This is a genomic window from Comamonas sp. FUJ_7, from assembly GCF_057369555.1.
Genome location: NZ_JBXXZI010000001.1, coordinates 681,821 through 738,990 on the forward strand (window position 1 = coordinate 681,821; position 57,170 = coordinate 738,990).

The window sequence follows — 57,170 nt, forward strand, 5'->3', positions numbered from 1 at the left end:
TGCACGTCGTCGTCGTTTTCCAGACCCGCCAGAAAATCCTGCACTTCTTCCTGCTGCTCGGCAGACAGACTGACCATGCTCACAGGATTCTTGGCCTTGTAACCCAGCTTGACCGACAGCACCTTGATGCCTTGAGCGGGCAGCGCCTTGCTGACGGCGTCCAGATCTGCGATCTCGGTAATGAACAGGGTCACGCCCTCTTCATCGCCGGGTTCAAAGTCCTGGGCGCCTGCTTCAATGGCAGCCATTTCCACGTCAGCACCGTTTTCAGGCTCGCCCTCGATCATGCCCACATGGTCAAAGTCCCATGCCACGGCGCTCATCTGGCCCTTGCGAAAGCACACGCGCATATTGGGAGCCGTGCGATTGGGGTTGTCGGTCAGGCACTCCACCATCACAGGAACGCGATGCGGGGCATAACCCTCAAACAGCACGCTGGAATAGTTCACGGCATCAGCGCCAACCCCGGACCCCTTCTTGATCGCACGGTCCAGCGTATCCTTGGGCATGGATGCCTTGCGGGCCGCTTCCACCGCCATGCGCAGACGCGAATTGGCCGACACATCACCTCCACCCAGACGGGCTGCCACGGTAATTTCCTTGACCAGCTTGCCAAACAGCTTACCCTTGGCATCGGCGACAAGCGCCTTGCCCTTTGCTTTCCATTGCGCGCCCATGGCTGCGTTCCTTGTTGAATATGGTCCAAGCCTGCGCTGTGCTCACAGGCTGCTCGCCAAAACTGCGGCGAGCAAAAGCCGGATTTATACACCTGCTCGCTATCTTGCGTCGGCAGGCTACATCAAGTCCGGGTCATAAATACAGGCAAGCGGCAGGCCGCTGCGTGCATCTCCAGGAGAAAACCATGTACCGCCTCACCGCTCACGTATTCAGTTGCAGCGCACTGGCGCTATTCGCAGCTCAGGCCTACGCGGCCCCAGACTTGCGCCTCCAGCCCGTCGCGACCGGGCTGGAACACCCCTGGGCGCTGGCATTCTTGCCCGACGGGCGCTTTCTGGTGACCGAGCGGCCCGGTCGTCTGCGCATTGTGCAAGCCGACGGCAGACTCAATGCACCGCTGCAAGGTCTGCCTGCCACGGCCATTGAAGGCCAAGGAGGCTTGCTGGATGTAGTGCTGGACAGCGACTTTGCACGCAATCGCCAGCTGTATTTTTGCTTTTCCGAGCCAGGAAAAGACGCCGATCGGGGCAAGAACAGCACTGCCCTGGCCAAGGCCAGACTTTCCTCAGATGCCACGGCCTTGGAAGACGTGCAATTGCTGTTCCGCCAACGTCCCAAGGTCGCCTCGGCTCTTCACTTTGGTTGTCGCATTGTGGAGCGCAAGCTCAACGGCAAGCCCGATGGCTCTCTGTTTCTGACGCTGGGCGAGCGCTACAAGGCCATGCACGATGCGCAGAACCTGCGAACCCACCTGGGCAAGATCGTGCGCATCCACAAAGACGGCAGCGTACCGCGCGACAACCCGTTTGCAGGCAAGCCATCTGCCCTGCCAGAGATCTAGAGCTATGGCCACCGCAACAGCCAGGGCGCAGCACTGGGGCCGGACGACGAACTCTGGATGACCGAGCATGGACCGCAAGGCGGCGATGAGCTCAACCGCATCGCGTCAGGCAAGAATTACGGCTGGCCCGTCATTACCTATGGAGAAAACTATGGCGGAGGCAAGATCGGTGCCGGCATCACCGAAAAGGCAGGCATGGAGCAGCCACGGCATTACTGGGTACCCTCCATCGCCCCCTCGGGGCTTGCCTATCTGAGCAGTGAGCGCTATGGCGTGGCCTGGAAAGGCTCTTTCATCACAGGAGCGCTCAAGGCCATGCAGCTGCAACGCCTGCAGATCACGGATGGCAAGCTCACCGCCAGCGAGATACTGCTGCCCCGCCTGGGCCAGCGCGTTCGCGATGTGCGCCAAGGCCCGGACGGCCTGTTGTATCTGCTCACCGACTCACCCGACGGGCAATTGCTGCGCGTATTGCCGGCGCCATAAGCCACTTCAAGCCTCGTATACAGCGTCACAATGCCGGATCAATCAAAACAAAACGCGTGATCTATGCTCAATGCCTTGTGGCTGGGTTTCTTTCTGGTGGGAGCTATTGCGGCGCTGGCGCAGTGGCTCGTCGGCGGCCAGGCCGAGGTGTTTTCGGCCATGGTTCAGGCGCTGTTTGCCATGGCCAGGCTCTCGGTCGAGGTCATGGTGCTGCTGTTCGGCACGCTGACGCTGTGGCTGGGTTTTTTGCGAATTGCCGAGAAAGCTGGCATCGTCGAATGGCTGGCCAAGGTACTGGGCCCACTGTTTGCCAAGCTCATGCCCGAGGTGCCGCGCGGCCACCCTGCTCTGGGTCTGATCACGCTGAACTTTGCGGCCAACGGCCTGGGACTGGACAACGCCGCCACGCCCATGGGCCTTAAGGCCATGCGCGCGCTGCAGGAGCTGAACCCGCGCCCTGACACTGCGACGAACGCGCAGATTCTGTTTCTGGTGCTCAATGCCTCGTCGCTGACGCTGCTGCCTGTCACCATCTTCATGTACCGCATGCAGCAAGGCGCACCAGACCCGACGCTGGTGTTCCTGCCCATCTTGCTGGCCACTTCTGCCTCCACATTAGTGGGCCTGTTCAGCGTGGCGGTGGTGCAGCGCCTGCCCATCTTCAGCCCCGTGGTGCTGGCCTATCTGCTGCCCGTAGCACTCGCACTGGCGGGCTTTATGGCATTTTTGACCACGCTCAGCGCTGCGGCTCTGGCACAACTGTCGTCACTGCTTGGCAATCTCACGCTGTTTGCGCTGATCGTGCTGTTTGTCACTTTGGGCGCCATCAAAAAAGTACAGGTCTACGACAGCTTTATCGAAGGCGCCAAGGAAGGCTTTGACGTTGCCAAGGGCCTGCTGCCCTATCTGGTGGCAATGCTCTGCGCCGTGGGCGTGTTTCGCGCCTCGGGGGCACTGGAATATGTGCTCTCGGCCATTCGCTGGGCCGTAGATGCCGTGGGCATGGATGCCCGCTTTGTCGATGCGCTGCCCACGGCGCTGGTCAAGCCGTTCTCAGGCAGTGCCGCCCGCGCCATGCTGATCGAAACCATGCAAAGCCAGGGCGTGGACAGTTTTGCCGCCCTTGTCGCCGCCACCGTGCAAGGCAGTACCGAAACCACCTTCTATGTGCTGGCCGTGTACTTTGGCGCCGTAGGCATACAGCGCGCACGCCATGCCGTGCCCTGCGCACTGCTGGCCGAGCTGGCCGGCGTGGTGGCAGCCATTGTGGTTTGCTATCAATTTTTTGGGTAAAACCCAGACTTCATAAGTGCTACAGCCCGATTTATCAATATTTCAATCCCAAGAGGAATCTATGAACACCGAGCCAGCCGCATTGCTACAGACCTCCTGGCACCGCGCCTGGACCGCCTTGGGTCTGACTCCCGCAGCAGACTTGCAGCAGCGCCTGCTCACGGCTTGGGCCGAGCCCCAGCGCCACTATCACACCCTCCAGCATCTGGCCGAGTGCCTCACGCACTTTGAAACCACCCAAGCGTTGGCCGAGCACCCTGGCGAAGTGGCCATCGCGCTCTGGTTTCACGACGCCATCTACGACCTCAAGGCCAAGGACAATGAGCTGCGCAGCGCGCAATGGGCCGCGCAGGAACTCCAGCACAGCGGCGCCGACGAAACCCTATGCCAGCGCGTACATGCACTCATCATGGCCACCTGCCACACCGTTGCGCCGGGAGATTCAGATGCTCAGTTGCTGGTCGATATCGACTTGGCCATTCTGGGCGCCAGCCCCGAGCGCTATGCCGAGTATGACCAGCAAGTGCGCGCCGAATATGCGTGGGTGCCCCAGCTGATTTATGGCTTCAAGCGCAAGCAGGTTCTGCAGGAATTTTTGCAGCGCCCGCAGATTTACAGCACTGCACACTTTCAGCAAGCACTGGAAATTCAGGCCCGTAGCAATCTGCGCAAAGCTACTGGAGCCTGAAATGCGCAGCACCACGTCCCCAAAAGCTGTTTACTGCTCCGGCACGATGCCATCGGCATAGTCATACAGCTCACCCAGAATCTCTTCGGCACGCTCGTCGGCGGTTTCAGACAGGGCATCGACCATGGCAAACATCTGCTCTGCCGTGCGTGCGCCGCCTGCGCCTTCAATCAGGCAGGCAGCGCGGTGCTCTTCCCAGCGCTGCTGCTCCTGCGGGTTAAGCGTCTGGGGGAAGTTGCGCGCACGGTAGCGCCAGACCAGCTCGCTCAGGCGGGCATCGTCAAAGCCGGTTTTGTCCAGCGCCAGCTCTTGCGGCGATAGACGCTTGATGCGCTCCAGGCGACGGCGGTCTTCGTTGCCGATAAAGCCGCCATACAGATCCTGATCGGCATCCAGCGGATCACCGGCTTCGCGCGTGAACACGGCTTTCCATTGCGCGCTCATATCGGGCAGGTCGCGGGCAATGGCGGCATGCTGCATGCATTGCTCCATGTTCACGCCCCATTTTTCGGCCATGGCCGGGCTCAGCGTCTTGAGGCTGCCCACCACCATGGGCGATTTGTTGACGTGAATATTCTTGATGGGCAGGCGCGTCACACCCTCGGGCATGTCCGCCTGGCGCGTGAACATGCGCAGGCGCAGGTCTTCGATGCTGATGCCGGCCAGCTCTGACGGATCGGCCGCCAGATCCCAGCAGATCACCTCGTTCTTGTTGGTCGGGTGCGTGGCCAGAGGCCACATCACGGCCAGGCAACCGCGCGCGGGGCTAATCATGCCGGTCACATGCAGGAAGGGGCGAGCGTGCTCCTGCGTGGCGGGCAGGCCCATCTCGCGCAGCGCACCATCCTTTTTGTGCAGGCCAAAGGCAAAGTCAAACAGACGCGGCTGCTTACTGCGAATGAGCCGCGCCAGCCCGATGGTGGCGCGCACATCGCTGAGCGCATCGTGGGCTTGCTCATGCAGGAGGCCGTTGGCGCGGGCCAGGTCTTCGAGCTTGAAGCTGGGAGTGCCGTCTTCCTTCTGGGGCCAGTTGATGCCATCGGGGCGCAGCGCATAGACCATGCGCACGACATCCAGCAAATCCCAGCGGCCACAGCCGTTTTGCCATTCGCGCGCATAGGGGTCGGTGAGATTGCGCCAGAGCATGAAGCGCGTGATCTCGTCGTCAAAGCGGATGGTGTTGTAGCCCACGCCAACGGTACCAGCCTGGGAGAGCTCGGCCTCAATCAAGGACGAGAATTCGTGCTCGGGCACACCCTCTGCCAGTGCCTTTTGCGGCGTGATGCCGGTAATCAGGCAGGACTGCGGATCGGGCAGATAGTCGTTCGCAGGCTGGCAATACCACATGACGGGCTCGCCGATTTCGTTGAGCTCGGCGTCCGTGCGTATGCCCGCAAACTGCGCCGGGCGGTCATAGCGCGGCTGGGCGCCAAAGGTTTCGTAGTCGTGCCAGAAGAAGGTATGAGCCATGGACTGGAAGTATGCCTGCGAAGAGATGCCCGTCTGAAATAATCATCAAATCAGCCTCCAAGGCAATACCAGCATACGCAAGCAGCTATCAAAAAAGAGTGTTCCTAGCATCATTCACTGCTGTAGTCCTTTCACCAAGGCCATCAGCGTCTGCCCCACATCGGCCTCCAGCTTGAACTCCAGCAGCGCATCAGCGCGCGTCACGCCCTGGTTGATGGTGGCAATGCTTTTGCCCTGCTCCTGCGCCGCCAGTGCAAAGCGATAGCCCGAATACACCATCAGCGACGAGCCCACAATCAGCAAGGCATCGGCACGGCCCATGGCATCCAGGCAACGCTGCACCCGCTCACGCGGCACGGATTCGCCGTAGAACACCACATCGGGCTTGAGCACGCCGCTGCCGCAATGCGGGCAGGCTGGCACCTCAAACGCACTGAAGTCGCGTCCTTCCAGATCGGCATCGCCATCCGGCGCTGGCGCGGCATAGAGCTGCGCCCAGGCGGGGTTCAGCGCCAGCAATTGCTGCTGCAGATCGGCCCGCGCCAATGTGTGGTTGCAGGCCATGCAGCGCACAGTATCGATGCGGCCATGCAAGTCCACCACATGGCGGCTGCCTGCCGCGCTGTGCAGCCCATCCACGTTCTGGGTGATCAACAACTCCAGCCAACCGCCCTGCTCCAGCAGCGCCAGCGCCTTGTGGGCCGTGCCGGGCTGGGCCTGCCCCATCACGCGCCAGCCCAGCATGGAGCGCGCCCAGTAGCGCTTGCGCACCAGCTCATCGCCCATGAATGCCTGATAAGTCACGGGTTGGGGCCGCTTCCACTGCCCGCTGGCGTCGCGATAGTCGGGAATGCCGGCTTCCGTGCTACAGCCCGCACCGCTGATGACAACTATCCGGGGATGCTCATGCAACCAGTATTGAAGGCGCTCCTGCGCCAATCGCTCGTTCAGTTTCATCACAGCAAAGGGGAGGTCAGGCGTGCCACTGAAGAGAACAGGCGCTGACGCAACCCGGTCTCGCTGCGGTATTTCACGACCTGGGCATGGCCGAGGTCTTCATCGAACTGCTGTGCCAGCGCCTGATTGAGCTCTTCTCCATAGCCGATCACGCAGACCTCGTAGTTCAGGAAGAAGCTGCGGTAGTCAAAATTCGCCGTACCAATCATGGCCATGTTGTCGTCCACCACCAGCGTCTTGGAGTGCAGCATGCTGGCTTCGTATTCATAAATATGCACGCCGCAGCGAATCAGCTCATCAAAATAGGAGCGCGCCGCGGCCGTCACAAAAGCCGAATCGGACTTTTTGGGCACCAGAATTCGCACATCCACACCCCGCAGCGCGGCATTGGTCAAGGCGGCCAGCGCCCCTTCGGTGGGCACAAAGTACGGCGTGGTCAGAAAAATGCGCTGCTGCGCTGCATTGATGGCGGCCAGATAGGCGCGATAAATGGCATCGAGCTGATCATCCGGCCCCGAGGTCACCACTTGCATGGGAATCTCTCCATCGTCGAATTCGGGCAGCAGATCTTCGAGATCATCAGGCAGCCTGTGCACATCGTTGCCACGCGTATAGGCCCAATCTTCGAGAAAGACCGTCTGCAGCCAGTTGACCACCGAGCCTTCGACCCGGATGTGCACATCGTGATAGGCGTCGTCCCGGATGCGTGCGTTTTCCTCGTCGGTGACGTTCACACCGCCCGTAAAGCCCACCTTGCCATCACAGATCAGAATCTTGCGGTGAGTGCGAAAGTTGATCACGGGACGCAGGCGCCGCCCCACCTTGGCATCGTGAAAGCGCAGCACCTCGACTCCGGCCTGCACCAGCGGAGCGAGAAACTTGCGTCCCAGCTTTTTCGAGCCCAGCGCATCGACCAGCAAGCGCACCTGCACACCCTCTGTGGCCTTGGCGATCAGGAGATCACGCAGTGCCGTACCCGTCTGATCGGGCTCATAGATGTAGTACTCCAAGTGCACATGATGGCGCGCAGCGCTCACCGCCTCGGCAATGGCATCAAACGTCTGAGCACCGCCCACGAGCAACTGCATCGAGGTGGCCGTGCTCACCGGAAAGTCGCTGGTCATGCCCACCAGCCTGGCGACCTGCCGCAAGCGCTCCTGCTGCGCCGGAATACGCTCACGCAACTTCTGCAGGCCGGCGCGCACACGAGAGCGCTTACGCGAGCGCAGCCGCTTGATGCGCTGACGCTTCATGCGCTGCGGCCCGAAGTAGTAATAGACCAGCAGCCCCACGACCGGCAGTGCAGCCATGGACAGCAGCCAGCTCATGGTGGCAATGGGCTGACTGCGTTGCAGCAAAATCCAGATGCCGACCACGATCACATACAGCGTCCAGCCCACGGACAGCCAAAGCTTGACACTCTCATGACCGAGCTGTGTTGCTAACCAGTCCAATTACTCACTCCTGTTGTTTCCTTCTCCGCAGCCATGCTCGCACAAGCAGCGCCCTGGACAGCACGGCTGCAACATCGGGCATACAGCCGTCCAGGGTTTGCCGCGCCCGCTCACTCAAGGGCGTGCCCGCACGAGTATATTGAGGCGCATGACTTCTGAACTCATTACCACCTTGGCCCTGACACGCAAAACAGTGCGAATGACACAGGCAGAGCTTGCCGAGCGTGCCGGCCTATCGCGCATGGCGGTACAGCGCACGGAAACCGGCGATGTGGACCCCCGTTTTTCCACGCTGCAGGAAATGGCCCGCGTTCTGGGCATGGAGCTGATCGCCGTTCCCACAGCGCTGCTCCCTCAGGTTCAGGCGCTGCTCCAGCCCGCCGAAGCCCTGGAGCCACCCGTACAGCCTTGACAGGATCGCCAGCCCTGCAAAATGAAGACTCTTACGTCTTGTTAATCCGGCCTGTACAAAGCCAGGGCCAAAATAGCCTGCATCGGAGCAGGCAGTCGAGGGTTTAGAGATGACGATTCATAACTGGGATTACGAACCGGAAGATCTGGAGGTTCAGGTCAGCGAGTTGCTGCTGGCAACGGCCGATCACAGCGATGAACTGATTGACGAAAGCGTGCGCAAGGTGCTGCATGAATTGCGCCAGCATCTGCGCATGGAGGTCATCTTTGTTTCCGAAATCCGCAATGGGCAACGCATGTTCAAGCATGTCGATACTGCACCGGGCAAAGAGCTGATTGCTACCGGCGGTGGCGGCCCGCTGGAAGAGTCTTTTTGCCAGTGTGTGCTCGATGGCATACTGCCGCGTCTGGTGCACGACGCGGCAGCGCACCCGGCCTTTCCCAAGCTTCCTGCCACGCCCTTTCGGGTGGGCGCGCACTTGAGCTCGCCTATCGTTCTGGCCAATGGCAAGGTCTATGGGACCCTGTGCTGCTTCAGCCAAGGCGGTGATGACAGCCTGAGCCAGAAGGATCTGCACAAGCTGGAATGCGTAGCCAAGATTACGGCCAAACGCATCGACATCAAACAGGCGCAGCAGCAGCTGCAGGAGCAGCTCTCGAAATGGGAGCTCCAGCCGCTGGAAGAAAAGCGCCGTACTACAGCACCGATCTTCCCTAAAAAGCTCTAATCTGGACGCCCCTGATCAGCCGCTAAAGCGGCTTCAGGACAATGCCACACAAATCGCAGCACGCCTTGCGCATCCAGCGGGCTCGGCTTTTCAGGCCCCTGCGGCTCCAAATCGAACCAGTTTCATTGCCACCTCCATTGATGCTCCATCGTCAGAAGCACTGGATTGAAATTTCACTCAAAAACGCATGAAGCCCTTGGCCAGCTTCAGAGTAAAGCTATCCCATCAGGTAGTCATCCCGACAGTCAGGCTCACTCATTGCTGCGTGTTAAGCAGCAGAGGCAGTACCTGAGCCGATGGCAGAGCAATCACCTGATCCGCCACCGCGTCCAGTTCGCTGACATGTGGATTGATGATGACAATGCGTGCCCCGCTTCTGCGCGCAATCTGGGCCAGTCCGGCTGCAGGATAAACCGCGCCGGAGGTGCCGACCACCAGCATCAGCTGGCAATGCTCTGCCGCCTGCTCCGCCTTGGCCCAGGTCTGGGCCGGCAGCGTCTCGCCAAACCACACCACCGCAGGGCGCACCAGGTTGCCGCAAACCGCGCAATGCGGCGGCTCTCCTGGTACTGGGTGAGCCAGGTCGCATGATGCACAACAGCGATTCAGCCAGCGATTGCGTCTGAGGTCTCCGTGCAGGCACAGCACGTCTTCACTGCCTGCAAGCTGATGCAGACCATCGACGTTCTGCGTGATCAGGGTCATTCTTCCCGGGTGACGCAGAGCCCACTGAGCCAAAGCCTGATGCCCTGCATTAGGCACCACTGCATCCAGCTGCTCCCGCCGATGCGCATACCAGCGCCAGACATGGGCGGGGTCGCGCCGATACCCTGCCTCGCTGGCCATTTCTTCGGGCTTGAACTGGGCCCAGTAACCAGTGCCGTCATCCCTGAAGGTGGGCACACCGGACTCAGCGCTGACACCAGCCCCCGTCAAGACCGCCACCCGCTCGGACGTCTCCAGCCACTGCCGGACTTCGGCAATGACATTGCTCCACATCGAAGAATTGACAATCAATGACTGATCCAATGCAATCACCTCAAAAAGCACGTTGCGACATGGAAGACTCCTATCGCACAGCAAGTTGACTACTTTGCCAGAAATTGCAACACACCCGCACATGAACGACTCGGAGCAGTTGATCGTACTTCAGCAGGCCATGAAGCCAGTCACTCTGGCATGGGGCCTTGTTGCAACACTAGGCATAGAGCTGAGTTTTGCCAATCCAGCTCTGCAAGACTGGCTACGGACCTTGTCTTCCCATCCTCTTCCAAGCTTTAGCAATTCGAGCACGCCAGGCAAGCAGTGATTCAGTGTCTACAAACCGGCCAGTAAGCCTCGAAAGACTTGCCCGGCATAGCAGGACCCTGGCACTTCAGCCCCCTCGAAGGCCTGGCCCGAGCAGATACCGTGCAGTGCTATGTACGGCCCGCCCCTTTACCCCGGCCTCACCTGAAGGTGGCCCGGCACTGAATCATTCCTTGTCACCAGGGCTCGGGCAGCTGGGCGGCTTTGAGACTTTCCAGAGCACCTGCTCTTTCATTACTGGCAAGAAGAGCCATGGATGCAGTTGATGCGCACACCCTCACCGGGAACGCCTTTTGTGCTGTCCTGCACACCGTAGACCTCCACCATGCTGACCTATCCCTAACACAATGGCAGAGTGCTGATACGTCGATCAATACACAGGTTATTGGCAAGCTCGTCGGTCACATGCTGCGCCCTCATAGTCCGTAGCATTCCACTGTGCAGGCATGAAAAAAGCGCAGCCGTTGATGCGGCTGCGCTTTTTTCAGTGTTACCGCAGGCTCTGACCTCCAGCCTCTATCTCTCTCAGGCCTTGGGTGCTGCGACCAGACGCTGGCGCAAAGCCTCATACAGGCACACGCCGCTGGCCACCGATACATTCAAGCTCTCCACAGCGCCCTGCATGGGGATGCTGACCAGCGCATCGCAGGTCTTTCGGGTGAGCTGGCGCATGCCATCACCTTCAGCCCCCAGAACCAGCGCCGTAGGGCCGGTCAAATCCATCTGGTAGAGGTGCTTGTCGGCATCTCCGCTGGTACCAATCACCCAGATACCGCGCTCCTTGAGCTCCTTGAGTGTTCGCGCCAGATTGGTGACCATGAAATAAGGCACGGTCTCGGCAGCGCCACTGGCCACCTTGGCCACGGTGGCATTAATGCCAGCTGCATGATCCTTGGGAGCAATCACGGCATGCACACCCGAGCCATCGGCCACTCGCAGACAGGCTCCCAGATTGTGCGGATCGGTCACGCCGTCCAGAACCAGCAGCAAAGGCGCTTTCACGCCATCGGCCTCCAGATCATCGAGCAGCTCATCAAGGGTGCGAGTGTCCTTGACCTCTTCCACACGCGCAGCCACCCCCTGATGACCATGCGAGCCCGCCAGCTTGGCTATGCGCAGAGCATCCGCTTCAATCAGGCGCACCCCGGCTTCCTTGGCGCGCTCCAGAAACTGGCGCATGCGTGCATCGCGGCGCGAAGCCTCGAAATAGACTTCAATAATGGATTGGGGGGCGGTCTTCAGACGCACGCCTACGGCGTGGAAGCCGAACAGAACTTTGGGGGACGACATAGAGCCGCATTATCCGGGGGATTTCGCCAAGCCAGCGACGCAGTCCATCATGTCTGGGCTGTCAGCTGTGTTTTTTCATTGCCGCTACACTGCGCTCCCAACGGGCAGCATGCCAGCGCTTCATTTCGGCTACCAGTGCCTTGCGCAGGGTGTCAGCCTTCACACCGGCAGCCGCCCACGGGCTGCCAGGCCCGCCGGCTACTGTCCATATCCCCGCACAGTGCTCACGTATCCAGACTGCGCCGCCTTGCTCTTCATGCCGCGCCTCTGAGTACTTTCGCGCTTGTGGACTTCCTTTATTCCACCGTACACACTCAGCATGCTCAACGCTTTGCTCGATAGGCTCAACCGCACCAGTCTGGTGTTGCAGATTCTGATAGCCCTGATTCTGGGCGGCCTGGTTGCCTGGCTCTGGCCTGGCGCTGCCCAGCCCGTCTCCTTGCTGGGCTCACTGTTCATCTCCGCCCTGAAGGCAGCCGCTCCGGTGCTCGTGTTCCTGCTCGTCATGGCTGCCATCAGCGGCCACCGCCCCGGTCAGGAAACCCAGATCAAGCCTGTCATCTTCCTGTATGTCATCGGTACGCTGGCCGCAGCCTGCGTGGCCGTGGTGGCCAGCGCCCTCTTCCCTTCCGTGATTCACTTCCGCGAGGCCCCTCAGGTCGCAAGCGTGCCCGGCAATATCAGCCAGGTGCTGACCACCGTGGTCAAAAGCGCTTTCGACAACCCTGTCAATGCACTGCTGAACGCCAACTACATCGGCATTCTGGTCTGGGCCATTGCCTTGGGTGCAGCCTTGCGCCACGCCAGCGCTTCCACACGCGCCATGGTCGAGGACTTCGGCCAGGCCATCACCCGTGTGATCCAGGGCGTGATCCGTTTGGCTCCGCTGGGAATTTTTGGCCTGGTGGTTGCCACCTTCTCCGAAGGTGGCCTGGAAGCTCTCAAGGACTACGCCCACCTGCTGGCCGTACTCGTGGGCTGCATGCTGTTCGTGGCGCTGGTGGTCAACCCAGTCATTGTCTGGACGCAGACCCGTCGCAACCCCTATCCACTGGCGCTGACCTGCCTGCGCGAGAGCGCTATCACGGCTTTTTTCACCCGCAGCTCCGGTGCCAATATCCCCGTGAACCTTGCCCTGGCCAAAAAGCTCAAGCTCGACGAGAACACCTACAGCATCTCCATTCCCCTGGGAGCCACCATCAATATGGCAGGCGCGGCCATCACCATCAGCGTACTGACGCTGGCTGCGGCTCACACGCTTGAGATCTCGGCGGACATTCCCACCTCCATCTTGCTGTGCGTAGTCTCTGCGGTCTGCGCCTGTGGTGCTTCGGGTGTGCCCGGTGGCTCCTTGCTGCTGATTCCCCTGGCCTGCAGCTTGTTCAACATCCCCAACGATGTGGCCATGCAAGTCGTTGGCGTGGGCTATGTGATCGGCGTGATCCAGGACTCCACCGAAACCGCGCTGAACTCGTCGACCGACGTGCTCTTCACTGCCGCAGCCTGCCGCGCCGCCGAGCGCAAGGCTGGCCTGGAAGTCCCCCGCATCTGATCGATTCAATATTGATAGCTACCCTTCCTTACCAGCAAAGGGATAAAAGCAAAAAAAAGGCCTGTATTCACACAGGCCTTTTTTGATTCTTCATGGACCTGCGTGAAGTTTCAGACCGCTCTGCCCGCTTCAATGGTGATGCTGCGATCGCATTGAGCGGCAATCTGCCGATCGTGCGTGACCAGGATCAGGGTTGTGCCACGCTCTCGGTTGAGCGCAAACATCAGCTCCATGATGGTCTGCCCCGTGGCAAAGTCCAAACTACCGGTAGGCTCGTCTGCCAGCAGCACTGCAGGCTCGACGACAAAAGCACGCGCCAGTGCCACGCGCTGCTGCTCTCCGCCGGACATGAGCTTGGGATAGTGACCCAGGCGCTGCCCCAGCCCCACGCGCTCAAGCATCTGCGTGGCGCGGACTCGGGCATCGCGCGCACCCGCCAGCTCCAGCGGCAGCATCACGTTCTCCAGCGCCGTGAGATTGCCCAGCAGCTGAAAGCTCTGGAACACAAAGCCCATCTTCTGCGCACGCAGTGCGGCTCTGCCATCCTCGTCCAGGGCAAACAAGTCCTGACCTTGCAGTCGCACCGTGCCATGACTGGGCACATCCAGCCCCGCCAGAATCGACAGCAAAGTGCTTTTGCCCGAACCCGAGGCTCCGACAATGGCCACAGTCTCCCCAGCCGTGAAGCTCAGATTGATATCGCGCAAAATATCCAGCACGCCTGTGGAATCACTCACCGATTTGGACAGTTGCTCAACGGCAATCAAAGGAATGGCAAGAGTTGTGGACATGAATCAATTGAACAGCAAAAACATCGGAAATCGCAGCCAGCACGTGGGACTGCAGCGTCGCCACTGTATCGCTCTTGCCCTGTCTGTCGCCATTTCAGGGGCTTGTGGCCATGCGGCTGCTTCATCCACGGCCTCGGCCACGACGGCTTCCGCCCCCATCCTCGTGCTGGGCGATTCCCTGAGCGCTGAATATGGGCTAACCCGTGGCAAGGGCTGGGTGAAGCTGCTGCAGCAACGCCTGGAAGCCGAAAAAACGCCGCGCAAGGTGGTCAACGCCAGTATCAGCGGTGAAACCACCTCCGGCGGCAGATCGCGCCTTCCGGCGCTGCTCAAGCAGCATGCACCTGGCATCGTGATTCTGGAGCTTGGCGGCAACGATGCCCTACGCGGCCTGGCACTGCAAAACACTCAGCAAAACCTAGAAGCCATGGTCAAGGTTGCCAAGGCTGCCAATGCCCAGGTTCTGCTGGTGGGCATGCAGGTGCCGCCCAACTACGGCGCCAGTTACACCGAACAGTTTGCACAGTTGTTCAAGCAAGTGGCATCTGCCCATCAACTGCCGCTGGTGCCATTTTTGCTGGCTGGCATTGGTGACGGTGGCGGCAGCGCCAATACAGAGCAATGGTTTCAGAGTGACCGCATTCACCCCAACACCCAGGCACAACCCCATATGCTGGGCAATGTCTGGCCCACACTCAAGACGATGCTGAAATAGGCCACTGTTTCTTTGGTCAGTGAGCAAGTCTCACTGGCTTTCCACCAAGCTTCGCCGGTGGTAGCCAATCCAGCGCTTCCAGATACTGCGGCCCAGACGCCTGCACGCAGCAATGGCTGCATTGCGATACCCAAACACAGCCCCCTTGCGGATTCGAGCATTCTTGCGAGGAGGAATGATTGGGATAGCGTGGCGACGCAGCGATTTATGCAACCACGCCGATTCAATCCACACCACCCGCGGGGAACAAAGCGAAAAACTGGCTTCCTTCACCGGCCAATGGAGAGCGCTGCTGGCTCATCGCACGCAGCTATGGCCCCACGCCAGAGGTGATGGCCAACCATTTCCAGCTGCCGCTGGTGGAAGTCGTGCAGTAAGCCTGCACCGCCTGAGCGTCTGACCCCTTCTTCAGCCGCTCAGGCAGCCAATACCAGCATCAAGTACGCATTACCCCTATACGCATTTCCCGCAAAGCTGATGGCGCGAATCTCTCTCGCAGCCTGCCAAGACTGAACCTCAGTCACCTCCCCCTCCATCCGCCCGTCGCTGCTGCCAGCGTCGCCGTCACTGCCCTCCATCACCTTCCTTGGCAAGCATCTCAGTCACTCTCTCTCTGAGGGCTGGCACTGACACAGGACCGATAAGCGTGCCAGCTGGCACAGCCCAGAACTGGCCCCACGACAATCAGGCCCAGACTGTAAAACAGCAACGATGCAGACGTCAGCACGGTGATGAGCATGCCCCACAGCAGCATCACTGCCATATTCTCGGCAACCACGCGCATGCTGGTGATGCAAGCTGTCAGGGCATCCAGTCCCAAATCCAGAATGGCAGGCAAAGACACCACCATGCTGGAAAACACCAGTGCAGCAAAGATGGCACCCACAGCGGTGTAGCCGAGCAGGAATTGCCAGTTTTCGGGACGCAGCAGAGTCTGCAACAAAGTAGCTGTCGTGGGCATGCCTGTGTCGAATGAGACGGCAAACACCACCATGGCGGCACGGCCCCAGAGCATCTCCAGCACCATCAAAATCATGACCAGCAAGCCCATGCTGGCCAGATGCTTGTCCCAGCAGGTCAGTGACTGCGACAGCAGCACCGGTTTGCCCTGCTCCAGCCGTCGGCTGAGGTGATAAAGGCCCATGGCCATGAAGGGCCCCACCAGCAGACAGCCGCTGGCCATGGACATCACATACTCAGGACTGGCGCGAAACACCCAGAGCAGCAACCGCGCCATGGACCAGAAGCACAGTCCGTAAAAAAGCGCTGGGCCCGGTACGCGGCGCACATCCTGAAGACCCAACGCCAGCCACTGCCAGGGAGCACTCCAGCGCAGCGGCAGGATCTGCAGATTGCCGGACTCGGCCTTGACCTCGGAAACAGGGGAAGCTTGCATGCGAGACCCTCCTTGTTGCCATGCCGCACTGGTGTGAGGGCATAGGATGCCTACAAGTTACCTGCCCAGGCCGGGGTCTGCATTGCGGAAAGCCCGCATCAGCGGACTTCAGAAGCTATTAAAAATATAGCTTATTGCGCACGTTGAATATTGATTTCAGCATCAAAAGATACTGAAACCCTTCATCAACTAGCGGCAGTCGCTTTCATTTTGATAGCTTATCTAAATGCCTTGGCAAGTGCCTGGGCCAGGTCGGCCTGCAGGTCATCCGCCTCTTCCAGGCCGATGGCAAAGCGCACCACCGTGCCCGGTCTGATGTGCGGCGTGGCACGGCTGCGCATTTCGGGCAGCTCATAGGGCACGACCAGACTCACGGGCCCGCCCCAGCTATAGCCCAGCTTGAACAAGCGCAGGCTGTCGCAAAAGACATCAACCGCCGCCTGATCAAATCGTTCATCAATCACCACGCTGAACAGGCCGGCTGCCGCGCCCTGCGAGTTCTGGCCCTGCGCGCACAGCTGCTTCCAGAATGCATGACCGGGAGCGTCCGGCATGGCCGGGTGCAGCACCTGAGCCACGGCGCTTTGCGTGCCCAACCACTGGGCCAACTGGCGCGCCGCCTTGTCCTGCGCGTGGTAGCGCAGGCCAATGCTGGGCAGGCTGCGCAGCACGGCTTCGGCGTCGTTGCCGCTCACGCCCAAGCCCAGGCGCATGTGGGCGAGCTTGATGCGCATATGCAGGGGCTGATTGCGGGTGATGATGCTGCCCATGAGCACATCGCCACCGCCGCTGGGGTATTTGGTCAGCGCATGGGCCGTGACGTCGACGCCCAGGCTGCCATCACCCAGCAGATCAAAAGGCCTAAAGGCCAGGCCTGCACCCCAGGTGTTGTCCAGCACCGTGGTCACGCCCTTGGCCCGGCACAGGCGCACCTGCTCGATGAGATTGGGGAACTCCATGGTCACCGAGCCCGGTGCCTCCAGCCACACCAGTCGGGTGGCGGGGGTGATCTTGGCAGCCAGGTCTTCGACACTCATGGGGTCGTAATACTGGTGAGTAATTCCGAAATGCGCCAGCTCGCCCTCGGTCAAGGTCTTGTTCGGGCCGTAGACGTTATCGGGCACCAACACCTCATCACCGGTCTTGAGCAGCGCCAGCGACACGGTGGCAATGGCTGCCAGCCCGCTGGGCACCAGCAGGCATTGCAGCCCCCCTTCGAGCGAGGCTAGACGCTCCTCCAGCGTATACGTGGTGGGCGTGCCATGCAGACCATAGGTGTAGCTGCTCTTGTCCAGCCAGCGGCGCTCACGCATGGCCTGCACATTGTCGAAGTACACAGTCGATCCCTTGTGCACAGGCACGACCGGGCTTTCAAAATCCGCGGGAGCCTTATAGGGATGGTGGATCAGATGAGTGGATAGCTTGGTGTCGGCTTGGGTCATGACTGCATCTTAGTGGCATGCAGATACAAAAAAGCCAGAGGGCTTGCGCGCTCTGGCTTCATACGGGTCCGTGGCTGAAGCGTATCAGCCGGCCTTCACGGTCAGGTTGTTGTTAACCGAGATCACGCCCTTGGCGGCCTTGGCGATATCGCCCGCCTGGGTCTTGACGGCTTCGCTGGGCACTTCGCCGGTCAATGTCACAACGCCAGCACTGGTGTCCACATTGATCTGCAGGGCGCTGATTTCAGGGGCCTTGATCAGATCAGTCTTGACGGCAGCGGTAATGCCTGCGTCATCCAGGGCAGCGCCAGCCTTGGCAGCGCCTTCTTCGAGCTTGTTGCCTGCCTGCTCCACAGCAGCGCCTGTGGCTTCACCCGCCCTGGCCAGTGCATCAGCAGTTGCATCGCCCGCCTTGCTAGCACCTTCTTCAATCTTGTTGCCCGCATTTTCCGCAGCCTTCTCGGTCTGGGAAATGGCGGAGTCGAGCTTCTGGCCGGCTGTCTGGTTGTCGTCGGACTTACCGCAGGCAACCAAGCCAAAGGCCAGTGCGCTAATGGCCAGAACTTGAGCGGAGCGCTTGAACAAAGTGGTCATATCGATTTCTCCCTTAATGCTTGCAGAAACATGACGATGAACTTTAACGAATCATTATTCTTACTCGGATGCGAGCTCTTCCCGCATCCTTGTAGGACAGATTTGTCCGAATTCGTGACATTTGCCACAGTTTTTGTTTGGCGATGTGACCCAAGGCAACCGGCTGCAAATGCTGCATCAATCCGCCACGGCACTCATGCGAGGATGTCGTACAAACACCAGTCCTAGCACCGACCCCAGCACCATCACAAAGCAGGCAAAGACGCTCACGGCCGCGTTGATGCTCCAGTGATCGGCAATCCAGCCCACAGCCATCATGGGCAGCATGGAGCCCAGCAGACCAATGGTCTGATAGGTGGAGAGCATGCCCGCACGGTTTTCCGGCCTAGCAATGCGCCCCACCATGGTCATGCCGGCCAGCATGCTCATACCGTGACCCAATGCCGTCAGGCTCACGCCCAGCACAAACAGCCAGGTCGACTGCAGCTGCAAATTCGCCATCAGCATGGCATTGCTGACCACCAGCAGCGCCATGCCGGCAAAGCCGCAGCGATGCAGCGGCAGGTGCACTGCCAGCAACTGGATGCTGGCAGAGACCAGCAAAATCACGGCAATCGCCGTGCCACTGACTGCAGGGCCACTCCAGGGAATCATCTGCTGCAAAAACAAGGGGGCCATGGAGGCATAGAGCCCGAAGACGCCAAACGCCACAAAGGGGTAGCCACAGGTGAGCACAAAGGCTAGCGAATCCTCACGCCTAGGCCAGGTCAGGCGAGGCTTGCAGTCACTCCACTGCAAACGTCCCTGAGCCTTCTGCGCAGGAGGCAGCTTCAGCATCACCAGCCCTGCCACGCCCACGCAGCCCAGCACAAGTGGCGCCACATAGGCCGTCACCAGCGGCTGGGGCAGCCACTGCCCCGCCATGCCGCCAATCAAGGGCCCCAGACCAAAACCCAGCACATTGAGAAAGCTGGCCACCATAGCCACGCGATGCGGCGGCAGGCGGGTTCGCTCCGTGGCAGCCAGCACCGTCAGACCCGTGGTGGCACTGATCGTGATCAGGCTGGAGGCAATGCCAACCATGAAGCGCCCCACAATCAGACTGCTGAGATTCCAGGCCAGCATGGAGATCAATGTTCCCGCCAGCGTCAGCAGCAAAAAGAACAGCATGACGCGCTGAAAGCCAATGCGGTCGGGCAAGCGCCCCAGAAACAGCAAGGCGCACAAGCCGCCACACATGTAGAGCACATAGATCAGCGAAATATCGCTGGCCCGCAACTGCCAGGCCTGCTGATAAAGGGCATAGAGCGGACTGATCAGCGCCGCCCCCATCACTCCGACCACCAGGCCAAAACCCACCCAACCAACCGAGGCCTGCACCGATGCGGCGCCTGCCTGCCATGTATTGCTTTGCGGCATTGCTTGTCTCTTGATTCGGCCAGATCAGCAGCCCTAAAGAGTCGCCTAGCCCCATGTTTGTTTTGCAAATCATTATCTGCCGCATTGCTTTTGCACGCATAGGCCAAACAAGGGATATCAGCCACTACCCTTTATCAACAAAGAGGGAAAAGCTACACTTTCAATAGCACCCATGACAGCCCATCAAGTCCGCCAGCGTGGCAAAGCTATACTTCGCGCCCTACTGACAGCAGGATTTCCCGGCATGCGCCCGAACGTTTTTTTGCGCCCTTTGCTCTGTTTGAGTCTGCTTGGCCTTGCGGCCTGTGGCAGCAACCCGCCCAGCCCCTCCCCCTCCTCCGATGCCCCGGTGGTAACGACGGCTGCAGCGCCGATCAAGATTGGCCTGGCACTGGGCGGCGGTGCGGCCAAGGGCTTTGCGCATATTGGTGTCATCAAAATGCTGGAAGCCAATGGTTTCACGCCCAGCATGGTCGCTGGCACCAGCGCAGGCAGTGTGGTGGGCGCCATGTATGCCAGCGGCATGAATGCCTTTGAGCTGCAGCAAAAAGCCGTCTCGCTCGATGAAGCCAAGATTCGTGACCTGCAGCTGTCCTCGGGCGGACTGGTACTGGGCCAGAAGCTGGAAGACTATGTGAACGAGCAGGTGCTGCGCAAACCGCTGGAGCAGATGGCAAAGCCTTTTGTAGCGGTGGCGACCCGCCTGGAAGACGGCGAGCGCACCGTGTTTGCGCGCGGCAATGCAGGTCAGGCAGTGCGGGCCTCCAGCAGCGTGCCCGGCGTGTTCCAGCCCGTGACGATTGGCAAGTACCACTATGTGGACGGCGGCATCGTCAGCCCCGTGCCTGTCGATGCCGTACGCAATCTGGGTGCGGACATCGTGATTGCCGTGGACATCTCCAACAAGGCCAGCGGCAAGACCCCCGCCAATATGCTGGGTGCGCTCAATCAGTCGATTGCCATCATGGGCCAGAAGCTGGGCCAGGCCGAGCTGGCGCGGGCCGACATCATCATCCGCCCCAAAGTGCTGGACATTGGCCCCGCCGACTTCACGCAACGCAGCCACGCCATTGTGGAGGGCGAGAAAGCGGCCACGGCGCTGATGCCGCAGATTCGCGAACGCATTGCCCAATTGCGTGCCGAGCGCGCCAAGGCCGTGCAGGTGGCCCAGCAAAAAGCGGCTGAAGCCAGCCATCAGGAATGCCTGAAGCAGCGCTCCAGCCTGCAAAAGCTCTCTGGCCTGGTGGGTATGAGCGACAGTTGCGAAAAGCCTTGAGCTTCATTGCCCACAAAAAAGGCCCGCTGATGCGGGCCTTTTGCTGTGCGGGAAGACTCAGAAGGCCTCTTCCTCCAGATTCGCACAAGTCATGTCGCGCGCCTTGACCACCTGCAGCCAGGCACCAATGCGCGGCAGCTCGTAATGGAAGAAATAGCGCTGGGCCGCCATGCTGCCGCGATGCGCGGCAATGGCCAAGTCGCCATCAGTGCGCAGCACCGCCAGCGCCACATCCAGCCAGATCCAGGCCAGCACCACATGGCCAAAGGCCTGCATATAGGGCACGGCATTCGCCAGTGCCTCCTGCGGGTTGCCCGTGGCCCAAGCGGCCTTGGTGGTGGCGCCGACCTCGGACAGCGCGCGCGCCAGCTGGTTGGCATGGCAGGTGAGCTTTTCATGCTGCAACGCCTTCTGAATCGTGGCCTTGATGCGTGCAGCCAGCAGTTGCAGGCCCTTGCCGCCATCCATGACGACCTTGCGGCCCAGCAGATCCATGGCCTGAATGCCATGCGTGCCTTCGTGAATCATGTTCAGACGGTTGTCACGCCAGTACTGCTCTACCGGAAAGTCACGCGTATAGCCATAGCCGCCATGAATCTGAATGGCCAGTGAGTTGGCCTCCAGGCAGAACTCGCTGGGCCAGCTCTTGGCAATCGGCGTCAGAACCTCCAGCAGCAGCTTGGCATCTGCCGCTTCCAGCTCGCTGCCCGTGTGCTGCTCGTCCACCAGTCGCGCACAAAACAGATTGAGCGCCAGCGCGCCTTCGCAATAGGCCTTCTGGGCCAGCAGCATGCGCTTGACGTCGGCGTGCTCGATGATGCGCGACTGGGGCTTGCTGGCATCCTTGCCCCCGATACCAATAGGTCGCCCCTGAGGGCGGCTTTGCGCATATTCAAGACTGGCGTGATAACCGGCCATGCCCAGCATGGTGGCGGCCGTGCCGATGGAGATGCGTGCCTCGTTCATCATGTGGAACATGCATTTGAGGCCCTCGCCAGGCTTGCCGACCAGATAGCCAATGGCACCCGAGGCACCGCGCACCGGATATTTGCCTTCGCCAAAGTTGAGCAGCGTATTGGTGGTGCCGCGCCAGCCCAGTTTGTGATTGAGGCCCGCCAGCGCCACATCGTTACGCTCGCCCGTGAGTCGGCCTTCGGCATCGACCAGCTTCTTGGGCACGATGAACAGCGAGATGCCCTTGACGCCCGGAACGGTCTTGCCGTCAGCGCCTGGAATCTTGGCCAGCACCAGGTGCACGATGTTCTCGGTCATCTCATGGTCGCCCGAGCTGATCCACATCTTGTTGCCCTTGAGTCGGTAGCGCGGCCCAAGGGCCTCGCTTTCGAAATCCGCGCCATCGGGCTCGGCACGCGTGGCGATATCCGACAGCGACGAGCCCGCCTGCGGCTCGGACAGCGCCATAGTGCCAGCCCAGCGGCCGTTGAATTCGTTTGCGGCAAAGACTTTTTTCTGCAGCTCAGTGCCATGGGCCATGATGGCATTGGCATTGCCGCTGGTCAGCATGTTTGAGCCTATGCTGATCGAGGCCGCAGCAAAAAAACAGTTGGCAGCCGCCTCCACCGTGTAAGGCAGCTGCATGCCGCCCATCTCGTAGTCCTGGGCCGCGCTGAGCATGCCCGACTCGGCGTAGGCCTCGCGGGCCTCGTAGGTGCACTGGGGCAGGATGACTTTCTCGCCATCGAACTGCGGCTCTTGCGTATCGACCGTACGATTGAAAGGCGCGTATTTCTCGCGCGCAATGCGCTCGCAGGTATCCATCACCGCATCAAAGGTGTCACGCGAGTGATCGGCAAAACGGGGGCGGCTGGTCAGCCCTTCGGCCTGCAGCCAGTCGTAGAGCAGAAAATCAATGGTAGAGCGCAGGCGCATATTCAATCTCATTAAAAATTGCCTCAAGCCCTTTACCAATAAGCGCTCTCAGCTATCAAAATATTCTTTTTCAATAATTAAAAAGCCGCATCCCGCAAGCAGGACTGCGGCTTTTTTACAGGCTGCGTTTACAGGACTTCGAAGATGCCTGCAGCGCCCATGCCGCCGCCTATGCACATGGTCACGCAGACGCGCTTGGCACCGCGGCGCTTGCCCTCAATCAGCGCATGACCCGTGAGCCGCTGGCCCGAGACGCCATAGGGGTGGCCCAGCGCAATGGCGCCACCGTTGACATTCAGGCGGTCAGCCGGAATGCCCAGCTTGTCGCGGCAGTAGATGACCTGCACGGCAAAGGCTTCGTTGAGTTCCCACAGGTCGATGTCATTAATGGACAGGCCCAGCTTCTTGAGCACCTTGGGGATAGCGTAGATGGGGCCGATACCCATTTCATCGGGTTCGCAACCGGCCACGGCAAAGCCCAGGAAACGACCCAGGGGCTGGAGGCCCTTGCGCGAGGCATAGGCTTCGCTGACCACCGCGCAGGCGCCAGCCCCGTCGGAGAACTGGCTGGCATTGCCGGCCGTGATTACGCCGCCGGGCAGCGCGCTGCGCAGGCCGCTGATGCCCTCTTTGGTCGTGCCTTCGCGAATGCCCTCGTCCTGGCTGACGGTCACTTCCTTGGTGACCATGCCGCGCACCTTGTCGACCACGCCCATGACGGTCTTCATGGGCGCGATCTCGGCCTCGAACAGACCGGCCGCCTGAGCCGCCGCGGCTTTTTGCTGGCTGGAAGCGCCATATTCATCCTGCGCATCGCGGCTGATGTTGTAGCGTTTGGCCACCTGCTCCGCAGTCTGCAGCATGTTCCAGTAGATCTCGGGCTTCATGGCAGTCAGCTCGGGATCGAAAGCCATGTGCGGATTCAGATGCGGCTGCACGCAGGAGATACTCTCTAGCCCCCCGGCCACCAGCACATCGTTCTCGCCCGCGATGATGCGCTGGGCAGCCAGTGCAATCGCCTGCAGGCCCGATGAGCAGAAGCGGTTGATGGTCAACCCCGAGGTTGTGACTGGCAGACCGGCACGAATGGCAATTAGACGCGCGACGTTGCCCCCTGTCGTACCTTCGGGCAGCGACATGCCCATGATCACATCCTCGACCTCGGCGCCCTCAATGCCTGCGCGCTCCACCGCGGCCTTGACGACATGGGCGCCCATGGTAGGGCCGTAAGTCATATTGAAAGCGCCCTTCCAGCTCTTGGTCAGCGGGGTACGCGCGGTAGAAACAATCACTGCGGATGTCATGTTCTGTCCTTTGATTCTGGGTATTGCATAGCTGTTTACACAGACCAGCAAATCGAAGATTTGCTTTTGAGACGAGGCGCGTAAGCCGCAGGCAGTACGAGTGGTACGACAAGGCTTCGCAACGACGTCTCCAGGTCTGTGTACGCAGTGATTAGCTGAACTGCTTGCCTTCGGCGGCCAGCTTGGCCAGCAGCGGCGCGGGTTGCCAGAACTTTGCATCGTCATTAGGGTTCTGGGCAAAGCGCCCCATGGCCTGTACTACGTTGAACAGTCCCACCTCACCGGCGTAATGCATGGGGCCGCCGCGCCACAGCGGAAAGCCGTAGCCGGTCAGATAGACCATGTCGATATCGCCGGACTTGCCCGCAATTCCGTCTTCCAGAATGTGCGCACCTTCGTTGACCAGGGCGTAGACCAGACGTTGCACGATTTCCTCGTCGGAGATCTTGCGCGGCGTGATTCCCAAGCTCTTGCGATGCTCGTCAATCATCTTGCTCACCACCTCCGAAGGGATGGCGTCGCGCTTGCCGGGCGCATAGTCATACCAGCCGGCGCCGGTCTTCTGGCCGTAGCGGCCCAGTTCGCACAGACGGTCGGCACTGGCGCTGTACTTCATGCCGGGTTTTTCGACATAGCGGCGCTTGCGGATGGCCCAGCCGATATCGTTGCCGGCCAGATCGCCCATGCGGAACGGTCCCATGGCAAAGCCGAACTTCTCGATGGCCTTGTCGACCTGCTGGGGCGATGCGCCTTCGTCGAGCAAAAAGCCTGCCTGGCGCGAGTACTGCTCGATCATGCGGTTGCCGATAAAACCATCGCAAACGCCCGAAACCACGGCCGTCTTTCGGATCTTCTTGGCCACCTTCATCACCGTAGCCAGCACATCCTTGGCGGTTTCCTTGCCGCGTACCACTTCCAGCAGCTTCATCACATTGGCGGGGCTGAAGAAGTGCATGCCCACCACGTCCTGTGGACGCTTGGTGAAGGCGGCGATCTTGTCCACATCCAGCGTGGAGGTGTTGGACGCCAGAATCGCACCGGGCTTGGCCACGGCGTCCAGCTGCTTGAAGACTTGCTCCTTCACACCCAGCTCCTCAAACACCGCTTCGATGATGAGGTCCGCATTACCTAGGTCGGCATAATTCAGCGTGGTGCTGAGCAGCGCCATGCGCTGGTCGTATTTTTCTTGGCTCAGCTTGCCCTTCTTGACCTGGGCTTCGTAGTTCTTGCGGATGGTGGCCACGCCGCGATCGAGTGCTTCCTGCTTGGTCTCCAAAATTGTGACGGGCACGCCAGCGTTCAGGAAGTTCATGGAGATGCCGCCGCCCATGGTGCCAGCACCGATCACGCCCACGGCCTTGATATCACGCACCGGGGTGTCCGACGGCACATCGGCGATCTTGGAGGCCGCACGCTCGGCCATGAACAGATGGCGCAGCGAACGCGACTCGGGCGTCATCATCAGCTGCATGAAGGCTTCGCGCTCTGCGGCCATGCCGTCGTCAAACTTCTTGGTCGTGGCGTTCTTGACGGCCTCCAGGCAGCGCAGCGGTGCCGGGAAGTTCTTGGACATGCCCTGCACCATGGTCTGGGCAAACTCGAAGTACGCCTCACCTTGGGGGTGCTTGCAGGGCAGATCCCGCACGCGCGGCAGCGGACGGGCATCGGCCACCTCCAGCGCATAGGCCTTGGCCTCGGTCAGCAGGCTGTCTGCCGAGGACGCCATCTTGGTGAACAGCTTCTGGCCGGAAACCATGGCCAGCATCTCGCTTTGGATGGCTTCGCCGGTGACGATCATATTGAGCGCTGGCTCCACACCCAGAGCACGCGGCAGGCGCTGCGTGCCGCCCGCACCGGGCAGCAGGCCCAGCTTGACTTCGGGCAAAGCTACAGCCGTGCCGGGTGCAGCAATGCGGTAGTGACAGCCCAGCGCCAGCTCCAAACCACCGCCCATGCACACGGTGTGAATAGCGGCAATCAGCGGCTTGGTAGACAAGTCCAGTTGCTGAATGACGGAGATCAGATGCGGTTCACGATAGGCATCATCCTTGCCGAACTCGGTGATATCCGCGCCACCCGAAAAGGCCTTGCCTGCGCCAGTGATGACAATGGCTTTCACGGCAGCATCTGCCAGAGCCGTATTCAGGCCATCAACGATGCCCCTGCGTGTGGACCAGCCCAGGCCGTTGACCGGCGGATTGTTCAATGTAATGACGGCAACTGCGCCATCCACCTTGTATTCAGCAGTCATGCTGTTGTCCCCTATTCGATAGTTGAAAAAGAACGGTCGTGCGTTTTTGATTTTCTAGATTTTGCTGCGTTGCGCAACTGCGGTTTGTCCTCAGCGAGACACCTGCCTCTGCTCTGCAAAAACTAGCGCACACCAAGCCAGAAACACCAAGCAAGGGCCGCCCCGCAGCGAAGGTGTTGTCCCCCTCCCGCGAAGCGAGAGAGGGGGAAGCCGCAGAGCGGCTCAAGGGGTGCTTCAAACTTCAAGCCATTCCTTGCGGACTTTTTCGTTGGCTCTGAGTCCATCGGGTGTGCCGTCAAACACAATGCGACCATGGCCCATGACCAGCGCCCGGTCCGAGATACTCATGGCGATGGTCAGTTTTTGCTCAATCAGCAGCACAGACACGCCACGCTCCTTGATCTTTTTCAGGTACTCGCCCACCAGCTCCACAATCTTGGGCGCCAGCCCCTCCGTGGGCTCATCGATGATGATGAGATCCGGATCCCCCATCAGCGTGCGGCACAGCGTCAGCATTTGCTGCTCCCCTCCGGACATCACGCCCGCTTCGGTGTGCTGACGCTCCTTGAGACGGGGAAACATGGCATACATGTCATCAAAGCCCCAACGACTGCCTTTGCTCTTTGCCTTGCCCTTCTGGCCCAGCATCAGGTTCTGGTGCACGGTCAGATTGGGGAAGACATCTCGGCTTTCCGGTACATAGCCAATGCCCAGATGCGCCACCTCATAGGCCTTTTTGCCGCGAAGGTTCTGCTGCTTCCAGTCCAGCCCGCCCTCCCAGTGCACCAGGCCCATGATGGCCTTGGCCGTCGTGGAGCGGCCCGAACCGTTGCGCCCCAGCAAAGCCACGATTTCGCCAGCATTGACTTCCAGGTCCACGCCATGCAGCACATGGCTTTTGCCGTAGTAGGCATGCAAATCGTTGATCTTCAGCATCTCAATGCGCTCCTGCCTGTTGGTCTGCGACGGAAGATCCCAGATATGCTTCTTGCACTCTGGCGTTGGCACGCACGGCTTCGGGCGTGTCAAAGGCAATGACCTCACCATAAACAACTACAGCAATTTTGTCCGCCAGCCCAAACACCACGCCCATATCGTGCTCTACTGTTAATAGCGTTTTTCCTTCTGTCACCTTCTTGATGAGCTGGATAAAGTGCGCGGTTTCGCTGTTGCTCATGCCCGCAGTCGGCTCGTCCAGCAAGATCACATTCGCTCCTCCGCCGATGGTGATGCCTATCTCCAGCGCGCGCTGCTCGGCATAGGTCAGATTCACGGCCAGCGTGTCACGCTTTCGGTGCAAGCCGATCATCTCCATCAGCTCCTCGGCACGTGCATTGGCGTCATGCAGGTTCGACAGAAAACGCCAGAAGCTATAGCGATAGCCCAGGCTCCAGAGCACGCTGCAGCGCAAGTTCTCGAACACCGAAAGCTTGGGAAAGATATTGGTGATCTGGAAGCTGCGCGACAGCCCCATGCGGTTGATCTCAAACGGCTTTTTCCCGTCGATACGCTGACCATGGAGCAGCACTTCACCGCTAGTGGGCTCAAAACGGCCACTGATCAGATTGAACAAGGTGCTCTTGCCCGCACCGTTGGGGCCGATGATGGCGACACGCTCTCCGGCTTTGACCGCCAGTTGGGCACCACGAATGATCTCTGTCTTGCCAAAACTCTTGCGCAAATCGCGCAGCTCCAGTGCATAAGAAGAGCCAGAGCCTGCTTGCTGCGTTGCTGATGCGGGATGAGTAGCAATACTGGACATGGCTCAGCCCTCCCCTTTCTTGATGCTTTCTTCAATGGCTTCCTGTATCTGCCCCCAGCGACGTGCCGTCACGCGGCGCGCGGTCTCCAGCAGGCCCAGCCCCGCCACGAACACCACAATCGCCACGACCCAAGTGGCTGCTGCACTGGTGTCCAGCTCGGTCCCCATGAATGGCACTTGGGGCCCCAAGGCGGCATTGAGCTGCAAGTGGTAAATCATCTCGATCAACGAAGCCGCCCCCACCACAGTCACCATGCCCGTCACCACAATCGCCAGATAAGGCATGAGCAAGCGCTTGAAGTGCCCGAACTTGGCGACGCGCAGATTCATCATGATCAGACTGGCCACACCGCCGGGCGCATACATGACCATGAGCAGAAAAACCAGGCCCAGGTACAGCAGCCAGGCCTTGGTCAGTTCGGACAGCAGCACCGAGGCCAGCACCAGCAGCACGGCTCCGATGATGGGGCCGAAGAAGAAGGTGGCACCGCCCAGGAAGGTGAACAGCAGATAGCCCCCTGAGCGCACCACACTGACGCTGTCCATGGCCGTGATGATCTCGAAATTGATGGCCGTCAGTCCACCACCGATGCCGGCGAAGAAGCCCGCGATGATGAAGGCAAAGTAGCGCACACGCTGGGTGTTGTAGCCCACGAACTCCACGCGCTCGGGGTTGTCGCGCACGGCGTTGAGCATGCGACCCAGAGGCGTGCCCGTGAAAGCAAACATGGCTGCCGTGCAGACAAAACAATACGTGGCGATCAGGTAGTAAACCTGCAAGCCCGAGCCAAAGTCCAGCCCGAAGAATTGGCTGTAGACCCGGTCCGTGGTAATGCCGCCCTCGCCGCCAAAGAACTCGGGAAACATCAGCGCCATGGACGCCACCAGCTCACCCAGGCCCATGGTGATCATGGCAAAGGTGGTGCCGGACTTTTTGGTCGTCACATAGCCAAACAGCACAGCAAAGAACATGCCGGCAAGGCCTCCCACGATAGGGATGAGCACCAGCGGGATCGCCATCTCGCCTGCGGCAGCCTTGTTCATCGCATGAATGGCCAGAAACGAGCCCAGACCGGTGTAGACCGCATGGCCGAAGCTCAGCATCCCGCCCTGCCCCAGCAGGATGTTGTAGGACAGACAGATGATGATCAGATATCCCATCTGGCTGAGCATGGTCAGCGCCAGCGAGCTGGTGAAGATCAGCGGCGCCACAATCAGCGCCAGCGCAAACAGGCTCCAGACCACAATGCGCCCCAGGTTCAAGGGCTTGAAACGGTAATGCGCCTGAGACTTCGTGCTTTCTGCAACAGTAGAGTTCATGGTGTTTTTCGCAATCGAAGACATGGCTCAATCCCCTCTTGTGCCCAGCAGCCCTTTGGGGCGGAAGATGAGAATCAGCACCAGGAACAGATAAGGCAGGATGGGTGCGACCTGCGATACCGTCAGGCGCAGCACAGGCCAGCCAAAGGTGGATTCATTGACCTGGTGTCCCATGGAAGTCAGGGCACTGGCCATGGACCAGTCGATGGCCACGGCAAAGGTCTGCACCACGCCAATCAGCAGCGAGGCCACGAACGCTCCAGCCAGCGAGCCCATGCCCCCTACGACCACCACCACAAAAATGATGGAGCCAACAGATGCCGCCATGGCCGGCTCGGTCACATAGGTGTTGCCGCCAATCACACCGGCCAGGCCCGCCAGCGCGCAGCCGCCGCCAAATACCAGCATGAAGACGCGCGGCACGTTGTGGCCCAGCGCCTCCACCATCTCGGGGTTCTTGAGGGCAGCCTGAATCACCAACCCGATGCGCGTGCGCGTCAGCAGCAGCCACACAGCCACCAGCATCAGCAGTGCCACTAGCATCACAAAGGAGCGCGACTTAGGAAACTGCGTGCCGTACAGCGTGAACAGCGGCCCCTGAAGCGACGGTGGCAGCGCATAAGGCACGGTACCTCGGCCCCAGACCAGTTGCACGACCTCCAGAATCAGATAGGACAGGCCGAAGGTCACCAGTAGCTCCGGCACATGGCCGTACTTGTGCACGCGGCGCAGGCTGTAGCGCTCGAACAGCGCGCCCAGCACGCCCACCAGCACAGGACAGATGAACAATGCGGGCCAGAAACCGATGATGCCGCTGAGCGTATAGGCGAAGTACGCGCCCAGCATGTAGAAGCTGGTGTGGGCGAAATTGAGCACACCCATCATGCTGAAGATCAGCGTCAGCCCCGAGCTGAGCATGAACAGCAGCAGCCCATAGCTCACGCCATTGAGCATGGAGATCGTGAAAAATTCAGGCGTCATTGACAGGCCTTGCTTTGGAGAAGACGAAAGAAAGCTGCTGCAGCGCGCTGCCTTGTTGGCATGTTTATGGGTGTGCGGGCCGCAGCATTCACAAGCGCTGCCCGGCTCAGGAAGGCCGCTTCATCTGGCAGCTGGTGGGCGTGCTGGCCACATAGGGCTCGTAATACTTCACAGGCGCAAAGGTGTAGCCTGTGTTCTCCGCGTCATACGGATACTTTCCACCGGCTTTTTGCCACTTAGAGATATACAGCCCCTGTTGCAACTGGTGATCGCTCTTGCGCATCTCGACCTCGCCGTTGAAGCTTTTGAGCTTCATGCCCTCCAGCGCTGCGGCAACCTTGACTGGATCGGTCGAGCCTGTCTTCACAAAGGCTGCATCCAGCAAGGCAAACACGTGGTAGATAGAGCTTTGTGTGAGATCGTCATGGAACTTCTTCTTGAAGCTCTCCATGCTGGCCTGAATCGGTGCTCCCATGTTGTAGTGACCATAGGTGACGGTATAGACCTTGCCATCGGAGGCTGCGCCCATGGCTGTGGGAGCCCCCGGACCAAAGGCGTAGTAGGTATAGAACTTGACGTTGTTCAGGCCGGCATCATTGGCGGCCTTGAGCAACAGCGACAGATCGGCGCCCCAGTTGCCGGTGATCACGGTGTCAGCGCCTGACTGCTTGATCTTGGCCACATAGGGTGCAAAGTCGCGCACCTGCGCCAGTGGCGAGAAATCGTCGCCCACGATCTGCACATCGGGGCGCTTTTTCTTGAGCAGGTCCTTGGCATATTTGGAGACCTGCTGGCCGTGACCGTAGTTCTGGTTGATCAGGTAGACCTTCTTGACCTCGGCGTCATCCTTCATGAAGGTGGTCAATGCTTCCATCTTCATGGAGGTATCTGCATCGAGGCGGAAATGCCAGTAGCTGCATTTGCTGTTGGTGAGGTCGGGGTCCACAGCCGCATAGTTCAGATACAGCAGCTCCTTGCCCTTGTTGCGGTTGTTGTGCTTTTCCAGCGCATCCATGATGGCCAGAGCCGGGCCGGAACCATTGCCCTGGGTCACATAGCGCACGCCCTGATCCATGGCCGAGCGCAAGGCTGCCGTGGTCTCCTGGGGGCTGAGCTTGTTGTCCAACGCCACCACCTCGAACTTCACGCCCGATGCATTTTTCTGATTGAACTCTTCGGCCAACAGCTGAAAGGTCTTGAGCTGGTTCGTTCCCACCGCTGCCATCAAACCCGACAAGGGGTCGATCCAGGCAATCTTGACGGTTTCACCCTTCTGAGCCCAGGCACCACCAGCGCTCACAGCCATAGCCGAGACAGCCACCGCACGCATAACCCATTTCATACTTGTCTCCTTTCATTGTTTTTGATAGCGACTGACGCCAATCTACCGGCCGGTAGACTTTTTCCCGCTGGGGAAAGCCTTAGTAACTATCACGCAGGCGACTTGCAGAGCCGATTCGCAGCGGTTGACGACACTTGCGCGACAGCTGCTCACAATTGCAGACGAATAACTGACAAATGACTGATAAACAGCAGTTAAAGGGCAGAGAAAAGGCGCCACCAGGGCGCCTTCAACTTCACTCCTGCCCCACTCCTCAGGATGGGCGCTTCATCTGGCAGCTGGTGGGAGTGCTGGCCACATAGGGCTCGAAATATTTCACGGGTGCAAAGGTGTAGCCCGTGTTCTCTGAATCAATGGGGTTCTTGCCTCCGGCCTTCTCCCAGCGCGTGATGTACAGCCCCTGCTGCAACTGGTGATCGCTTTTGCGCATCTCGACCTCACCGTTGTAGTTCTGGAATTTCATGCCTTCCATGGTCGCAGCCACCTTGACCGGGTCGGTGGTCTTGGCGCGTGCAAAGGCCTGATCCAGCATGTTCAGGCCCGTGTACACCGTGCCGGTGTACATATCGTCATTGACCTTGGCCTTGAAGCCCTTGACGATTTTCTCCATGGTGCCAGGCATGTTCAGGTGGCCATAACCCACCATATAAACCTTGCCGGCAGCTGCTGCCCCCATGGCAGTAGGCGCACCAGTGGCAATGCCGTAATAGGTGTAGAACTTGACATTGTTCAGGCCCGCATCATTTGCCGCCTTGATGAGCAGTGCCAGGTCCGAGCCCCAGTTGCCGGTAATCACCGTATCGGCTCCCGACTGCTTGATCTTGGCCACATAGGGAGCAAAGTCACGCACCTGCGCCAGCGGCGAAAAGTCATCGCCCACGATTTCCACATCGGGGCGCTTTTTCTTAAGCATGTCCTTGGCGTACTTGGACACCTGCTGACCGTGCGCATAGTTCTGGTTGATCAGATACACCTTCTTGACCTCAGGCAGGTCTTTCATATACGTGGTCAGCGCTTCCATCTTCATGGAAGTATCGGCATCCAGACGGAAATGCCAGTAGCTGCACTTGCTGTTGGTCAGGTCTGGGTCCACCGCCGCATAGTTCAGGTACACGACCTCCTTGCCCTTGTTGCGCGCATTGTGCTTTTCCAGAGCGTCCATGATGGCCAGAGCCGGGCCCGAGCCATTGCCCTGGAAGACATAGCGCACGCCCTGGTCCATGGCCGAACGCAGCGCCGCCGTGGTTTCCTGTGGGCTGAGCTTGTTATCAATGCCGATGATTTCAAATTTCACGCCCGAAGCACTGCTCTTGTTGATCTCTTCGGCCGCGTACTGCAGGCTCTTGAGCTGGTTGGAGCCCAGCGCCGCCATCAGGCCGGACAAGGGGTCAATCCATGCCACCTTCACCGTCTCGCCCTTCTGGGCCATGGCTCCTCCTGCACATGCCAGGATCACCGATGCTGTCAAAGCCTTGATTGCAAACTTCATAAAGCGTCTCCGTTGGTGGTTATGAGCGACGCCCAGACTAAGGCGTAAGCCAGCGCTTACAGCTTGGGGCTTGCCCTAGCGCTTATCACCTTGGAGACGCTGGTTTCCCCTTGGGTAAAAAAATTTAAAATAATAGCTATCTGCGCTTACTACATAAGGGTTTGGGGCGTTTTTTATTTAAAAACTAGCAAACCAATCAAAGTGGCAGCTGACTTTCCGTCAGGGGCAATCCCTGGGCATTCGTCATCAGCTGCGGCGCACGCACCTGCTTCTCAGACTCGGCCTTGTCAGCGATTTCATCCATGGCTTGGTCAAAACTCAGCTCGCCTGCCTTGACCCTGGCCAGTATGGGAGACAGGCTGGGATAGCGGTCAAAGCGCTCTCCCAAAGCCAAGGCCACGCACAGGTAGTTGAGCAAGTCTCGCGTCCCCGCCAGCCCTAGCCTGCGCGCATACACCAGTTGCTGGCGCGCAAACCAGTGCATGGCCAGCGGCTCGAACTTGTCGCGCAGATGCACCTGGTTCAGGTTCACGTAATAGATCAGCAGATCAGGAACACTCGCTTGCACCAAGGCATCCACCTGAACGGCACTGAACCTCAGTGGCATCGGGGCCGCCAGCTCGGCAAAGTCGCCAACTGCATATTCATGCAAGCGACCCGAGCGGCTCCAGCACCACCAGTGGCTTATCGGCCCCAACAGGGCTCGGCTTTGCATGGGACTGAGCACCGGTTCGATGCGACTTTGAGTCTCGACATCGCTTTGCCCTAGCAGCGCTGCCAGTATGGCGGGGTCCCAGAACGCCAGATAGCTGTCGTTCTGGGCTGGCATTTCGGGGGACATGGCGCGGCGCAGGTGAGCCAGCAGCAGCGGCATCCCGCACTCGCTGGCCAGCAAGGTGGCACAAGGGCTGGCTTGCACCACATCCAGCACAGCGTTGAGAAAGTCTTGCTGCACATTTTTCAATGCCTGGCCGCTGCGCCCCAGATGCACCAGCCAGGGGCTGACCTGCCCCTCTTTGCTGCCGCGCGAGAAAGCAAACAATGCCTCGGCACCGCTTGGCGGTAGCCGGCCCAACAAGTCGCGCTGCTGCGCCGCGTCCAGCAGCAGATACAGCTGCATCGGCTTGCCCTGCAGCTTGAGCTGAGACCAACGCTCGGGCCAGGTCTTGCGCGCAGGCTTCACCTCCTGCCAGGACAAGGGCTTGCTCATGCTGGCTCCTTGTTCACAAAAGCAGAGCGCTGCTGTGCACGGCGCACCAGACATTCCATGCAGACATCGTGCGGGGCTGTCACCTTGGAAGCCTCCTGTACCGCCTCTGGCGCGCAAGCCACTGCAGGCAGTGCGCAGGCTCCGAGCCCGCCCATCAGCGCCATAGCCAGCAACTGCCGCCGTGGCAGAGCACAGGAAGCAGACTCATCTGCTTCAGAAAAGGGCTGACAGTCACAACAAGAGGCCGCAAGAGACATAGGCACGAAAAACCTGTGGGCAAAAACAAAATAGCCATCATCGCATGGTGATGGCTTTAGTTTGGCAAGGGCTAGGCTCAGATCGTGGGCAACTGGTAGTCCTTGAGCTCCTCGCGCAAACGGGTCTTGAGCATTTTGCCCGTAGCGCCGATGGGGATGGCCTGCACAAAAACCACATCATCAGGAATCTGCCACTTGGCCGTCTTGCCTTCGTAGAACGCCAGCAACTCCTCGCGCGCCAGCTCCATTCCAGGCTTTACCACCACCGCCACTATGGGGCGCTCGTCCCACTTGGGGTGAGGCATGCCAATGCAGGCCGCCATGGCCACGGCAGGATGGGCCATGGCAATGTTCTCAATATCGATAGAGCTGATCCACTCGCCGCCCGACTTGATCACGTCCTTGCTGCGGTCGGTGATCTGCATATAGCCGTCGGCATCGATCGTCGCCACATCTCCCGTGGGGAACCAGCCACGACCTTGCGCATCCTTGACCAGCGGGCTGCCGCTGCCTTTGTAGTAGCTGTCAATAATCCAGGGGCCTCGCACCAGCAGATCGCCATAGCTCTTGCCATCCCAGGCTTGCTCCTCACCGGATTCGTTGACGATCTTCATATCCACACCAAAGATGGCTCGTCCCTGCTTCTGGCGAATCTGAACCTGCTCATCACTCGAGAGGGCCAAATGCTTGTTCTTGAGCGTGCAGGCCGTACCCAGCGGACTCATCTCGGTCATGCCCCAGGCGTGCAGCACTTCGACGCCATAGTCCTCCTGAAAAACGCGAATCATGGCTGGCGGGCAGGCCGAACCACCAATCACCGTGCGGTTGAGTTTGGTAAAGCGCAAACCCGCTGGCTTCATATAGCCCAGCAGCATCTGCCAGACGGTGGGCACGCCTGCGGCAAAAGTCACGCCCTCGGCCTCGATCAGTTCATAGACCGATTTCCCGTCCAGAGCCGGGCCAGGAAAGACCATCTTGCAGCCCGTTAGCGCCGCCGAATACGGCAGGCCCCAGGCATTGACGTGGAACATGGGTACCACGGGCAGGACCGAGTCGCGGGCCGAAAGACACATCACATCGGGCAAGGCCGCCGCATAGGCGTGCAAAACGCTGGAGCGGTGGCTGTAAAGCGCCGCCTTGGGGTTGCCTGTAGTGCCACTGGTGTAGCACATGCTGGAGGCGGTGTTTTCGTCAAACTGCGGCCAGTCGTATGCCTGCGACTGACCATCAATCCAGCTCTCATAGCTAATGAGACCAGGAATGCCGCTGTCGGCCGGCATTTTGTCGGCATCGCACAGCATCACCCATTGCTTGACGTCGGGGCACTTGCTGTGCACGGCCTGAATCAGCGGCAGAAAGTTCAGTTCAAAGCACAGCACCTTGTCTTCGGCGTGGTTGACGATCCAGGCAATCTGCTCAGGATGCAAACGCGGGTTGATGGTGTGCAGCACCCGGCCCGAGCCGCTGACACCGAAGTACATCTCCATATGGCGATAGCCATTCCAGGCCAGGCTGGCCACGCGCTCGCCTTGAGCCAGCCCCATGGCGTCCAGCGTATTGGCCAGCTGGCGCGCACGCGCCGCCATGTCCTTATAGGTATAGCGGTGAATATCACCCTCCACGCGCCGGGAGACAATTTCTCCATCCGCATGGTTGCGCGCGGCAAATTCGATCAGGGAAGAAATCAACAGCGGCTGGTTTTGCATCAGACCCAACATTGGCATGTCTCCTGGATATCGTTGTGATGATCGGAAAGCATCCTAGCGTGCGTCCTCCCGCCGTCATCCGGGGACTGTCACCAATGCGTAAGTACAACGACGTTTGCCGTCATCCTCTCTATGGACAACTTCAGCTCGATCAGGGAAATTCCTAGGCATTGCCAAGCGCCCCTGTCGGTTTTTCACACCCCGCTTCAACAACCCTGCAAACCCTGCTCTTGATGCCCCTCAAGCACAATGACTACATGAGCGAATCCACTGCCCCGCAATGGCACAGCCCCGGCCGTTTTGAAGCCCTGGGCCCGGCATTTTTCACCTATCTGCAACCCACACCCGTGCCCCAGCCGCACTGGATAGCCACCAGCGCCAGCACCGCGCACTGGATGGGCTTAAACCCAGCCTGGCTGACCAGTGACAAAGCCCTGCAAATACTGTCCGGCAATCTGGTGCCGCAAGACATGCGCCCTCTGGCCAGCGTTTACAGCGGACACCAGTTCGGCCACTGGGCCGGTCAGCTGGGCGACGGCCGCGCCATCTTGCTGGGTGAGACGAAGAACAGCTTCGAAGTCCAGCTCAAGGGCGCAGGCCGCACGCCTTACTCTCGCATGGGAGATGGCCGCGCCGTGCTTCGCTCTTCGATTCGCGAGTTTCTGTGCAGCGAGGCCATGGCCGCCCTGGGCATTCCCACCACACGCGCCCTGGCACTGACCGGCTCGCCCCTGCCCATTGCCCGCGAGACCATGGAGACCGCCGCCGTCGTGACCCGCGTGGCCGAGAGCTTTGTACGCTTTGGCCATTTCGAGCATTTCGCCGCGCGCGACATGCAGACCGAACTCAAGGCGCTGGCCGATCTGGTGATTGACCAGCATTACCCCGAGTGCCGCACGGCCACGGCGCTGAGCGGCAATGCCTACGCCAACTTTTTGCAGGCCGTGAGCGAGCGCACGGCGCGGCTGCTGGCCCAGTGGCAGGCCGTAGGCTTTTGCCACGGCGTGATGAATACCGACAATATGAGCATTCTGGGCCTGACGATTGACTACGGCCCCTTCCAGTTTCTCGATGCCTTTGACCCCGGCCACATCTGTAACCACAGCGACAACCAGGGACGCTATGCCTTCAACCGCCAGCCCCAGGTCGCCTACTGGAATCTGTACTGCCTGGGCCAGGCCCTGCTGCCGCTGATTGGCGATGAAGAGCTGACGATTGCCGCGCTGGAGTCGTACAAGAGCGTCTTCCCCGCCGCCTATGCCACGCAGATGCTGTGCAAACTGGGCCTGCCCGATGATGCAGTGGGCACAGCGCCCGGCGAAGGCCGTTTTGCCCAACTCGTCAACCCGCTGCTGCAGATCTTGGCCGACAACAAGGTCGACTACACCATCTTCTTCACGCGCCTCACAGAGGCCGTGGCGCAATCCACGAGCACCAAGCCCGACTTCGAGCCGCTGCGCGACATCATCCTAGACCGCGCCAGCTTTGATGTCTGGGCGCTCATCTATTCAGAGCAACTATCGCAAGTGGATCAAGCACAAGCGGCCGATTTGATGCAAAAATCCAATCCCCGCTTTGTGCTGCGCAACCACCTAGGCGAGACCGTGATTCGCGCCGCCCAGGGCGGCGACTTTGCTCCCGTGCAGCAAATGCTAGCCGTGCTGCAAAGCCCGTATGAATCGCACCCGGACCACCAAGAGTGGGCCGGCTTCCCGCCCGACTGGGCCTCCTCCATTGAAATCAGCTGTTCATCATGAGCTTTCCCATCCAGAAATCCGATGCCGAATGGCAAGCCCTGCTGCAGGAAAAAGGGGCCGAACCAGCCTCTTTCCAGGTCACGCGCCACGCCGCCACCGAGCGCCCCTACACCGGCAAGTACGAACAGTTCTGGGCCGATGGCAGCTACCACTGCGTCTGCTGCGGCAACAAGCTGTTCGACTCGCACACCAAGTTTGATGCGGGCTGCGGCTGGCCCAGCTTTGATCAGGCCGTGCCCGGATCGATTACGAATATCGAAGACCGCAGCCACGGCATGGTGCGTGTGGAAACCGTGTGCAGCCAGTGCGGCGCACACCTGGGCCATGTCTTCCCCGACGGCCCGACCGATACCGGCCTGCGCTACTGCATGAACTCGGCCTCGCTGGATTTCCAGGACAACAGTCAAAAATAAGAGCTATCAACGCTTTCCCAGCAAGAGTTTCAGCCCTATTTGACTGATTTTTCAGCAACTCCGTCAATGCCTCAGCTTTGATAGCTGAATCCGCCCTGCGCACAAGGCTTTGCAAGCAGCCTCACGGCTGCTTTGTTGCATGATGCGCCTTTGCGCGCCGCGCCAGGAACCTTGCCGACGCGGCGCAGTCTGATTCTCAGAACGACTACTATTTCGCGCATGAAGCTGCTGATTGATTTCTTCCCCATCATTTTGTTTTTTGTGGCCTTCAAGGTCTGGGGCATCTACACCGCCACCGCCGTGGCCATCGTCGCCACCATTGCGCAGATTGCCTATCTGCGCATCAAGACCGGCAAGATCGAGCCCATGCAATGGATGAGCCTGGGCGTCATCGTGCTGTTTGGCGGTGCCACGCTGCTGGCCCATGATGACAACTTCATCAAGTGGAAACCCACTGTGCTGTACTGGCTCATGGGCGGTGCGCTGCTGATCAGCCAGCTGGTGTTCAAAAAAAACCTGCTGCGCTCCGTCATGGGCGCGCAGCTGCAACTGCCCGATGCCATCTGGCTCAAGCTCAACTGGGCCTGGACCGCCTTCTTCGCCGTCATGGGCGCACTCAACATCTGGATTGCCTACAACTTTGATACCGACACCTGGGTCAACTTCAAGCTGTTTGGAGGCATGGGGCTGATGGTGGCCTTTGTGATTGCCCAGGCCATCTACATGAGCCGCTACCTGCCCCAGGACGGCGCATCTAACACGACCGAAGCCAAGGACACACAGCCATGAGCGTCACCATCAGCGCGCAGGCCATGGACGCCGCCCTGCGCGAGCGCCTTGCCCCGACCCAGCTCGATGTCATCGACGAAAGCTACCAGCATGCCGGCCATGTCGGCGCCAACGACAGCGGCGTGGGCACGCATTTTCGCGTGCGCATCGCCTGCCCGGCCTTTGATGGCAAAAGCCGCGTGGCACGCCATCGCCTTGTGTATGATGCGCTGCAAGACTTCATTGACCAGGGTGTTCATGCCATCGCCATTGAAGTACTTTGAGAACGCACTGTTCTGAACACAGGCTCCTTGACGGGAGCCTGTTGCGTATGAATTGAACTTCACTTCCTTTTCTCAATCACAACTCGAATGAGCATGAAACAAAAGCAACTGGCCCGTATCGTGGCCGCCGCCGTTCTGGGCGCTGCAGCCCTGTCCGCTTCGGCCCAGAACGTGGCCATCGTCAATGGCAAGGCCGTTCCCATGAGCCGCGTGAGCGCGCTGAAAGCCCAGATTGAAGCCAGCGGCCAGCCCGTTGCGCCCGAGATGGAAAAGATGATCAAGGATGAAGTCATCGCCCGCGAAGTCTTCATGCAGGAAGCCAACCGCCGCGGCCTGGCAGCCTCAGACACCTACAAGCAGCAAATGGAGATGGCACGCCAGACCGTGCTGATCCGCGCGCTGTTTGAAGACTATCAGGCCAAGAACCCTGTGACCGACGCCGAAGCCCAGGCCGAGTACGACAAGTTCGTCGAAGCCAATGGCGGCAAGGAATACAAGGCCAGCCACATCCTGGTGGCGTCCGAAGACCGCGCCAAGGCCATCATTGCCGAAGTGAAGGCCGGCAAGAAATTCGAAGACATCGCCAAGAAAGAATCCAAGGACCCCGGATCGGGTGCCCGTGGTGGCGATCTGGACTGGGCCAACCCCAACAACTACGTTCCCGAGTTCACCGAAGCCCTGATCAAGCTCAAGAAGGGCGAGCTGACTGCAACCCCCGTCAAGAGTCAGTTTGGCTGGCATATCATCCGCATGGATGACGAGCGCCAGGCTGAATTGCCTAAGTTCGAGGATGTCAAGCCTCAGATCACTCAACAGCTACAGCAGCAAAAATTGCAGCAATTCCAGGATCAGCTGCGCAAAAACGCAAAAATCCAGTAACATGTTCTCACGTCAGTACCCAAAGTACTGGCCTGACCATCACCCAAGCCCGCTTCATGCGGGCTTTTTTTCGCCTTCATGCTGGCCACCACACCACCCACAGCCAATTTCCGTAGCCCTCATCACACGCCGTTGATGGTCGCTGGCCTTTCAAAAAGAAGAGCTGCCCGCACTTACTCCATAAGCGCTGCAGCCCATTTTGATTCAAATTACCGTGCTCCTGCGGCCTGCAGCAACTGCACCACAGCCTTTTGCCCACGCTGGCGCGCATGGGCAAGAGCCGTGACGCCATCGTTGTCAGGCAAGTTCAGATCAGCTCCCCGCTCGATCAGTGCTTTGATAATGGCCTGATGAGGCGGCCCGCCTTTGCTAAGCACCACGGCCTCCATCAGGCAAGTCCAGCCCAGCCGGTTGACATGGTTCACGTCCACTCCTGCTGCCATCAGTGCCATGGCCGTCGCCACATGGCCGCGTTCACAGGCAGGAATCAAGGCGGTGCCGCCATAGCGGTTCGTGCTTTGGAGGTCTGCACCATAGGCGATGGTCATGCGCACAATCTCCAGCCGCCCCTGCGCACCAGCCAGCAAATAAGCGCTGTCCTGCTGGTGGTTTTTGATATTGGGGCTGGCTCCATGGAGCAGCAACGAGCGTGCCACCTCGATATGGTTGCCAGCCGTTGCCAACAGCAGTGCGGTATTTCCCTGAGCATCCTGCGCATCCACCGGGGCATTGCGAATCAGCAACTCACGCACCGCCAGGGCATCTCCACGCTCGGCCGCCGCCTGCAACTGCCACGCCAAATCCTTCTCTGGCACCGACGAGACTGCCGCAGCCGAGGCAGATACCACAGCTGCGGACGACTTTTGCGCCTTCAGCGGTGCTGTGCTTTGTGTGGGGCTGCTCTGGCAAGCCCCCAGCAGCGCAGCCGCCGCCCATGCCGTCAGTCCCGTGGCCCATGGTTTGCGGACAAAAAAGCTCAATGACCGATGCATAGCATTCCTTTACGGGCCTGCTGGTATTCAGCCCCTGTCAGCTTTCTACAGGAACTATAGCTAGCTGCGCAAGTCTGACAAGGGATTGAGCCCGTTTTATATTGGAAGAAAAGGAGAATCTGCCCCGTGCTTTGCAACCAACGCCGCGCAGCCCACTGGATCCGTACCACCGCAGCAGCCACCGCCACCTCAGCCCTGATGGCCCTGGGTGCCCTTGCCGCCAGCACCCTACCTGCCATCGCTCAGGCCCAGGAGTTCGTCAGCATTAAAGGCAAGACCGTGAATGTGCGCGAGCAGCCCACCACCCGCTCAGCCACCCTGTGGGAGCTGAGCAAGGGCTACCCCCTGCAAGTGACCCAGCGCAAAGGCCAATGGCTGCGCGTGAAGGATTACGAATCCACCCTGGGTTGGGTGCATGCACCGCTGACCAGCAATTCCCCGCACATGGTGGTGACAGCCCGCACCGCCAACCTGCGCTCCGGCCCCAGTCAAAAAAACAGCCGCGTCGGCAAGCTTGAGCAGTATGAGGTAATGCAGACGCTCAAAAAACAAGGCAACTGGGCACAGGTGCAGCGCAGCAACGGCCAAAGCGGCTGGGTGGCCAAGAGTCTGGTCTGGGGCTGGTAAGCCCGCACTCAAGCGCTCACCCCAAAAAGGCCTGCATTGCAGGCCTTTTTTCGATGCAGCGGCCTCAATCAGCCCGCCATGATTCGCTGTGCCTGTGGCGCATAGCCGTGGTTCAGCGGGCCATGACCCTTGCCGGTGTAGACCTCGGCTCCCGCTTCAATGGCGCCCAAAATATAGCGCCGCGCCTCGGTCACGGCGGCCTCCAGCCCCATCCCCTGCGCCAAGAAGGATGCAATCGCTGAGGACAGAGTGCAACCCGTTCCATGGCCGTTATGGGTGACGATGCGCTGAGACTGCAGGCGCAGATAGTCGCCTGCAATTTGGCCTTGCTGGCCCAGCACATCCATCACCAGATCCCCGCTCAGGTGTCCACCCTTGAGCAATACGGCAGGTGCCCTCAAGGCCAGCAAGTCGGCCACCGCAGCATCCAGCGCAGCAATGCCGTCAATGCTTCGTGCCAGCAGCAAAGCGGCTTCATCCAGATTGGGGGTAATCACCGTCGCCAGTGGAAACAGCTCGTTGACCAGTGCCTGGGCTGTCTCGGGAACAATCAGGCGGTCGCCACTGGTGGCCACCATCACCGGGTCCAGCACCACGTTCTTGATCTGGTGGCGACGAATCGCATCGGCCACCACACTCACGACCTCGGGCGTGGCCAGCATGCCGATCTTGACGGCATCAACACCGATGTCACTCACCACTGCATCGATCTGACCGCGCACCGTATCCAGTGGAATGCCGTGAATTCCCGTCACGCCCAAAGTGTTCTGCACCGTGATGGCCGTGATGGCAGTCATGCCATAACAGCCCAGCGCCGCACAGGTCTTGAGGTCGGCCTGAATACCGGCACCACCGCCGCTATCCGAGCCGGCAATGGAGAGAACGCGCGCATAGCGTTTTTTCGCTGCGGCAAAAGAGGAGGAGGAAGCAGTCTCAGTCATAGCGAAAAATTATCCTCCATGTGCGCGCAGGGCTGCGCCGTACTGATGGTTGTGCTGTAATGAGCGTTCACGGACGAAACAGGGGTGTCCTGCAGACAAACTGCCTGCGTGGACTGAGAAACACCCTGGGGCCATCAAGACGCCACACGCGTTGCGGCCCCCTGCACCCGATCCAGATCATGCTGGCGTGGGGAGTTTCATCAAGCCGCGTGGCATGCCGCGTTTTGTCCAGTGCAGGGCCTTTGCCCTGTGCAAGATGGAAAACGAATTGCACATGTCATTGCTAAAAGCTTCTTCCAAGATTGCCATTCTCGGTGGCGGCCTCATGGGTCGCCTGCTGTCGCTGGCTCTGGCCCAGCGCGGTCACTCCATCGACCTTTATGACGCTCATGGCCCGCAAGGTGATGGTGCCGCCGCCCGCGTGGCCGCCGCCATGCTGGCCCCCCTGGCCGAATCCGCCATTACCGAACCCGGCGTGGTGCGCATGGGCCAGCATGCCTTGAAGCGCTGGCCTGAGATCATCGGCCAGCTCTCACAGCCTGTATTTCTGCAGCAAAACGGCACGCTGATCCTCTGGCACCGCCAGGACCAGGCCGATGCCGCCCGCTTTTTCGGCCTTCTGGAGAAAAACCGCCGCATCAACCCCAGCCTGCCTGCCATGGAAGAAAAGACGGGCGCTGCGCTGCAGAAGTGCGAGCCCGCGCTGCAAGGCCGCTTCAGCCAGGCCGTCTATCTGCCCGGCGAAGGTCAGCTGGACAACCGCCAGTTGCTGTCGGCTCTGGTCGATCAACTCACGACACTGGGGGTAAAACTGCACTGGGAGAGTCCGCGCGAGCTGAGCGACTTTCGCCCGGGTGAAGCTGGACAGCCCGACTTCGTCTTTGACTGCCGCGGCCTGGGAGCCCGAACGCAGTGGAAAGACCTGCGCGGCATCCGTGGCGAGGTGGTGCGCATTCATGCACCTGAAGTCACACTGCAGCGCCCCACGCGATTGATTCATCCACGCTACCCCATCTACATCGCACCTAAGGAAGACCATCTGTTTGTGATCGGCGCGACCGAGATCGAGTCCGACGATATGTCGCCTGCCAGCGTGCGCTCCACCTTGGAGCTGCTGTCCGCCGCTTATACGGTGCACTCCGGCTTTGCCGAAGGCCGGATTGTGGAAGTCGCCACACAATGCCGCCCCACGCTGCCTGACAATCTGCCCGCCGTGCGCCTGCTGGCCCCGCGTGTCATGGAGGTCAACGGTCTGTATCGCCACGGCTTCATGATCTCCCCCGCCATGCTGGATGTGGTGCTGGAGCTGGTGGACCACAATGACTCCCCGTTGGCGCGAGAGTTTGACGTTGCGGTACACCGTCCCTGATTGCTGGGGTGCGGCCACTCGTTCCTCAGCACCTACCTCGCGCACAAGCAGCGCATCGCCAAAGTTTCACTTAGCCCTGCTCATTTTGTTTTGATGCCATGAAGATTCTCATCAACCAGCAAGCCACCGACCTGCAAGCCCCTGCCACCGTAGCCGATGCACTGGAGCAAATGCAGGCCAAGCCTCCATTTGCCGTGGCGGTCAACACCGTGTTCGTGCCCAGAAGCCAATATGCTGCCCATGCGCTGAACGAAGGCGACAAGATGGAAGTCATCTCCCCCGTCACCGGCGGCTAGAAATGAATCCCCTGAGTCGCTTCAAGCCTTCCCCTATGGGACGCGGCAAGGCGACTCTTGCTCGGTGCCACTGACTTGGCGCATGCCTGCTTGAGGCTTGTTGCAGTACAAAATCAAGAGATAAAGACAAATCATGAATACCAAAACTAACGACGACTCCCTGGTTCTGTACGGCCAGCGCTTTGAAAGCCGCCTGCTGCTGGGCACCTCGCGCTACCCCTCGCCAGCCATTCTGGAAGCTGCTGTCGAGCGCTCCAAGCCCGCCATGGTCACTGCATCTTTGCGCCGCCAGGGCAGCAATGCGACGGCAGCCGCCGAGAACGGCGCCAGTTTCTGGGAGTTGCTACGCAAGCTGAACGTGCCCGTGCTGCCCAACACCGCAGGCTGCATGACGATTCAGGAAGCCGTAACCACCGCCCAGATGGCACGCGAGGTGTTCGACACGCCCTGGATCAAGCTGGAGCTGATCGGCGACGACTACACACTGCAGCCCGATACGCTGAATCTGGTCGAAGCCGCTTCCATCCTCATCAAGGACGGCTTTCAGGTACTGCCTTACACCACCTACGATCTGGTGTTGTGCCAAAAGCTCGTGGATGTGGGCTGCCAGGCCGTCATGCCCTGGGCTGCACCCATTGGCACGGGCCGTGGCCCCGTCAATGCCTACGCCATGCAAATGCTGCGCGAACGCCTGAACGTGCCACTGATCGTCGATGCCGGACTGGGCCGCCCCTCGCACGCCTGCACGGTGATGGAATGGGGTTATGACGCCGTGCTGCTGAACACCGCCGTCGCATTGTCCGAAGACCCTGTGGTCATGGCGGGGGCGTTCTCCGACGCCGTCAACGCCGGTCACGCAGCCTACCGTGCTGGTGCCATGGCCGAGCAGACCGCCGCCCAGCCCAGCACCCCGGTGCTGGGAACGCCCTTCTGGCATCAGGAGTAAGCCATGAATACCGCCGAAATTTCTGCGCTGGCGCAGGCCATTGTTCATCAGCATGAAGCCAACTTCGGTGCGCGCCTGCACCATGATGCCAACTCGGTCGAGCTGACGCCTCAGCCCATGCCACCTGCGCTGCGTGATGAGCCCGCCTATCTGGCCGCTCTCGAAGCCTGCAGCCAGCTGGGCTTCATCGCCGTCGATGCCGAGACTCTGGCCCAGGCCTGGCAGCGCCAGAGCGAGCGCACCAATCAGTTCGATGCGACGCACTGGCCCGATGATCCACGCGACTTTGGCCTGGGAAATGCAGACCCTGCACTGGCTTTTGCCCGCTGCCCGCGCGAGCTAGGTCTGTATGGCGTGCTGCCCACGGCCGAATGGGTGGGCCGCATGGCCCGCGCTGGCGTGCCTACGGTGCAACTGCGCTTCAAGTCCGACGACAAAGTAGCCGTGGCCGCCGAGGTCAAAGCCGCCGTAGAAGCCGTCAAAGGCACCAATGCCCGGTTGTTCATCAACGACCACTGGCAAGCCGCGCTGGACGCAGGCGCCTATGGCATCCATGTGGGCCAAGAAGACCTGGACATCATTGCGCCGCGCGATTTGGAAACCATTCGCACCTCGGGCACGCGCTTTGGCGTCTCCACCCACGGCTATGCCGAAATGGTGCGTGCCCACGCCGTGCAGCCCAGCTATATCGCGCTGGGCGCCGTCTTTCCCACCACGCTTAAGCGCATGCCCACAGCCCCGCAGGGCCTGGCGCGCTTGGCCGCCTATGTGCGACTGATGCAGCAATATCCGCTGGTCGCCATCGGCGGCATCTCCGCCGATCTGTTCCCTGTCGTGCGCGCCACGGGCGTGGGCTCGATCGCGGTTGTGCGTGCGCTGGTTAACGCCGCAGATCCTGAAGCAGCGGCACATGACCTGATGAAAAGCTTGGGTTAAAAAATCCTAAGTTCATAGCTAAAGGCCCGCAGCACATAAGCGCTGCGGGCCTTTTTCATGCATTAATTAGAGGCAAATCACCACTGCACCCTCACGCCCACCGAAGCCTGCACACCGCTCTTGACCCGGCTGTCGCCACCATTGGCCCATAGCTTGCCCAGCTCACCGTAAATGCTGGTGCTCTGGTTCAGTTGCAGGCTAGCGCCCGCAGCCAGCTCCGTCGCGGTATAGCCACCCTTGGCGCTGATCTGCGTGATGGCGGCCGGGGTAATGAAGCTGGCCACATCATTGGTGCGACTGGCCTTGTAGACATGGATACGGCCATAGGGCTGAAGCTGGCCCACGCTGGTCGCAAAGCTGCCCTTGATGCGGGCACCCAGACGCAGCGTCCAGTCGCTATCGGCCTTGTTCCTGACCTTGGCCAGGCTCATCGAGCTGTCCTGTAGATTGATGCTGCGATAGCTGATCTGCGCCTGCGGCTCAATCTGCCAGTAGCTACCCAACGCAAAAGCTTGACCCAGCTCCAGCGATGCCAGCACGCCTGTGCCCTTGGTCACGCTGGATGCACCTGCTCCGGTGTTTTCCGAAGTGTGCAGGTTGCTGCGATAGTCAGCCCCCTGTAGCACCGCGTCGGCATACAGGCCGCTGGCGTTTTGCCAGGTGCCGTACAGGCCCAGATAGCGGCTGGTCAGGCTGTTGAAGCCCACGGCCTTGTTGTTGATGCCACCCGCAAACCCGGCGACGCTCATATCACCCTGCAACTGCCCCACATAGAAGCCGCCCTTGAAGCTTTGGCTGGCCAACAGATCCAGACCCGCCTGAAAGCCCGTCAGATGACCACTGCTTTGCGGGCTCACCGTACCTTGCTGGGTCATGGTGGGGTCGGTGCGCAAGATACGGCCCCAGGCACGGCGGCCAAACCCGGTGTCGGCACTGCCAGCGGTGCCCGTCACATTGTCATCACCCATGCGCTTGCGCAGATCACCCAGCATGGCGGCATCTGCCTGACGCAACTGTGATGGCAAGGCCGAGACCAGCGGCACTTCGCTGCGGTAAGCCACGGGGGCCGGTTCTGGCGTTGGCGTTGGCGTTGGCGTTGGCGTTGGCGTTGGCGTTGGCGTTGGCGTTGGTTGAGTGTTAGTGGACTGCAGCGCCGCGCCCTGCGTCGTCTGGAACAAGCGGTATTCATACGCACCGGCATCGACATGACCACCCGCCAGCGTAAAGCTGCCCGGCTGCAGGCTGGCGCCGTTTTCTGTCGCAATGACTTCAATGCGGTTGCCCGTCGTTTGTGCTCCCAGACCACCGGCATTGGTGACCTCAATCAAGGTTGATCCGCTGGCCACGGCAGCAGCGCCGCTCAGCAGCAGCTTGTCGCTAGCACTGCCGTCTGCCGCCAGCACAGTTGAGATACCCAATGTGCCGTTGCTGCCCACATACGGGCCTGTCAGCTTGAGCACAGCTCCTGGCGTGCCGCCGCCATGGCTGCTGAGGTTGACGATGCCACTGTTGCTCAGGCGGCTCAGAGTCTGGCTGTAGCCCGCCAAATCCAGCACAGCACCCGCAGCCACGCTATGGGCTGATGCGCTGCTGAAGGTATTGGGCGCCCCCGCTTTCAAGGTGCCGGCATTCACCAAGGTCGCTCCGGTGTAATCGTTCACCCCCGACAGCGTCAGCGTGCCCGAACCTTCCTTGCTGAACTCACCCGCGCCGCTGATGTTGCCGCTCAGCATTGCGTTATTGCTGCCCGTGTCGTAGATCGGGTCACCGACGCCGCTCATAAGGATGCTGTTGGCAATGCTCAGGTTGCTGGCTGCAAAGCCCAGCGTGGTTCCGTCAGCAAGATCAAGCGTACCGGTGCCAACCGCAGTGTTGCTGCCCAAGTCCAGCCGCCCTGCCATCAGGCGCGTGCCACCGCTGTAGTCGTTGTTACCGCTGAGCGTGATCGTGCCACCACCCTGAATCGTCAGCCCACCACTGCCGTGAACGTCGCTGGCAACGTTCTGCGCACTGCCATTGCCGAACGTCAGAGTGTTGGCACCCAGATGGATCTGGCTGCCCGATACGCCGTTGAGCGCTGCGACAGTGCGGCTTCCGTTGGCGGCACTGATGTCGAAAGTCGCACCGCTGGCCGTGAGGCTGATGGGTTTGGCAGCGCTCAGGCTGCCGGCACCGCTCAAGGCCAGCGTGCCCGCTTTGATGGTGGCGCTCTCAGCGGCGAGGCTCCTGTCCAGCGTCCAGCTTCCCGTACCTTGCTTGATCAGCTGGCCTGCAAATGTGGTGTCCCCTGTAACGGCTGCCGAATACAACTGGCTGCTGCCCGGGGTGATGGCTGCGCCATCCAGTGTCAAGGTGGACGCCGTATTGCTGCCCATGGACAGATGGCCGCTGATGCGGCCCCCGGCCTGCAGAACTACCTGGTGCGTATATAGCAGGGAGGTCGGCGAATCTTGGTCTTTCAGATTCACGCTTCCGATCAAGCTGCCTGCGTTACTCAAGGTAGTGGAGCCATTGCTCACAATGGAGCCAACGCCCAAATTCATGTCAGTGGTGCCCTCAATCGTGGAGCCTGCGCCGTTAACAATGCTACCGCCAGCATCCATAGATACGCCGATGCCCGTGGACCCAGTCGCCTTGATCACAGCCCCATTAAGGTTCTCAATGCGGTTAGGGGCACCTGCAGCACCACCATTGATCTGCACGGCAATCAAGTTGCCCTTGATTTCGCTGCCTGCGCCGTCATTGTGAACCGTGCCACCTGCCAGCAACTGCACGCCAGCGCCTAAGCCTGTTCCGGTGATCTTGGCACCAGCGCTGTTGTAAACCTCGCCCGGGGCACCTTCAATCGCGACACCGGTACCGTGAAACGCCCCCCCAGTGATGGTCGCACCAACCCCGGTGTTACTAACACTGCCTCCCTGATGCAACCCCACTGCGAGCTGACCAAAACCACCCGTAATCGTGCCGCCGGCCCGGTTCTCCACCACGCCAGCGCCAGTGCGGGAGGTGACCGCCTCTGCAGTAGTGCTCTTGATTGTGCCGGAATTCACCAGCTTGCCGCCATTACTCAGCGTGACAGCAGTTGCAGTGTTCCCGGAAAGACTCACACCGCTGTTGACCTGCAGCGTGGCTGCAGCATTTGCCGCGTTGTCGACTGTCACTGCGCCAGTACCCAGTGCGCCATTGGCGCCTGCCACCAGTGTGCCACCCGTCACCGTCGTGCCGCCGCTGTAGGTGTTGAAGCCGGTGAGGGTCTGGGTGCCACTACCCTGCTTCATCACGCCACCGTTACCACTAAGGATGCCGCCAAAGATCGCGTTGTCGGCATCGCCGAAGGTCAACGAACGCCCACCCAACACGACGTTGCTGCCGGCCACACCGCTCAACGCGCCGATGCTGCGATTGCCGTTGGTGGCACTGATGTCGAAAGTAGCACCGCTCGCGATATGCACCTTGCTGGCACTCGCCAAGGCCCCCGTACCGCTCAGCGCCAGCGTTCCGGTATTGATGGCCCAGTTGCCGGCAGCGCCCTGCGTGCCGGTCAGCGTCCAGGTGCTGCTTCCAGTTTTGGCGTAGCGGGTAAAGCCCTGGTACTGGGTGGCGCTGCCGTTGGCAGAGCCGTCGCGGCTGACGCCCGACGCCACCAGTTGGCCCAGGTTGAAACTGCTGTGGGTGCTGCCGCCCAGCGCCAGCGTGTCGCCGGCTGCGCTGCCATCGCTGAGCACATCGCCGATGAAGCTATAGCCATGGTGCAGCTCCAGGGTATTGCCGCCGCCCGCAAAGTCCACCGCCAGCGCGCGCACCCTACCAGCACCGTCCAGGCCGCCGGCAATGCTGGCCCCTGTCACCACCGTGGCCCCGCCCAGCGCGCCCACACCGGCGCCGCCCAGGCCTGCGCCCAATTCACCCGAACCGCTGCCGCCCGTACCGCCGCTGATCGCACCGGCGTTGTGCTGCAGCGTAAAGCCCTTGCCCGCCACCGCTGCGCCGCCGCCGCCGCCGCCAATGACGTGGGAGAAGCCGCCGCCGCCACTGAGCGTGCCGCCGTGATTGACCAAGGTATAGCCCTCGCCCACCACCGCGCTGCCACCACCGCCAGCAAAGGATTCGCCCCCCCCCGCGCCGCCGCTGATATGACCACCGGCCGCCAGCGTCAACTGGCTGCCGCTCTCCGCCCATACCGCCGCGCCGCCGCCGCCGCCGCCGCCGCCGCCGCTCCCGCCTCTGCCGCCGCCACCGCCGCTGACGGTTCCTGCAACGCTGGATTGCGCCCCTGCTTGCAGCCGCAACGCTACGCCGCCGCCACCACCACCACCACCCAACGAACCACCACCACCACCACCCTGGCCCAGGGTGCTGAAACTGCCACCGGCGCCCCCACTGCCATTGACGTAGAAGGACTTGGCCTGGCCGCCCTGGCCGCTGGCCGCGCGAGTGTCGCTGGCGCTGCTGCCATGGCCACCACCACCGCCGCCGCCGACGCCAGTGCCGCCCTGCCCGCCCAGAAAAGAAGTTCCCTGACTGGAGACTAAGTTTGCCGCTCCACCGCTGCCCGCAGCCCCGCCACCGGTTTGGCCGATATCACCGCCGTTATTGGCATAGATGGCATCGCCGTCGGCACTGCCTTGGCCGCCCGCCGAAGCGGATCCATCCTGTCCGGCCGTGCCCGTCACCGTGACGCCCGCTGCTACATTAAAGGTCGCGCCCGCCGCCACATCCTCCACCCACATACCGGCCCACGCCGAGGGTGTCAGTCCTGCGCCAGCGCCCAGCAGCACCGCCGCGCCCAGCGCCTTGGCTACGGAGCGGCTTTTGCCGCGCCCGCGCGCGCATTCGCACACGGCCTGCCACAGGCCCAGTTGAACATTGAAAACAACGCGGTAGATATGGTTCATCACGGCCCCTCAATACAAAAGCCCGGCCCGCATGCGCTGCGCGGACCAGGCCTCAAAGTTCACAGAATGTGAGGGACTCTAGGAGTCGTAACAAAGTTTGAACATCACTGATTTCAGGTATTTTTCGCAGTTTTACCCGAATGGATTGTTCGCTCTATTCCTGAATTGATAGCTTCCAGCGCTTGATGGCATTGCGTTTGAGCACAAAAATGCCTCAATTCTTTCAAGGCTGCGCCCTCAGCTCCCGGCTGGCGATTAGCTGGTTGCTATAGGCGGGCTGCACCACTTCCACACGGTTGCGCCCTGCGGCCTTGCCACGATAGAGGGCGGCATCGGCCTGGCGCATGGCCGCCTCCATCGCGCCCGCTTCTTCAAAGCGGCTGGAGAAGCCGATGGTGACGGAGCATTGCAGCGCTTTGTCCAGGCCTTTGATTTACATGCTTTGCGCCTCTACTACCGCGCTCACGCGCTCGGCCAACTGGGCCACGCCAAAGGCATCGGTTTCCAGGCAGATGACGACAAACTCCTCGCCACCAATGCGGTCGACCAGATCGCCACGTCGCACCGTGTTCTGCAGCACTTCGGCCACCTCGCACAACACCGCATCGCCAGCCTGGTGGCCGTAGCCGTCATTGATGCGCTTGAAGTGGTCGACGTCCACCATCAGCAGGTGCACGGTATCAGCCTTGCGCGAGTTGAAGTAGCGCTGCACGGCCTCGATCAGCCCCCGCCGGTTGAGCAGATGGGTCAGGGGGTCGCGGGCAGCGATATTGCGCAGGTTATCGGTCAGGCGGCGCAGCACCAGCCAGACGATGGACGGCGGCAGCACCGTGGCCAGAAAGCTCATATTGATATAGAAAATCAGCTGAAACTGCTGATCCATCTCCAATGCATTCAGCCCGCCATGCATGATCTTGAAAAACTTGAGGGCATTGAGCACGCAGATGCCCATGATCAGTGCCGCGAAGAACACCATCTCGCCATACAAATCCTTGGCGAAGGTGCGCACGCCATAGATCACCGTGAGCGCCATGACAAAAAACAGCAGCGCCGCCATGCCCGAGAGCATGGCGTAGCGGGCCACAGGCCCCAGGCGCCACTGCACCAGTACCTGAATGGCGCTATAGGCCGTAGCAAAGGCACGGGCTGGCCAAAAAAGCGCATGGCCCCCAGCCAGTAAGCCACGAGCGAGGCCAGCGGGAGCGTGTGGTTGAGCACGTTCATGGCACTCCAGGCGGGGCCTCCCTCCAACAGTTGCAGCACATAGGCACTGCCCAGCAGGAAGTTGCCCACCGCAAAGAAATCCATCCCCATTTTTCGGAGTTCAGACGCCGGCTGATGAGCAAAAACATCACCGAAAAGCACAGCAGGTGTGCGCACAGCATGCCAACAAGAATCTTTGCAACCATGATGAATTGGGAAGGAGTGCTGGTTCAGCGGCCTGCGCTTGCTCACCCTCTTTGCATGTCATCAGCAAAGGCAGCGTCAAAGGTGCAGAGCCTGCACATGTAACCACAAGCAACAAAAACAAGGGCGCAGTGTAGTCACAGACCTTGGAGCCCGGCTAGCGCAGGCCCACAGCAGCTTCAGGGCATGACAAGTCACAGCTCGGCTGCCGCCGTTTTAGACGCTCAGACGGGAATCAGCGCCGTGCTTGACGCCTCCGTGACAGTCCTGAGCCTTTCAATTGAGGCAGCACCGGTCCCACACGCGACAATGGGCCGGTTACCAGTCACGCATAAGACAGAACATGGACGAACCGATTCTTAGTATGGAAGAACGTGAGGCGATTAACTCTGGTCGCTGGTTTTCATCCCTTTCGCCCTCTCTGAGGCACGACATTCTTCGATGCGCTTACGTCAAACGATTCAAAGATGGCATGCTCATCTGCGCTCGGGGCGAACCTCCCGAGGAATGGATTGCCTGTGCGCGTGGCGCGGTGCGGGTCAGCTCCACCTCCATCACGGGCAAGCAGATCACACTGACCTATGTGGAGCCTGGCATCTGGTTTGGCGATGTGGCGATTCTGGATGGCGACAAGCGCACGCACGATGCCTATGCCCATGGCGAGACCACGCTGATATGCGTCTCCAAGGCCGACTTCAAGCGCCTTCTGTCAGAGCATGCGGAATTCACCGACGCCATACTGCGCCTGAATGCGCGCCGCGTGCGCCAGCTCTACGGCTTGGTGGAAGACCTCAACACCTTGCCGCTGCGCGCGCGTCTGGCCAAGCAGCTGCTGCACCTGACACGCAGCTATGGCGTGATGAGCCTGTCGGACAGCAACGAGATCCGCATCGGCCTGCATCTGGCGCAGGAAGAGCTGGCCCAGTTGCTGGGCGCATCGCGCCAGCGGGTGAACCAGGAGCTCAAGTCCATGGAGCGCGACGAGGTCATTCGCATCGAGCCGGGCGGGCTGATTGTGCGCGACCGGGCGACGCTGCTGCGAATCGCCGACACGGATCACTAGACAAATCTCTCCCCCTGAGCGACTTTGCCGCTTCCCCCTCTATCGCTTCGCTGCGCTTGCGGGAGGGGGACGACGCCATCGCTGCGAGGCGGCTCTTGCTTGGCGTCTCTTACTTGGGTCTCGCCAGTTTTGAAGAGCAGGTAGCTTGGGCTGCCCTGCTTCTGTTTCTCTTGCCGCGTTCTGCGGCAGCCCTTCCCCTTTTCATGCATCGCTCGCTGCGCTCTGGGCGCAGCGCGGCGGCTTGCGTGCGCCTCTCACAAATCGAACAAAGGACTGAGACTTCATGAGCACTTTTGACCATTTTGTCGGCACCCGCGCTGTTTCCGAGCAGCATGCTTTTGACACCGATGCGCTGACGGGCTGGATGAAGCAGCACGTGGAGGGCTTTGAAGGCCCGGTAAAGGTGGAGATGTTCAAGGGCGGGCAGTCCAACCCCACCTACAAACTGATTACACCCGGCAAAAGCTATGTGATGCGGGCCAAGCCCGGGCCGGTGGCCAAGCTGCTGCCTTCGGCCCATGCCATCGAGCGCGAGTACCGCGTGATGAAGGGGCTGGCCGGCACCGATGTGCCGGTGCCCCATATGTATGCACTATGCGAGGACGAATCCATCATCGGCCGCGCCTTCTACATCATGGAGTTCATGGAAGGCCGCGTGCTCTGGGACCAGTCCCTGCCCGGCATGACGCCCGCGCAGCGCGCTGAAATCTATGACGAGATGAACCGCGTGATTGCGGCCCTGCACAAGGTGAAGTTTGCCGAAAAAGGCCTGGCTGACTACGGCAAGAGCGGCAATTACTTCGAGCGCCAGATTAGCCGCTGGAGCAAGCAATACATCGCTTCCATCACCCAGCCGATTCCCGAGATGGACCAACTGATGGCATGGCTGCCTGCCAATATGCCGGCCAGCGCCATGGATGAAAGCCGTGTCTCCATCGTGCATGGCGACTATCGTCTGGACAACCTGATGTTCCACCCCACCGAGCCGCGCGTGATTGCCGTGCTGGACTGGGAGCTGTCCACGCTGGGCCACCCGCTGGCCGATTTCAGCTACCACTGCATGAGCTGGCATATCCCCGCCGAGCTGGGGCGCGGCATTGCGGGGCTGGATCTTGCTGCCTTGGGCATTCCCGCCGAGCAAGACTACATCCAGCGCTATTGCGAGCGCACCGGCATCCAAGATGTGGATGCGCTCAAGCGCGACTGGAACTTTTATCTGGCCTACAACATGTTCCGCATTGCGGCCATCTTGCAGGGCATTGCCAAACGTGTGGAGGCGGGAACGGCCTCCAGCGCCCAGGCCAAGGCGTCGGGCGATACCGCCCGCCCCATGGCCGAGCTGGCCTGGTCTTTTGCCCAGCGCAGCTGATTTGAGGTTCCTTCAACTGTTTCCCTTCGACTGTGTCTTTTCGACTGTTTTCCCTGCCCTACAACAAATAAGGAGGCACCATGGACTTCGACTACTCGCCCAAGACCAAGGACCTGCAGCAGCGCCTGCTCCAATTCATGGAAGAGCACATCTACCCGGCAGAGAAAGACTATGCCGACGAGATGCAGGCCAATACAGCCGCCGGCAAGCGCTGGACGCCGCTGCAGACCATTGAAAAACTCAAGCCCAAGGCCCAGGCCGCGGGTCTGTGGAATCTATTTTTGCCCGTGGACAGCGCCGAGGCCTCTGGCTATCACGGTGCGGGCCTCACAAACCAGGAATACGCACCGCTGGCCGAAATCATGGGCCGCGTGCCATGGGCGTCCGAAGTCTTCAACTGCTCCGCGCCGGACACCGGCAATATGGAGACCATTGCCCGCTACGGCAGTGCCGAGCTGAAAGAGCGCTGGCTCAAGCCCTTGCTGGAAGGCAAGATTCGCTCGGCCTTTGCCATGACCGAGCCTGAAGTGGCTTCGTCCGACGCCACCAATATCTGCACCCGCATTGAGCGCGATGGTGACGAATACGTGATCAACGGCCACAAGTGGTGGATTTCCGGCGCGGGCGATCCACGCTGCCAAGTCTTCATCACCATGGGCAAGACCGATCCCGAAGCAGCCAAGCACTCGCAGCAGAGCATGATCATCATCCCGGCCGACACGCCCGGCATCCGCATCGTTCGCCCGCTCAACGTGATGGGCTATGACGACGCGCCCCACGGCCATATGGAGATGTATTTCGAGAACGTGCGCGTGCCCATCGGCAACATCCTGCTGGGCGAGGGCCGCGGCTTCGAGATTGCCCAGGGTCGCCTTGGCCCCGGCCGCATTCACCACTGCATGCGCCTGATCGGCCTGGCCGAGCGTGCGCTGGAGCTTATGTGCAAACGCGCCAGCAGCCGCATCGCCTTTGGCAAGACCGTGGCCCAGCAGACCGTAACGCAGGAGCGCATTGCTGAAGCGCGCTGCAAGATCGACATGGCCCGCCTGCTGACGCTCAAGGCCGCCTGGCTGATGGACGTGGCCGGCAACAAGGTGGCCAGGACCGAGATCGCCATGATTAAGGTCGTCGCACCCAGCATGGCTTGCGAAGTGATCGACTGGGCCATGCAGGTCCACGGCGGCGGCGGCATGTGCGACGACTTCCCGCTGGCCTACGCCTATGCCGCAGCGCGCACGCTGCGCTTTGCCGACGGCCCGGACGAAGTGCACCGCAACGCCATTGCCAAATGGGAGCTGGGCAAATACGGCAGCTACGGCAAGAACGCCGAAGTGCCCATCACCCGCGGCGGCTGATCCCCTGATCGACACCGAACTCTGCACCTGAGCTCAAAGCGCAGGCGGCAAAGAAAAAACACCCCGCAAGCGAGAGCTTCGGGGTGTTTTGACGGGGGCAGCCCAGACACGGCATGTGAGCGCTCCAGCGCCATATCGCTATCAATAAAATAGCTTATTTCGCCTTTTATATATGAGTTTCAAATATAAAACATGCTGAAATGCATCATCAAAAAGCGCAAGCAGCTTCACTATTCATAGCATTTATCACGCAGATCTGAATCCTCGCCAAGACTCAAGACTGCCGCCCCAGCGGCTCACAGTTCGCCGTCCTGGCTGCGCATCGTCAAAAAGCCATGCAGGCAAAGACTGCCGCGTACTCGCTGCCATGCATGGGAGATGGCACAGGGTGGGCGTGCAATTCCCTCTTCCTGCGCCCCAGCCATGCTACTGCCCACAAATTGCACGGCGTGCCTGTGATGCGCCCTTGGCCTCTTTCTCCTCAAAATGCCCTCAGAAGGAGCGGCTTTCTCTGGGCACGCACTAAAAAAACAGCGTCAAAAAACCCTGTCAAAGGCCATTGCATCCTCGAG

At 60.3% G+C, this 57,170-nt stretch carries 47 protein-coding genes and 3 pseudogenes (1 of these 50 cut by a window edge); 21 read left to right on the forward strand and 29 right to left on the reverse strand.

Annotated elements, in window-relative coordinates:
- Positions 1-677, reverse strand: partial view of a YebC/PmpR family DNA-binding transcriptional regulator gene (locus AC2I9W_RS03090; RefSeq protein WP_486408565.1) — the 5' portion only. 28 nt of this gene lie to the left of the window's left edge; only the first 677 of its 705 coding nucleotides appear in the window; its start codon is at positions 675-677; the stop codon falls past the left edge of the window.
- Between the two features lie 185 nt (positions 678-862).
- Here AC2I9W_RS03090 and AC2I9W_RS03095 point away from each other — a divergent pair.
- The 3 genes and pseudogenes from AC2I9W_RS03095 to AC2I9W_RS03105 all read left to right on the forward strand — a co-directional run bounded on the left by AC2I9W_RS03095 (position 863) and on the right by AC2I9W_RS03105 (position 3,986).
- Positions 863-2,005 (forward strand): annotated as a pseudogene (locus AC2I9W_RS03095) (PQQ-dependent sugar dehydrogenase).
- 63 nt (positions 2,006-2,068) lie between these two features.
- A complete protein-coding gene (locus AC2I9W_RS03100) occupies positions 2,069-3,298 on the forward strand; it encodes a nucleoside recognition domain-containing protein (RefSeq protein ID WP_486408566.1) in 1,230 nt (409 codons plus the stop codon).
- A 61-nt stretch (positions 3,299-3,359) separates the two neighbouring features.
- Positions 3,360-3,986, forward strand: coding sequence for an HD domain-containing protein (locus AC2I9W_RS03105; RefSeq protein ID WP_486408567.1), 627 nt, complete (start codon positions 3,360-3,362; stop codon positions 3,984-3,986).
- Positions 3,987-4,016: 30 nt separating this feature from the next.
- Here the strand turns inward: AC2I9W_RS03105 and sbcB are convergent, their stop codons facing one another.
- The 3 genes from sbcB to cls all read right to left on the reverse strand — a co-directional run bounded on the left by sbcB (position 4,017) and on the right by cls (position 7,867).
- Positions 4,017-5,456 (reverse strand): exodeoxyribonuclease I, encoded by a 1,440-nt coding sequence (gene sbcB / locus AC2I9W_RS03110; RefSeq protein ID WP_486408568.1) that lies wholly within the window; start codon positions 5,454-5,456, stop codon positions 4,017-4,019.
- Between the two features lie 114 nt (positions 5,457-5,570).
- Positions 5,571-6,413 (reverse strand): NAD-dependent protein deacetylase, encoded by an 843-nt coding sequence (locus AC2I9W_RS03115; protein ID WP_486408569.1) that lies wholly within the window; start codon positions 6,411-6,413, stop codon positions 5,571-5,573.
- Positions 6,413-7,867: a cardiolipin synthase gene (cls, locus tag AC2I9W_RS03120; RefSeq protein ID WP_486408570.1), complete on the reverse strand. Its 1,455-nt coding sequence runs from the start codon at positions 7,865-7,867 to the stop codon at positions 6,413-6,415. Before cls ends, AC2I9W_RS03115 begins: the two co-directional genes overlap by 1 nt.
- 148 nt (positions 7,868-8,015) lie before the next feature.
- Between cls and AC2I9W_RS03125 the strand changes: the two genes are divergently transcribed.
- On the forward strand, positions 8,016-8,279 hold the full coding sequence (locus tag AC2I9W_RS03125; protein ID WP_486408571.1) for a helix-turn-helix transcriptional regulator: 264 nt from the start codon (positions 8,016-8,018) through the stop codon (positions 8,277-8,279).
- A 109-nt stretch (positions 8,280-8,388) separates the two neighbouring features.
- A complete protein-coding gene (locus tag AC2I9W_RS03130; RefSeq protein WP_486408572.1) occupies positions 8,389-9,006 on the forward strand; it encodes a GAF domain-containing protein in 618 nt (205 codons plus the stop codon).
- 255 nt (positions 9,007-9,261) lie between these two features.
- Here the strand turns inward: AC2I9W_RS03130 and AC2I9W_RS03135 are convergent, their stop codons facing one another.
- Both AC2I9W_RS03135 and rlmB read right to left on the reverse strand, forming a co-directional pair.
- Positions 9,262-10,005, reverse strand: a complete 744-nt coding sequence (locus AC2I9W_RS03135; RefSeq protein ID WP_486408705.1) for an SIR2 family NAD-dependent protein deacylase — start codon at positions 10,003-10,005, stop codon at positions 9,262-9,264.
- Between the two features lie 834 nt (positions 10,006-10,839).
- Entirely contained in the window at positions 10,840-11,604 is a 765-nt protein-coding gene (gene rlmB, locus AC2I9W_RS03140; protein ID WP_486408573.1) for a 23S rRNA (guanosine(2251)-2'-O)-methyltransferase RlmB, read from the reverse strand.
- A 319-nt stretch (positions 11,605-11,923) separates the two neighbouring features.
- On the opposite strand from rlmB, the gene sstT reads away from it, so the two are divergent.
- Positions 11,924-13,156, forward strand: coding sequence for a serine/threonine transporter SstT (sstT, locus tag AC2I9W_RS03145; RefSeq protein ID WP_486408574.1), 1,233 nt, complete (start codon positions 11,924-11,926; stop codon positions 13,154-13,156).
- 110 nt (positions 13,157-13,266) lie between these two features.
- On the opposite strand, the gene AC2I9W_RS03150 is transcribed toward sstT, so the two are convergent.
- A complete protein-coding gene (locus AC2I9W_RS03150) occupies positions 13,267-13,947 on the reverse strand; it encodes an ABC transporter ATP-binding protein (RefSeq protein WP_486408575.1) in 681 nt (226 codons plus the stop codon).
- On the opposite strand from AC2I9W_RS03150, the gene AC2I9W_RS03155 reads away from it, so the two are divergent.
- Positions 13,946-14,662 (forward strand): arylesterase, encoded by a 717-nt coding sequence (locus AC2I9W_RS03155; protein ID WP_486408576.1) that lies wholly within the window; start codon positions 13,946-13,948, stop codon positions 14,660-14,662. The genes AC2I9W_RS03150 and AC2I9W_RS03155 overlap by 2 nt on opposite strands.
- A gap of 33 nt (positions 14,663-14,695) precedes the next feature.
- On the opposite strand, the pseudogene AC2I9W_RS03160 reads toward AC2I9W_RS03155, so the two are convergent.
- The 5 genes and pseudogenes from AC2I9W_RS03160 to AC2I9W_RS03180 all read right to left on the reverse strand — a co-directional run.
- Positions 14,696-14,860, reverse strand: a pseudogene (locus AC2I9W_RS03160) (IS5/IS1182 family transposase); the annotation flags it as partial.
- A 400-nt stretch (positions 14,861-15,260) separates the two neighbouring features.
- Positions 15,261-16,058 (reverse strand): DUF2189 domain-containing protein, encoded by a 798-nt coding sequence (locus tag AC2I9W_RS03165; protein WP_486408577.1) that lies wholly within the window; start codon positions 16,056-16,058, stop codon positions 15,261-15,263.
- A 218-nt stretch (positions 16,059-16,276) separates the two neighbouring features.
- Positions 16,277-17,500, reverse strand: a complete 1,224-nt coding sequence (locus tag AC2I9W_RS03170; protein WP_486408578.1) for a PLP-dependent transferase — start codon at positions 17,498-17,500, stop codon at positions 16,277-16,279.
- An 84-nt stretch (positions 17,501-17,584) separates the two neighbouring features.
- Positions 17,585-18,094 (reverse strand): BON domain-containing protein, encoded by a 510-nt coding sequence (locus AC2I9W_RS03175; protein ID WP_486408579.1) that lies wholly within the window; start codon positions 18,092-18,094, stop codon positions 17,585-17,587.
- 177 nt (positions 18,095-18,271) lie between these two features.
- Complete coding sequence (locus AC2I9W_RS03180) at positions 18,272-19,513, reverse strand: MFS transporter (RefSeq protein ID WP_486408580.1); 1,242 nt, start codon at positions 19,511-19,513, stop codon at positions 18,272-18,274.
- A 244-nt stretch (positions 19,514-19,757) separates the two neighbouring features.
- On the opposite strand from AC2I9W_RS03180, the gene AC2I9W_RS03185 reads away from it, so the two are divergent.
- Positions 19,758-20,789 carry a patatin-like phospholipase family protein gene (locus AC2I9W_RS03185; protein ID WP_486408581.1) on the forward strand — a complete coding sequence of 344 codons (1,032 nt, stop codon included), beginning with the start codon at positions 19,758-19,760 and terminating at the stop codon, positions 20,787-20,789.
- Between the two features lie 57 nt (positions 20,790-20,846).
- Here AC2I9W_RS03185 and AC2I9W_RS03190 read toward each other — a convergent pair whose 3' ends face one another.
- The 11 genes from AC2I9W_RS03190 to AC2I9W_RS03240 all read right to left on the reverse strand — a co-directional run bounded on the left by AC2I9W_RS03190 (position 20,847) and on the right by AC2I9W_RS03240 (position 36,313).
- Positions 20,847-22,679 carry an acyl-CoA dehydrogenase gene (locus AC2I9W_RS03190; RefSeq protein ID WP_486408582.1) on the reverse strand — a complete coding sequence of 611 codons (1,833 nt, stop codon included), beginning with the start codon at positions 22,677-22,679 and terminating at the stop codon, positions 20,847-20,849.
- Positions 22,680-22,807: 128 nt separating this feature from the next.
- A complete protein-coding gene (locus AC2I9W_RS03195; protein WP_486408583.1) occupies positions 22,808-23,983 on the reverse strand; it encodes an acetyl-CoA C-acyltransferase in 1,176 nt (391 codons plus the stop codon).
- A gap of 151 nt (positions 23,984-24,134) precedes the next feature.
- Positions 24,135-26,234 carry a 3-hydroxyacyl-CoA dehydrogenase NAD-binding domain-containing protein gene (locus AC2I9W_RS03200; RefSeq protein WP_486408584.1) on the reverse strand — a complete coding sequence of 700 codons (2,100 nt, stop codon included), beginning with the start codon at positions 26,232-26,234 and terminating at the stop codon, positions 24,135-24,137.
- A gap of 234 nt (positions 26,235-26,468) precedes the next feature.
- Entirely contained in the window at positions 26,469-27,170 is a 702-nt protein-coding gene (locus tag AC2I9W_RS03205) for an ABC transporter ATP-binding protein (protein ID WP_486408585.1), read from the reverse strand.
- A 1-nt stretch (position 27,171) separates the two neighbouring features.
- The gene (locus tag AC2I9W_RS03210) at positions 27,172-27,996 is read right to left on the reverse strand and encodes an ABC transporter ATP-binding protein (protein WP_486408586.1); all 825 of its coding nucleotides are present in this window, start codon (positions 27,994-27,996) and stop codon (positions 27,172-27,174) included.
- Positions 27,997-27,999: 3 nt separating this feature from the next.
- Entirely contained in the window at positions 28,000-29,340 is a 1,341-nt protein-coding gene (locus AC2I9W_RS03215) for a branched-chain amino acid ABC transporter permease (protein ID WP_486408587.1), read from the reverse strand.
- A gap of 3 nt (positions 29,341-29,343) precedes the next feature.
- Positions 29,344-30,297, reverse strand: coding sequence for a branched-chain amino acid ABC transporter permease (locus tag AC2I9W_RS03220; protein ID WP_486408588.1), 954 nt, complete (start codon positions 30,295-30,297; stop codon positions 29,344-29,346).
- Positions 30,298-30,403: 106 nt separating this feature from the next.
- Positions 30,404-31,639 carry a branched-chain amino acid ABC transporter substrate-binding protein gene (locus tag AC2I9W_RS03225; protein ID WP_486408589.1) on the reverse strand — a complete coding sequence of 412 codons (1,236 nt, stop codon included), beginning with the start codon at positions 31,637-31,639 and terminating at the stop codon, positions 30,404-30,406.
- Positions 31,640-31,892: 253 nt separating this feature from the next.
- Entirely contained in the window at positions 31,893-33,128 is a 1,236-nt protein-coding gene (locus AC2I9W_RS03230; RefSeq protein WP_486408590.1) for a branched-chain amino acid ABC transporter substrate-binding protein, read from the reverse strand.
- A gap of 196 nt (positions 33,129-33,324) precedes the next feature.
- A complete protein-coding gene (locus AC2I9W_RS03235) occupies positions 33,325-34,338 on the reverse strand; it encodes a DUF4123 domain-containing protein (protein ID WP_486408591.1) in 1,014 nt (337 codons plus the stop codon).
- A 334-nt stretch (positions 34,339-34,672) separates the two neighbouring features.
- Positions 34,673-36,313, reverse strand: a complete 1,641-nt coding sequence (locus tag AC2I9W_RS03240) for a 3-(methylthio)propionyl-CoA ligase (RefSeq protein WP_486408706.1) — start codon at positions 36,311-36,313, stop codon at positions 34,673-34,675.
- Positions 36,314-36,534: 221 nt separating this feature from the next.
- On the opposite strand from AC2I9W_RS03240, the gene AC2I9W_RS03245 reads away from it, so the two are divergent.
- The 5 genes from AC2I9W_RS03245 to AC2I9W_RS03265 all read left to right on the forward strand — a co-directional run bounded on the left by AC2I9W_RS03245 (position 36,535) and on the right by AC2I9W_RS03265 (position 40,402).
- Positions 36,535-38,058, forward strand: coding sequence for a protein adenylyltransferase SelO (locus AC2I9W_RS03245; RefSeq protein ID WP_486408592.1), 1,524 nt, complete (start codon positions 36,535-36,537; stop codon positions 38,056-38,058).
- Positions 38,055-38,471: a peptide-methionine (R)-S-oxide reductase MsrB gene (gene msrB / locus AC2I9W_RS03250; RefSeq protein ID WP_486408593.1), complete on the forward strand. Its 417-nt coding sequence runs from the start codon at positions 38,055-38,057 to the stop codon at positions 38,469-38,471. Before AC2I9W_RS03245 ends, msrB begins: the two co-directional genes overlap by 4 nt.
- 219 nt (positions 38,472-38,690) lie before the next feature.
- Entirely contained in the window at positions 38,691-39,260 is a 570-nt protein-coding gene (locus tag AC2I9W_RS03255) for a septation protein A (protein WP_486408594.1), read from the forward strand.
- Positions 39,257-39,523, forward strand: a complete 267-nt coding sequence (locus AC2I9W_RS03260) for a BolA family protein (protein WP_486408595.1) — start codon at positions 39,257-39,259, stop codon at positions 39,521-39,523. The genes AC2I9W_RS03255 and AC2I9W_RS03260 overlap by 4 nt, the downstream gene beginning before the upstream one ends.
- A 93-nt stretch (positions 39,524-39,616) precedes the next feature.
- Positions 39,617-40,402: a peptidylprolyl isomerase gene (locus AC2I9W_RS03265; protein ID WP_486408707.1), complete on the forward strand. Its 786-nt coding sequence runs from the start codon at positions 39,617-39,619 to the stop codon at positions 40,400-40,402.
- Positions 40,403-40,611: 209 nt separating this feature from the next.
- Here the strand turns inward: AC2I9W_RS03265 and AC2I9W_RS03270 are convergent, their stop codons facing one another.
- Complete coding sequence (locus tag AC2I9W_RS03270) at positions 40,612-41,394, reverse strand: ankyrin repeat domain-containing protein (protein WP_486408596.1); 783 nt, start codon at positions 41,392-41,394, stop codon at positions 40,612-40,614.
- A 126-nt stretch (positions 41,395-41,520) separates the two neighbouring features.
- On the opposite strand from AC2I9W_RS03270, the gene AC2I9W_RS03275 reads away from it, so the two are divergent.
- Positions 41,521-42,021 carry an SH3 domain-containing protein gene (locus AC2I9W_RS03275; RefSeq protein WP_486408597.1) on the forward strand — a complete coding sequence of 167 codons (501 nt, stop codon included), beginning with the start codon at positions 41,521-41,523 and terminating at the stop codon, positions 42,019-42,021.
- A gap of 68 nt (positions 42,022-42,089) precedes the next feature.
- Here the strand turns inward: AC2I9W_RS03275 and thiD are convergent, their stop codons facing one another.
- Complete coding sequence (gene thiD / locus AC2I9W_RS03280) at positions 42,090-42,962, reverse strand: bifunctional hydroxymethylpyrimidine kinase/phosphomethylpyrimidine kinase (protein ID WP_486408598.1); 873 nt, start codon at positions 42,960-42,962, stop codon at positions 42,090-42,092.
- Between the two features lie 274 nt (positions 42,963-43,236).
- Here thiD and AC2I9W_RS03285 point away from each other — a divergent pair, with 274 nt between their 5' ends.
- The 4 genes from AC2I9W_RS03285 to AC2I9W_RS03300 all read left to right on the forward strand — a co-directional run bounded on the left by AC2I9W_RS03285 (position 43,237) and on the right by AC2I9W_RS03300 (position 46,509).
- Complete coding sequence (locus tag AC2I9W_RS03285) at positions 43,237-44,331, forward strand: FAD-dependent oxidoreductase (protein WP_486408599.1); 1,095 nt, start codon at positions 43,237-43,239, stop codon at positions 44,329-44,331.
- Between the two features lie 98 nt (positions 44,332-44,429).
- Positions 44,430-44,627, forward strand: a complete 198-nt coding sequence (gene thiS / locus AC2I9W_RS03290; protein ID WP_486408600.1) for a sulfur carrier protein ThiS — start codon at positions 44,430-44,432, stop codon at positions 44,625-44,627.
- Between the two features lie 133 nt (positions 44,628-44,760).
- A complete protein-coding gene (locus AC2I9W_RS03295) occupies positions 44,761-45,573 on the forward strand; it encodes a thiazole synthase (protein ID WP_486408601.1) in 813 nt (270 codons plus the stop codon).
- A 3-nt stretch (positions 45,574-45,576) separates the two neighbouring features.
- Positions 45,577-46,509, forward strand: coding sequence for a thiamine phosphate synthase (locus AC2I9W_RS03300; RefSeq protein WP_486408602.1), 933 nt, complete (start codon positions 45,577-45,579; stop codon positions 46,507-46,509).
- A gap of 77 nt (positions 46,510-46,586) precedes the next feature.
- Here AC2I9W_RS03300 and AC2I9W_RS03305 read toward each other — a convergent pair whose 3' ends face one another.
- The 4 genes and pseudogenes from AC2I9W_RS03305 to AC2I9W_RS03320 all read right to left on the reverse strand — a co-directional run bounded on the left by AC2I9W_RS03305 (position 46,587) and on the right by AC2I9W_RS03320 (position 52,509).
- Positions 46,587-49,787 (reverse strand): autotransporter outer membrane beta-barrel domain-containing protein, encoded by a 3,201-nt coding sequence (locus AC2I9W_RS03305; RefSeq protein WP_486408708.1) that lies wholly within the window; start codon positions 49,785-49,787, stop codon positions 46,587-46,589.
- Positions 49,788-51,275: 1,488 nt separating this feature from the next.
- Positions 51,276-51,404, reverse strand: a pseudogene (locus AC2I9W_RS03310) (ESPR domain-containing protein); the annotation flags it as partial.
- A gap of 223 nt (positions 51,405-51,627) precedes the next feature.
- Positions 51,628-51,750 carry a hypothetical protein gene (locus AC2I9W_RS03315; RefSeq protein WP_486408603.1) on the reverse strand — a complete coding sequence of 41 codons (123 nt, stop codon included), beginning with the start codon at positions 51,748-51,750 and terminating at the stop codon, positions 51,628-51,630.
- 87 nt (positions 51,751-51,837) lie between these two features.
- The gene (locus tag AC2I9W_RS03320) at positions 51,838-52,509 is read right to left on the reverse strand and encodes a GGDEF domain-containing protein (RefSeq protein ID WP_486408604.1); all 672 of its coding nucleotides are present in this window, start codon (positions 52,507-52,509) and stop codon (positions 51,838-51,840) included.
- Positions 52,510-53,154: 645 nt separating this feature from the next.
- Here AC2I9W_RS03320 and AC2I9W_RS03325 point away from each other — a divergent pair.
- The 3 genes from AC2I9W_RS03325 (at position 53,155) to AC2I9W_RS03335 (ending at position 56,598) form a co-directional block, all read left to right on the forward strand.
- Positions 53,155-53,874, forward strand: coding sequence for a Crp/Fnr family transcriptional regulator (locus AC2I9W_RS03325; protein WP_158391714.1), 720 nt, complete (start codon positions 53,155-53,157; stop codon positions 53,872-53,874).
- 283 nt (positions 53,875-54,157) lie between these two features.
- Complete coding sequence (locus AC2I9W_RS03330; RefSeq protein WP_486408605.1) at positions 54,158-55,243, forward strand: phosphotransferase; 1,086 nt, start codon at positions 54,158-54,160, stop codon at positions 55,241-55,243.
- A gap of 80 nt (positions 55,244-55,323) precedes the next feature.
- The gene (locus tag AC2I9W_RS03335; RefSeq protein ID WP_486408606.1) at positions 55,324-56,598 is read left to right on the forward strand and encodes an acyl-CoA dehydrogenase family protein; all 1,275 of its coding nucleotides are present in this window, start codon (positions 55,324-55,326) and stop codon (positions 56,596-56,598) included.
- The last annotated feature ends 572 nt before the right edge of the window (positions 56,599-57,170 follow it).

Excerpts from the sequence above, each read along its gene's own strand:
- AC2I9W_RS03265 (WP_486408707.1), top strand. The coding sequence starts at position 39,617 with ATGAAACAAAAGCAACTGGCCCGTATCGTGGCCGCCGCCGTTCTGGGC.
- sbcB (WP_486408568.1), bottom strand. The coding sequence starts at position 5,456 with ATGGCTCATACCTTCTTCTGGCACGACTACGAAACCTTTGGCGCCCAG.
- AC2I9W_RS03240 (WP_486408706.1), bottom strand. The coding sequence starts at position 36,313 with ATGTTGGGTCTGATGCAAAACCAGCCGCTGTTGATTTCTTCCCTGATC.
- AC2I9W_RS03235 (WP_486408591.1), bottom strand. The coding sequence starts at position 34,338 with ATGAGCAAGCCCTTGTCCTGGCAGGAGGTGAAGCCTGCGCGCAAGACC.
- AC2I9W_RS03325 (WP_158391714.1), top strand. The coding sequence starts at position 53,155 with ATGGACGAACCGATTCTTAGTATGGAAGAACGTGAGGCGATTAACTCT.
- rlmB (WP_486408573.1), bottom strand. The coding sequence starts at position 11,604 with ATGTCGTCCCCCAAAGTTCTGTTCGGCTTCCACGCCGTAGGCGTGCGT.
- AC2I9W_RS03300 (WP_486408602.1), top strand. The coding sequence starts at position 45,577 with ATGAATACCGCCGAAATTTCTGCGCTGGCGCAGGCCATTGTTCATCAG.
- AC2I9W_RS03165 (WP_486408577.1), bottom strand. The coding sequence starts at position 16,058 with ATGCAAGCTTCCCCTGTTTCCGAGGTCAAGGCCGAGTCCGGCAATCTG.
- AC2I9W_RS03200 (WP_486408584.1), bottom strand. The coding sequence starts at position 26,234 with ATGACTGCTGAATACAAGGTGGATGGCGCAGTTGCCGTCATTACATTG.
- AC2I9W_RS03330 (WP_486408605.1), top strand. The coding sequence starts at position 54,158 with ATGAGCACTTTTGACCATTTTGTCGGCACCCGCGCTGTTTCCGAGCAG.
- AC2I9W_RS03305 (WP_486408708.1), bottom strand. The coding sequence starts at position 49,787 with ATGAAGCAGGGTAGTGGCACCCAGACCCTCACCGGCTTCAACACCTAC.
- AC2I9W_RS03215 (WP_486408587.1), bottom strand. The coding sequence starts at position 29,340 with ATGTCTTCGATTGCGAAAAACACCATGAACTCTACTGTTGCAGAAAGC.
- AC2I9W_RS03105 (WP_486408567.1), top strand. The coding sequence starts at position 3,360 with ATGAACACCGAGCCAGCCGCATTGCTACAGACCTCCTGGCACCGCGCC.
- AC2I9W_RS03225 (WP_486408589.1), bottom strand. The coding sequence starts at position 31,639 with ATGAAATGGGTTATGCGTGCGGTGGCTGTCTCGGCTATGGCTGTGAGC.
- AC2I9W_RS03245 (WP_486408592.1), top strand. The coding sequence starts at position 36,535 with ATGCCCCTCAAGCACAATGACTACATGAGCGAATCCACTGCCCCGCAA.
- AC2I9W_RS03175 (WP_486408579.1), bottom strand. The coding sequence starts at position 18,094 with ATGACCACTTTGTTCAAGCGCTCCGCTCAAGTTCTGGCCATTAGCGCA.
- AC2I9W_RS03230 (WP_486408590.1), bottom strand. The coding sequence starts at position 33,128 with ATGAAGTTTGCAATCAAGGCTTTGACAGCATCGGTGATCCTGGCATGT.
- AC2I9W_RS03315 (WP_486408603.1), bottom strand. The coding sequence starts at position 51,750 with ATGCGCCAGGCCGATGCCGCCCTCTATCGTGGCAAGGCCGCAGGGCGC.
- AC2I9W_RS03335 (WP_486408606.1), top strand. The coding sequence starts at position 55,324 with ATGGACTTCGACTACTCGCCCAAGACCAAGGACCTGCAGCAGCGCCTG.
- AC2I9W_RS03295 (WP_486408601.1), top strand. The coding sequence starts at position 44,761 with ATGAATACCAAAACTAACGACGACTCCCTGGTTCTGTACGGCCAGCGC.
- AC2I9W_RS03155 (WP_486408576.1), top strand. The coding sequence starts at position 13,946 with ATGAATCAATTGAACAGCAAAAACATCGGAAATCGCAGCCAGCACGTG.
- sstT (WP_486408574.1), top strand. The coding sequence starts at position 11,924 with ATGCTCAACGCTTTGCTCGATAGGCTCAACCGCACCAGTCTGGTGTTG.
- AC2I9W_RS03255 (WP_486408594.1), top strand. The coding sequence starts at position 38,691 with ATGAAGCTGCTGATTGATTTCTTCCCCATCATTTTGTTTTTTGTGGCC.
- AC2I9W_RS03180 (WP_486408580.1), bottom strand. The coding sequence starts at position 19,513 with ATGCCGCAAAGCAATACATGGCAGGCAGGCGCCGCATCGGTGCAGGCC.
- AC2I9W_RS03130 (WP_486408572.1), top strand. The coding sequence starts at position 8,389 with ATGACGATTCATAACTGGGATTACGAACCGGAAGATCTGGAGGTTCAG.
- AC2I9W_RS03115 (WP_486408569.1), bottom strand. The coding sequence starts at position 6,413 with ATGAAACTGAACGAGCGATTGGCGCAGGAGCGCCTTCAATACTGGTTG.
- AC2I9W_RS03185 (WP_486408581.1), top strand. The coding sequence starts at position 19,758 with ATGCGCCCGAACGTTTTTTTGCGCCCTTTGCTCTGTTTGAGTCTGCTT.
- AC2I9W_RS03125 (WP_486408571.1), top strand. The coding sequence starts at position 8,016 with ATGACTTCTGAACTCATTACCACCTTGGCCCTGACACGCAAAACAGTG.
- AC2I9W_RS03270 (WP_486408596.1), bottom strand. The coding sequence starts at position 41,394 with ATGCATCGGTCATTGAGCTTTTTTGTCCGCAAACCATGGGCCACGGGA.
- msrB (WP_486408593.1), top strand. The coding sequence starts at position 38,055 with ATGAGCTTTCCCATCCAGAAATCCGATGCCGAATGGCAAGCCCTGCTG.
- AC2I9W_RS03205 (WP_486408585.1), bottom strand. The coding sequence starts at position 27,170 with ATGCTGAAGATCAACGATTTGCATGCCTACTACGGCAAAAGCCATGTG.
- AC2I9W_RS03135 (WP_486408705.1), bottom strand. The coding sequence starts at position 10,005 with ATGTGGAGCAATGTCATTGCCGAAGTCCGGCAGTGGCTGGAGACGTCC.
- AC2I9W_RS03260 (WP_486408595.1), top strand. The coding sequence starts at position 39,257 with ATGAGCGTCACCATCAGCGCGCAGGCCATGGACGCCGCCCTGCGCGAG.
- AC2I9W_RS03150 (WP_486408575.1), bottom strand. The coding sequence starts at position 13,947 with ATGTCCACAACTCTTGCCATTCCTTTGATTGCCGTTGAGCAACTGTCC.
- thiD (WP_486408598.1), bottom strand. The coding sequence starts at position 42,962 with ATGACTGAGACTGCTTCCTCCTCCTCTTTTGCCGCAGCGAAAAAACGC.
- AC2I9W_RS03220 (WP_486408588.1), bottom strand. The coding sequence starts at position 30,297 with ATGACGCCTGAATTTTTCACGATCTCCATGCTCAATGGCGTGAGCTAT.
- AC2I9W_RS03100 (WP_486408566.1), top strand. The coding sequence starts at position 2,069 with ATGCTCAATGCCTTGTGGCTGGGTTTCTTTCTGGTGGGAGCTATTGCG.
- AC2I9W_RS03285 (WP_486408599.1), top strand. The coding sequence starts at position 43,237 with ATGTCATTGCTAAAAGCTTCTTCCAAGATTGCCATTCTCGGTGGCGGC.
- thiS (WP_486408600.1), top strand. The coding sequence starts at position 44,430 with ATGAAGATTCTCATCAACCAGCAAGCCACCGACCTGCAAGCCCCTGCC.
- AC2I9W_RS03195 (WP_486408583.1), bottom strand. The coding sequence starts at position 23,983 with ATGACATCCGCAGTGATTGTTTCTACCGCGCGTACCCCGCTGACCAAG.
- AC2I9W_RS03210 (WP_486408586.1), bottom strand. The coding sequence starts at position 27,996 with ATGTCCAGTATTGCTACTCATCCCGCATCAGCAACGCAGCAAGCAGGC.
- AC2I9W_RS03170 (WP_486408578.1), bottom strand. The coding sequence starts at position 17,500 with ATGACCCAAGCCGACACCAAGCTATCCACTCATCTGATCCACCATCCC.
- AC2I9W_RS03190 (WP_486408582.1), bottom strand. The coding sequence starts at position 22,679 with ATGCGCCTGCGCTCTACCATTGATTTTCTGCTCTACGACTGGCTGCAG.